The organism is Paraburkholderia sp. GAS32 (genome assembly GCF_050434225.1).
Lineage (GTDB): Bacteria > Pseudomonadota > Gammaproteobacteria > Burkholderiales > Burkholderiaceae > Paraburkholderia > Paraburkholderia madseniana.
In genome coordinates this window covers 1-57671 of the sequence record NZ_JBNPVS010000013.1, presented here as the reverse complement: position 1 = coordinate 57671, position 57671 = coordinate 1, and the positions used below count along the sequence as shown (strand labels likewise).

Below are 57671 nucleotides of genomic sequence, written 5' to 3'. Positions count from 1 at the left end.
GCTTCTTATGCGGTCGATGCGCGATCGCGCTGCAGCTTACTTCCGCAACAGATACGCAAGCAGCAACTCGGTGTTCATCTGAATGAGTTCGCTGCGTTCGCCCGCAGTGCTGAAATCGCGGCCGAGTGTCGCCTCGAGCGTGAAGCGGTTCGACACGATGTAGTAGCCCATGCCGGACAGCGTCACGTAAAAGCGCAGCGGATCGACGTTGGTGCGAAACAGCCCCGCGCGTTGACCCCGCTCAAGAATGCCGCCGAGCGTGGCGACAATCGGCGAAATCATTTCGCGGATGCGCGTGGACTTCTGCATGTAGCGTGCCTCATGCAGGTTCTCGTTATTGACGAGACGCAGTAACTCGGGATGATCGCGGTAGTAATCCCAAACAAAATGCGCGAGACGTGTCACCGCCTCGACCGGTGCGACACCGTTCAGTTCGAGCGTTCGTTCCGCTTCATTGAGCGCGCTGAATGCGTGCTCGAGTACAGCAGTGAAAAGCTGCTCCTTGCTACCGAAGTAGTAATAGAGCATGCGTTCATTAGTTTCCGCGCGGCGGGCAATCTGATCGACGCGTGCGCCGAACAACCCTCCATTTGCAAACTCTTCGGCCGCCGCAAGCAGAATGCGGCGCCGCGTGCCTTCAGGATCTCTTTTGATTTTCGGCTGATTCATGGTGGCATCGTCTTCGTGAGCCGCGTTATCCGGATCGCGCCGCCGGCCTCTCCTCGGGCCTTGCACCGACAGCACTGAACGGGCTGGTTGGGGGAACACCCTTATGCGGTCTTTCGAAAAAGCGCTTCGATTATGGCACATGGATTGCGGATGGCAATTGGGGAAATCGGCGATAATGTGCTATTTAGTTCAAGCCCAGCGCTTGCGCTTAGTTGCAGCCTCAGTTGCACAAATTCGCGCCTCTATTCGTGTCTGTATTTGCCTATATTGGCGCGTGTTTGCGCGCTTTCGCAGCGCTTTTGTGTTGCCCCGGCCTGCCGCGTGTTTTCCCTAATCCGCGCACGGCACGCCGTGCGGCCACGAGGCAAGCCCCAACGTCGTGACCGTGACCGATTCCAGAACACTCGCAGACCGCATCGAAGATCTGCTGCCCCAAACGCAATGCACGAAGTGCGGCTATCCCGCCTGCCGCCCGTATGCCGAAGCCGTCGCCCATGGCGAAGCCAACTACAACCAGTGCCCGCCGGGTGGTGCCGAAGGCATCGCGCGCCTTGCCGCACTGCTCGGCAAGCCGGTGATCCCGCTCAATTCCGCCAACGGCGTCGAACGGCCGCGCCCGTTGGCGGTTATCGACGAACAAGTTTGCATCGGCTGCACGCTGTGCATGCAGGCCTGTCCGGTCGATGCAATAGTTGGTGCACCGAAACAGATGCACACGGTGATCGCCGAGCTCTGTACCGGTTGTGACCTGTGCGTGCCCCCCTGCCCGGTCGACTGCATTGCGATGCCGCCGGTCACGGGCGAAGCAACGGGCTGGGACGCATGGAGCCAGAGCCAGGCCGACGCTGCGCGCGAGCGCCACAACCGGCGTGAAGCCCGTCTCGCACGCGAACGCGAAGCTGCGGAGGCGCGTGCTGCAGCGCGGCGAGCGGTCAGCAGCGCGCCCGCTCAGGTGATGGAAACCGGTGCCGCAGCAGCACCCGCCGCGCCTGCAGCGGACTCCGCCGAAGCGAAGAAACGCGCGATCATCCAGGCCGCGCTCGAGCGTGCACGCCAGAAGAAAGAAGAGTTGGCCGCCAAGGGCCAAGGTCCGCAGAACACCGAGCGCGTCAGCGCCGACGTGCAGGCGCAGATCGATGCCGCCGAAGCACGCCGCCGCCGTCTCGGACTCGCTGCGGACAACACCGACACTCCGCCAAAGAAGCGCTAACCCTTAACTCTACGCTGCGCATGAACGCGAACAAACGCCGCGCCATCTACGAGACGCTTCAGAGTCTCAACCCGCATCCCACGACCGAGCTCGAGTACACCACACCGTTCGAACTGCTGATTGCCGTGCTGCTGTCCGCGCAAGCCACCGACGTGTCGGTGAACAAGGCAATGCGCAAGATGTTCCCGGTCGCGAACACACCGCAGAAGGTCTTCGACCTTGGCGAGGAAGGGGTTGCCGGCTACATCAAGACAATTGGCCTCTATCGGACCAAGGCGAAGAATGTGATCGCAACCTGCCGCATTCTGCTCGACCAGTACGGCGGCGAAGTACCGGAGGATCGTGAGGCGCTCGAAAGCTTGCCGGGGGTCGGCCGTAAAACGGCGAACGTGATCCTGAACACGGCGTTCGGTCATCCGACCATCGCTGTCGATACGCATATCTTTCGGGTTGCGAATCGAACCGGGCTCGCGCCTGGCAAAGACGTGCGCGCGGTCGAAGCGGCGCTGGAGAAATTCACGCCCACCGAGTTCAAGCAGGATGCCCACCATTGGCTAATTCTGCATGGCCGCTATGTATGCAAAGCGCGCCGTCCGGAATGCTGGCACTGCGTGATCGAGCCGCTATGCGAATTCCGGCCCAAGACGCCGCCGCCGGATCTTTGAGGGCGATACCGTTCGGCGAGCGCACGAGCAGACGCCGCATCGCCGTGGCGCGTTGGTCCGGCGCGTACGCGGCACGCACTCAGTGCGTCCGCGGCCGCCGCCGCGCTTCGGTCCGTTGACGCGCCGCCAGCAAGCCGCCCTGCGTCGGCGTAAAATCACCCCCTTCCAACCCGCCTCACACCCAACGCACCGTTCCCACGATGTTCAATCCCAGCCGCGACGAAGTCCGCCAATTTTTCACCGACACCTGGCGCAAGCAGCGTCAAGGCGAGATTCTGACACCGCTCGAAGCGATCGCTGCCGACTGGATCGTCGAGCATCCGGAATATCACGCCGATCTCACCAGCACGGAAACCGCCCAGGCGCAGGACTACTCGCCCGAACGCGGCCAGACCAACCCGTTCCTGCATCTGTCGATGCATCTGGCGATCACCGAACAGTTGTCGATCGACCAGCCGCCGGGCATTCGCGCGGCGCACGAGCGGCTTGCTGCCCGGCTCGGCTCGACCCATGAGGCACAGCACGCGATCATGGATTGCCTCGGCGAAACCATCTGGGAGGCGCAACGCACCGGCACCCCGCCGGACACGGACGCGTATTTGCAGCGCATCGAGCGGCGCGCCACGCGGGACTGAGGCAATCCGGTCGACTATGGCGGCCAGCGGTTGCCAGCACGCCCGCGGAACTTGGCCCGGCACCAAACCCCAGCCCCAAAAGCACGACACCCCGCCGAAGCGGGGTGTCGTTCATTCTGAAAACAGCGCAGTGCGATTACTTCTTCTGCACCAGCGCACCGTCCAGCGATTCGATGTAGGCGGCGATGTCTTTCATGTCGCTTTGCGACAGGCTTTGTACCTGCGCCTGCATGATCGCGTTGTTGCGACCGAGGTGCGGGTTGCCGTTGCCCATCTGATACTGGCGCAGCGCCCAGTAGACATAGTCTGAGTGCTGACCGGCGAGCTTCGGATATTCCGGGCTCACCGGCTTGTTCAGGTTGACGCCGTGGCAAGCCGCGCAGTTGTGGCTGTCTGCCAGCACCTTGCCGTTGCCGGCGTCTGCGGCGTGCGCGACGTTCGCTGCAACCAGACCGATGACTGCCGCCGACGCGCATGCAGCCTTGAACACCGTGTGGAGTGCCTGTTGGGGCTTATTCATGAATTCTCCTATCCCGCGAATATAAATAGCCGAGTGACCGGTTGGATGACCGCAGCCGATCACTTGTCGGGATTGCTCTTCGAAGAGGAATTTTGCGCTGCGTAGTAGGCAGCGATGTCGGCGATGTCCTGATCCGACAGCGACGCGGTGATTGCGCGCATCGTTTCGAAGTGGCGGTCGCCCTTCTTGTAGCCGTGCATGGCGTTCTCGAGGTATGCCTGATTCTGGCCGCCGAGCATGGGCACGCGGTAGACCTCAGGGTATGCCGTGCGGTATTCAGGGATGCCGTGGCAGCCAATACACATCGCGACCTTGCCTTGGCCCGCCTTCGCGTTGCCGACGACATCCGCTGCCTGCGCACTGGCCGCATAGCCCGCGAGCACCGACAGCGCTGCGATCACGACGTGTTTGCCGACGAATTTATTCATAGCATGTAACCTGGCTTGAGGGGAAACGGGCGCCCGAAAAGGCAACGGCCCGCGCCGTTATTCTTATAGGGTAGCCACGCAGGCCAAAAAAATCGGGCTAATTGTACCGCGACGCCGCGCCGAACGTCCACCGCGCGGGGCGAGAGGCGTATCCGGCCGCCGCAAAACCACGGCTGGCGCCATTTTGCTCCGCCACGCCGGTTCCGCATGGCTTCGTGCCGCCCGCTACGCACCGCCCGCCCGGCCCACGACGCCCTGCGCGCCCGCCCACCGGGCACGCAGGGCGAACGGACTGCTCGCGAACGCCGCATAGGCACGTGAACCGGCGTCCAGCACCGCGGGTGACACCTTACGCCAGGCTGATTCAGCCCAACAGGCCTTCTGACTTATACTGGGTTTTTTCCCAAAAAAGAGCATCTCGCCATGCGTTTTGAAGGCTCATCGCAATACGTCGCCACCGACGACCTCAAGCTCGCGGTCAACGCCGCGATGACGCTGAAGCGCCCGTTGCTGATCAAGGGCGAACCCGGCACCGGCAAAACCATGCTCGCCGAAGAGGTCGCCGCCGCGCTCGGCATGCCGCTATTGCAGTGGCATATCAAGTCCACCACCAAGGCCCAGCAAGGCCTGTACGAGTACGACGCGGTGTCGCGCCTGCGCGATTCGCAGCTCGGCGACGAGCGTGTCAAGGACATCCGCAACTACATCGTCAAGGGTGTGTTGTGGCAGGCGTTCGAGTCGGAGGAGCAGACGGTGCTCCTGATCGACGAGATCGACAAGGCCGACATCGAATTCCCGAACGACCTGCTGCGCGAACTCGACCGCATGGAGTTCTACGTGTACGAGACCCACGAGCTGATCCGCGCCAAAAAGCGCCCGCTCGTGATCATCACGTCGAACAACGAGAAGGAACTGCCGGACGCGTTTCTGCGCCGCTGCTTTTTCCACTACATCAAATTCCCCGACCCGGTGACCATGCAGCAGATCGTCGAGGTGCACTACCCCGGCATCAAGAAGGAACTGCTTGCCGCGGCGATGCAGAGCTTCTTCGAGTTGCGCAACGTCGCCGGTCTGAAGAAGAAACCGTCCACGTCGGAACTGCTCGACTGGCTGAAGCTGCTGCTCGCCGAGGACATTCCGCCCGAAGCGCTGCGCTCGTCCGACCAGAAGCAGATCATCCCGCCGCTGCACGGCGCGCTCCTGAAGAACGAGCAGGACGTGAGCCTGTTCGAGCGGCTGATCTTCATGAACCGCAACAACCGTTGATGAACCGTTAACGAACCGTTGATTGATCGCGAATACCCGTTGATGAGCGCGGCGCATCGCCCACTCACCGCCGCCGAGGACACAGCATGCTGATCGACTTCTTCTACTCGCTGCGCGCGGCCAAACTGCCGGTGTCGGTGAAGGAATACCTGACGCTGCTCGAAGCGCTCAAAGCCAATGTGATCGCGCCGTCGCTCGACGAGTTCTACTATCTCGCACGCATCACGCTGGTCAAGGACGAGCAGTATTTCGACAAGTTCGACCAGGCGTTCGGCGCGTATTTCAACGGCGTCGCGCAAGTCTCGGAGCTCGCCTTCGACGTCCCGCTCGACTGGCTCAAGAAGAAGCTGCAACGCGACCTGTCGCCCGAAGAAAAAGCGCAGATCGAAGCGATGGGCGGCCTCGACAAGCTGATGGAGCGCCTGAAGGAGCTGTTCGACGAACAGAAAGAGCGCCACGAAGGCGGCAACAAATGGATCGGCACGGGCGGCACCTCGCCGTTCGGCAACGGCGGCTATAACCCTGAGGGCGTGCGCATCGGCGGCGACGCGGCGGGCAACCGCACCGCGGTGAAGGTGTGGGAAGCGCGCGCCTATCGCGACTACGACGACCAGGTCGAAATCGGCACACGCAACATCAAGATCGCCCTGCGCCGCCTGCGCCGTTTCGCACGCGAGGGCGCGGCCGAAGAGCTCGATCTGCCCGACACGATCCGCAGCACCGCCGCGAACGCCGGCTGGCTCGACCTGAAGATGGTGCCGGAGCGGCACAACAAGGTGAAAGTGCTGATGCTGCTCGACGTGGGCGGCTCGATGGACGATCACATCAAGCGTACCGAAGAGCTCTTTTCCGCCGCCAAGGCCGAATTCAAGCATCTCGAGTTCTATTACTTCCACAACTGTGTGTACGACTTCCTGTGGAAGAACAATCGCCGCCGTCACGCCGAACGCATGCCGACGTGGGACCTGCTGCACAAGTTCACGCCCGACTACAAGCTGATCTTCGTCGGCGACGCGACCATGAGCCCCTATGAAGTGCTGCAACCGGGCGGCTCGGTCGAATACAACAACGCCGAAGCCGGCGCCGTGTGGCTGCGCCGCCTCGCCGATCATTTCCCGCATTACGCGTGGCTCAATCCGGAGCCGGAAGGTTTGTGGGCGTACCGGCAGTCGGTCAGCGCGATCCGGGAAGTGCTCGGTCATCGCATGTATCCGCTCACCCTCGCCGGACTCGAAACGGCGATGCGCATGTTGAGCAAGTAATCAGGTCGGTTCACGTTTTTCTCCAACTATAAGAAAGTTTCTGCATGAGTCAGTCTTCATCGCCCGTTTTGTCCCCTGCCGACGTACACCCCGGGCCGCTCAGACCGTTTGCCGATACGTCCTTGTCCGCCCTCGTCGCCGGCTTCGTCGCGATGATGACGGGCTACACCAGTTCGCTCGTGCTGATGTTCCAGGCCGGCCAGGCCGCCCATCTCACCGATGCGCAGATTTCGTCGTGGATCTGGGCATTGTCGATCGGCATGGCCGTCTGCACGATCGGCCTTTCACTGCGCTTTCGCGCACCGATCGTGATTGCCTGGTCGACGCCCGGCGCGGCGCTGCTGGTGTCGTCGCTGCCGCATGTGACCTACCCTGAGGCGATCGGCGCGTTCATCGTCTGCGCGGTGTTGCTGACCCTGGTCGGCCTGACCGGCTGGTTCGACACGCTGATGAAGAAAATCCCGGCAGGCATCGCTTCGGCTTTGCTGGCGGGCATTCTGTTCGAGATCGGCATTGAAATTTTCCGCGCGGCGCAGTTCCAGACCGCGCTCGTGCTGGCGATGTTCTTCACCTATTTGATCGTCAAACGCCTCGCGCCGCGCTATGCGATCGTGACGACGCTGGTCGTCGGCACGGCGCTCGCCGGTGGGCTCGGGCTGCTCGACTTCAGCCGCTTTCACGTCGCGCTCGCCCACCCGGTGTTCACGATGCCGGTGTTTTCGGTCGCGGCGGGCATCAGCATCGGCATTCCGCTTTTCGTCGTCGCGATGGCGTCGCAGAACGTGCCGGGCATCGCCGTGCTGCGCGCGGACGGCTACACCACGCCATCCGCGCCGCTGATTTCGACGACCGGCATCGCCTCGCTGCTGCTCGCGCCGTTCGGCTCGCACGGCATCAATCTTGCGGCGATCACAGCGGCGATCTGTACCGGCCCCGAAGCGCACGAAAACCGCGACAAGCGTTACACCGCGGCAGTCTGGTGCGGTATTTTCTATCTGATTGCCGGGATTTTCGGCGCGACCATCGCCGCACTGTTCGCCGCCTTGCCGAAGGCGCTGGTGGTCTCCGTTGCGGCGTTGGCGCTGTTCGGCTCGATCATGAGCGGCCTCGCCAACGCCATGCAGGACCTGAAGCAGCGCGAAGCGGCGCTGGTGACGTTCATGGTGACGGCCTCCGGCCTCACCCTGCTGTCGATCGGCTCGGCGTTCTGGGGGCTGGTGGCGGGCGTACTGACTCAACTGGTGCTGAACGCCCGGCGCGCCTGAATCCGCCATAGAATAGAAGCATCCGGCAGCGCTTTCCGTCAAAATTCCCCGGCAACATGACGGGCAAACGCTGCAGCGTGACCCGCGGCCACCGGAACGGTTTGTCTTTTCCCTCCGGTGGCGATCTCATTTCTCCTGAACCACGGCGCACGCGCGCCATGAAGGCTCGAACATGACAACCGCACTCGACCAACTCAAGCAATACACCACCGTCGTGGCCGATACCGGCGACTTCCAGCAGCTTGCCCAGTACAAGCCGCAGGACGCGACCACCAATCCGTCGCTGATTCTGAAAGCCGTCCAGAAAGACGACTACAAGCCGCTGCTCGAAAAGACCGTGAAGGCGCATGCGTCGAAGCCGGTCGGCGCAATCATCGACCAGTTGCTGATCGCATTCGGCACCGAAATTCTCAAGATCATCCCGGGTCGTGTGTCGACCGAAGTGGATGCACGCCTGTCGTTCGACACCGAAGCGTCGATCGCCAAGGGCCGCGAGCTGATCGCCCTGTACAAAGAACACGGCATCGGCCGCGAACGCGTGTTGATCAAGCTGGCCTCCACGTGGGAAGGCATCCGCGCCGCCGAAGTGCTGCAAAAGGAAGGCATCCACTGCAACATGACGCTGTTGTTCTCGCTCGCGCAGGCCGCCGCCTGTGCCGAAGCGGGTGCGCAACTGATCTCGCCGTTTGTCGGCCGTATCTACGACTGGTACAAGAAGAACGCCGGCAGCGCGTGGGACGAAGCGAAAGACGGCGGCGCCAACGATCCGGGCGTCAAATCGGTGCGCCGCATTTACGCGTACTACAAGAAGTTCGGCTACAAGACCGAGGTGATGGGCGCGAGCTTCCGCACCCCGGGCCAGATTCTGGAACTGGCCGGCTGCGATCTGCTGACCATCAGCCCGGATCTGCTGCAAAAGCTGCAGGAGAGCACCGAGCCGGTCGAGCGCAAGCTGTCGCCTGAAATGGGCAAAGGCGTGGACATCGAACGCGTGCCGGTCGACGAATCGTCGTTCCGTTTCCTCGTCAACGACGAAGCGATGGCGACCGAAAAGCTCGCTGAAGGCATCCGCGCGTTCGCGGCAGACGCCGTCAAGCTGGAAAAGATGATCGAAGCGCTGCGTTAGGCTTCGGCTTAGTCTTGGCCGCTTGAGTACGCGGCTGCACACGAGGTCGCGCACTTATTGGCGAGCCTGGTTGCGCATCCGGTTGAATACGCGGCCCTGAGCCATCCGGTTCAGGGCCGCGTGCCGTTTACAACCGCACATCCGATACCTGTCCGCGCCACTGCTTCTTACGAAATAAAGTCACAATTGCTGCCCCAACGGACGACTACAATCGTCTGCACGCCCGCCCCTCGATACCATTTGCCGAAGGAGCGCGGCGCCGCTGATCCATATCCCGGGAGACGATCATGTACGTTCAGCCTTACGTATTTTTCAACGGACGCTGTGAAGAAGCGCTCAAGTACTACACAGAGAAGCTCGGCGCCGAGGTATTGCTACTGATGCGCTACAAGGACGCGCCGCCCAGCGCCGACCCGGAGAACCAGCCGCGCCCCGGTCTGGAAGAAAAGATCATGCACGCCACGATCAAGCTCGGCTCGACCAACTGGATGGCCTCCGACGGCCACTGCGACCCGCAGGCCACGTTCAGCGGCTTCAGCCTCTCGCTGACGGCTGACGACGCCGAGTCGGGCGAGAAATATTTCAACGCGCTGGCCGACGGCGGTTCGGTGACGATGCCGTGGCAAGCCACCTTCTGGAGCAAGGGCTTCGGGATGGTGGTGGACCGCTTCGGTCTCGCGTGGATGGTGACGCTGCCGGATGCCTGAGCGCGTCATGCAAGGCTGCATGGTTGCGGCTGAGGCGGTGTGCCGACGCGATCGCCGTAACCATGCAGCCGCCGTACTGTATGTAGCCGCAGCCTGTCAGGCCGCCACACCGGCTCACCCGAACAACGTGAAAAGCTAAGCCTTCTGCAAAACGGGCGAACGCCGCTCGATGTCCCAGTTCGGCTCGGTCTCCAGCAACAAGGCGCGCAACCGCTCCACCTGTTCGGCTAAGCGCTGCCCGAGCCAATACGGCCCCTGCAAGTCGGGCGGCAATTCTAGCGCCGCGTCGCCATGCGCCTGAGCAAGCGGCGACGCGGCCGGAATGCCGAAGTGCGTCGCGCGGCCAAAGCGCAGGCCGCGCGCCATTGCCAGCAGGATGCCGCGCACGGCAAGCACCTCAACGTCGCACGCCCGCACATACGCAGCGCGCGCCGCGGCATCGGCGCGCATCAGCGGGCCGATCGCCAGCAATTCCAGCGAACTGAGCACCGAACGGTGCAGCCGCTGGATCTCCTCGAGCCGGGCCTGCGGCACATCGATCTCCTTCGCCACCGAAGGCATCAGCGAGCGCAGCTGAACCAACCGCTTGTTGATCGCGAGGAAGCGTTTGACCTGTTCGTCCTCGTTGATCGTGTCCCCTTCCAGCAGACGGGTGTAAATCTGCGCGCAGGCCCGCAGATTGTCGGCGATCCCGTAACGCCACGAATAAGTCGCGTGCAGCGGCAACACGAACGAAAACGCCAGCGCGATTACAATGCCGATCAGCACGTTCAGCGTGCGCCATAGACCGACGTCGATCAGATTGTCGCCATGGCCCGCGACGATGCACATCGTGATCGCCGTCAAGAGACCGATATACCCCGACGAACCGATCGCGAACCATGCGCAGATCCCCGCGACGATCGACATCAGCACATAGGTGAGCGGCAGCGACCCGGTCAGATTCTGCGTCAGGATGAGCAGAAGCCCGATCACCGCGCCGAGCAGCGTTCCCGCCGCCCGGTCGGCAGCCTTCTTGCGGATATTGCCGTGATGTTGCAAGCCGCCGATCACCACCAGCAGGGTCACCGACGACCAGATGCCGTGAGGAATGTTGATACCGGTGGTCGCGAGAATCGACACCAGCATCGCGACGCCGACGCGCAGGCTATGCAGCACCTTCGCGTGGCGATAGCGGTAGTACGGCGACGTGATCGTGCGCACCATGCGGCTAATGGCCGAGCGGCGAACAACGACACGGGGGGAATCGGCAGAAGCCATGGCTCGCGCGAAGGACGCTTTGAAGGACGGTTCCGCTATCGTGCCCTGGAGTGCTCCGGAAAGACAAACGCCCGCAAACTTTTGTCTGCGGGCGTTGCTTTTCCGGCGAACTGGAACGGCTGACTTAGCCTTCGACCACGTCCAGATAATCTTCCGGACGGGTACGGTCCTCGGCGCGCTGCATGCCGAACATGCGCACCAGCAGGCTCACCACGACCGACACCACCAGGTTGACGATCAGCGACCACACCGCCGCGTAGCCCGGAATCGCCATGCCGAACAGGTGAATCGTGAAGATCGAACTCGCCAGCTTCAGCGAAATCGCCATCCACGTGCCGGTTGCGATGCCGACCGCCCAGCCGATCAGGAGGCCGCGGTAGTCGAGCACACGCGTGTAGAGACCCAGCACGATCGCCGGCAGTGTCTGGATGATCCAGATGCCGCCCAGCAGTTGCAGCTGAATCGCGTACGTGAGCGGCAGACCGAGAATGAACGCGACGGCGCCGACCTTGACGATCAGCGACACCAGCTTCGCGACGTTGGTCTCCTGCTCATGCGACATATTGCGGTTCACGAACTCCTTGTGGATGTTCCGCGTGTACAGGTTCGCTGCCGCAATCGACATGATCGCCGCCGGCACCAGCGCGCCAATACCGATCGCCGCGAAGGCCACGCCGACGAACCACGACGGGAAGAAGTGCAGGAACAGCGCCGGCACCGCGAAGTTCGGGCCGAACGCCTTGAAGTACGGCGCGAATTCCGGCATGTCCTTCACGCCCGAAGCCAGAGCCATGAAGCCCAGCAGCGCGAGCAGACCGAGCACCAGCGAGTAGGCCGGCAGCATCGCCATGTTGCGGCGGATCGTGTTACCCGACTTCGACGACAGCACCGCGGTGATCGAGTGCGGATACAGGAACAGCGCGAGCGCCGAGCCCACCGCAAGCGTCGCGTACGCGCTGTAGCCGTTCAGGCTCGACACGTCCGGTGCCTTCAGCAGCAGCTTGGCCGGCGGCACCACGCTGAAGATATGACCGAAGCCGCCCAGTTGCGGCGGAATCACGATGACCGCGGCAAAGATCACGACATAGATCAGCACGTCCTTGACGACCGCGATCATGGCCGGCGCGCGCAGGCCCGACGTGTACGTGTAAGCCGCCAGAATCGCGAACGCGATGATCAGCGGCAGATCGCCGACGAAGCCCTTGGTGTCGAAACCCAGCGCGCCGATCACCACTTCGATACCGACCAGTTGCAGCGCGATGTACGGCATCGTCGCGACAATGCCGGTCACGGCGATCGCCAGTGCCAGCATGCGGCTGCCATAGCGAGCCGAGACGAAGTCGGCCGATGTCACATAACCCTGACGTTTGGCGATGCTCCACAGTTTCGGGAACACGACGAACGCGAACGGATAGATCAGGATCGTGTACGGCAGCGCGAAGAAACCCGTTGCGCCCGCACCGAACACCAGGGCCGGCACGGCGATGAAGGTGTAAGCGGTGTACAGGTCGCCGCCCAGCAGGAACCACGTGACGATGGTGCCGAAGCGCCGGCCGCCGAGGCCCCACTCTTCCAGATGGGCCAGGTCGCCCTTGCGCCAGTGGGCCGCGACAAAGCCGAGAATGGTGACGCCAATAAAAAACAGGACGAAGACGAAAGTTGCGGTGGCGTTCATTGTTGTGCGCCCCCTTGCGAGCTGCCCGTCGAGCGGGTCTTGGTCTTGAAGTACACGAGCGCCGTGATGATCGCGCTGATCAACACCCACAGCAGTTGGTACCAGTAGAAGAACGGAAAATCGAACAGTTGCGGTTCGACCTTGTTATATGACGGCACCCAGATCATTGCGATCCAGGGCAACAGCAGCAACCAGAGCCAGTGCTTGCTGGCCTTGTTCGCGTCGGCGTCGTGAGCCATGACGTCTCCTCTTCCCTATTATTGAAATGTTGGCCCGTGTGTGGACGGGTGGTGGATGTCCCGTCGCAGGTAGGCCACGGGTACCCCGAAAGCTTCGAAAGAGTATAGGAGCCGAGAACGTCCGGTCAAGCAGGGACGACCCGAGGCGCAAATGTGCCGCTGGGACGCGCCGGGCGGCGGTTTAGCAGAGATGAGGGGTGGGCGCGAGGCGGCTTGACGCGGGGGCTGGGTCGCCGATCGTCGACATGCGTGCTGGGTATCCACGGAATCGAACCGGCCGTGCAATGTACTGGAGAAGCGGTTGGGAAACCGTCGTACCAGCGCAACGGGAAGCCTGGGTCGAACCAGCCTCAAGCGGCCTCAAGCGGCCCGACCCATTCTCACATCAGATCGAGAACGAACTGCCGTTCTGTCCGGTCGATTCCTGCAGACCCTTGATCCACTTGCGCGCCGGCAAGCCGAGTTCCGCTTCGATCAGCTTCGCACGCGCTTGCAGCGTCGTGAACGGCACGTCGAGCGCCGGGCCCGAGAACGCGATGGCGATGCGGTTGCCGTCATGCACTTCCGGCAGCGCGACCACGCGGCCGTCGAAAGCTTCGTTCAGGCGCTTCATGTTGCGCACGAAGCTCGGATGGTCCCCAAACAGGTTCACCGTCACCACGCCCGCCTCGGTCAGGCACGCGCGCACCGCGCGGTAGAAGCCGACGCTGTCGAGCACCGGGCCACGCGCGGTGGCATCGTAGACGTCGATCTGCAACGCGCCGATCGTGCCGTGGTTGGCGCGGTCGTTGACGAAGTCCCACGCGTCCATTTCGTGCACGGTCAGACGGACGTCGTCGTGCGGCAGTTCGAACATCGTGCGCGCGGCCACGACCACGGCCGGGTTCAATTCGACCGCTTCGACTTTGGCGCGCTTCAGAAACCGGTGGGCAAATTTGGTCAGTGCGGCGGCGCCGAGACCGAGCTGGACGATTCGCTTGGGCGTTTCGATGAACAGCAACCAGGCCATCATCTGCTGCGCGTATTCGAGTTCGATGTGATCCGGCTTACGCAGACGCATTGCGCCTTGCACCCATTCCGTGCCGAAGTGCAGGAAGCGCACGCCGCCCTCTTCCGAGAACGTAACCGGTGCGAAACGCGGCTTGCGCGGCGCTTCGATTTGCGGCGCGTCGTGCAGGTCATCGTCATGCAGCGCGCGCTTTTTATTGCGCACTGCTTTCTGTTTGTTCAGCGTGGTGTCGCCTGCGTCAGCGTCTTTGTTGCGGAAAGCACGGGCTTCAGCCGAGGCGCGCCTGATCAATTTCGTCATGTAAGGATGTCGCGCCAGAGACGCAATTTTTGGTCGAACGAGAGCATAGCATTCGCCGGACTCGACGAAGGCAATACGAGGGTGGCGTAGCCCGCTTCGCCGATCACCGGCGCAAAGCGGCCCGCCGTCTTGCCGTTGAAGCAGACTTTCTTCAACAACGGCGCGTGGGCGCGGAGCGTTGCAAAATCGTTGGGGTTGGCATTGCGGATCGCGGCGTCGAGACTGCCTTCGCGCTCGCAGGCGGCGAGCACGTCCCACACGCCGATGCCGTGCGATAGCAAACGCGGTAGCCGTTCTTCATAGGCGAGTTCGGGAAGCGGTTCGTCGAGCACCGTGCCGAGCAAACGCCAGAACTGGTTGCGCGGATGCGCGTAATACTGTGTAGCGGCCAGCGACGCTTCGCCAGGAAAGCTGCCGAGAATCAGCGTGTGTGTATCCGCCGCAACGACGGGAGGAAAGCCGCGGAGCATCAGCGCTTTTCCTTACGGTCCGATGTCGGCGCGTGCCCGGATTCACGCGCACCCCGTTCGGAAAGGTGTTCTTGCTCCGCACGCGGCGCACCATGAGCGCGCGACGCCGTATGCTCGAGCGGCCGGCCATGTTCACGCACATGAGTACGCTGCGGCGCGTGAACGTGGGGGGAGGCTGAATACGCAGACGGTGTGCTGGCCGAAGACGCCAGACGCGCCCATAGCGCCGGCAACATGCACTCGGTGACCATCAAGGGCGCGCCGTGGCGCTCGAACACCGAGCGACGCGCAACCAGCGTATGCGGCCTCACGCCACCGATCTCAATCGCGGCCAACCGGTACAACGGATGACGCGCCGTCAGCCTGCGGCTCACCAGCGACGATCGCGCGACACTGCTATCGCTGTACAGCAACTCGGCGAGCGGCCGCGTGCGCAAGCTTCGCGTGGCCTGCCATACGCCGACGCTCGCGGCCAGCGGCGCGACGCTGTGCGCCGCGACAAACGGCACGCCGTCGACCGACAACACCACCTCCCGAACCCACACCGGCGCACGCGGCGCGAGGCCGAGCGCGGCGTGCTCGTCGGCCCACGGCAGCGCGACGGCTTCGCGCGTCACGCGCACCGCAACCGCGCCGAGCGTGCGCAGATGCGCGGTCAGCGATCCACCGCGGGTCAACCAGTCTTTCTGGGCGGCGCTAAAACCGGGTAAGGGCGCGACACGCCAGTGGGCGTCGGCGGCATCGAAACGGATAGGCATGGTGTCGGATTATAACGGCGCAGTTGTCAGAGGATCGCGAGTCCCTCACCTGCCGTCCCGTCGGGAATGTCAGTCGATCTCCATGCCGGACGGAACCGCCTCAATCAGTGTATCGATTTCAGACAGTTCCGATTCTCCTGGTCCAGCGACGCGCGATACAACCTTCGTGCTTTAACAAGTCGACGGTCCGCCCGCGATCGAAGGGCGTGCCATGTGATCGGATATTGAAGGAGAAAAAGAAACATGAAAACGTTCCCGGGCGCTGCTGCATGCGCAATGTCTGTCGTGCTGATGGCGGGTTGCGCGGCGCCGCTGAACCGCGACAAAGAAACATCGTTGAATAAGGCTGTCGGCATCGAGGTGACGCCGGTTGCCAATGGTGTCTCAGTCAAGCTGCCCGAAGCCGCGCTGTTCGAGTTCGGTAAATCCGAAGTGCGTGGTGATGCAGCGGCCGTCATCAATCGTTCGGCCGTTCTGCTCAAGCGCAGCAAGAAGCCGATATTGGTCGAGGGTTACACCGACAATGTCGGCACGCTCGACTATAACCAGCAGCTTTCCGAATCGCGCGCCACTGCGGTAGGTTATGCGCTCGTGGCGCGCGGCGTGGCACTGGACCGGATCAGGACGAAGGGCTACGCGTACAACAACCCCGTCGCGAGCAACGATACAGCCGAAGGGCGCGCGCTGAACCGGCGCACCGAGATCGTGGTGCGCGGCGAAACGATGGATACGCTGATGGGGCAGAAGTAGGTGTTCGTCATCTGATGTGAGGTTCGAAAAAAACGCCCGCGTCATTCGGGCGTTTCTACGTGTGCGCTCTTGTTCTTTCGGACGCGGTTTTCCAGGTTCCGCGCGATTCGCGCGAACAACTACTGCGCGCTTAACATTGCCCGCAATTGGGCCGCCACGCGCTCGACCACCGGCTCCCACGCGCCCGGCCGCGGCTGCCGGAACAGATCAACCGAGTCGTACCACGGTTGCGTCTCCTCATTGCCCCACGTCCAGTGCGACACGTGATCGAGCATCGCCAGCACCGGGCGCCCCAGCGCGCCGCCCAGATGCAAAGGTGCACTGTCGATGGTGAGCACCGCATCGAGCGCGCTCACGTGCGCGGCCACGTCGTCGAAACCGGCCTGATAGTGCGCAGTCAGATCGCAAACGCGATAGCCCTCTCCGCTCAGCGTCGCCACATCGGCGTCACGGCCCGGCGTCAGCGGATGGAACACGATATTGGGTAGCGCGAGCACGGGAGCCAGCGTCGCAAGCGGAATCGACCGCTTCGCGTCGCGGCGATGCGTCGGGCTGCCCGACCAAACGAGGCCGATATGCAATCGCGCCGCCTCCCCACTCCACGCGCCGATCCGCTCGCGCCATGCCGCCACGCGACTTGCATCGGCAGTTAGATAGGCACCGCCGCGCACCTGGTCAGACTGCAAGCCAAGCACCGACGGCACGCTCATGATCGGCAGCCCAAAGTGAGGCTTGCCGAGCGGTCCGTCCTCGATGGACACGCAATCCACGTAAAAACGCGCAAACAGCGGCTGTAACGCCCGGCGCACTGCGAGCACCAGCCGACCTCCTTCATCGCGTACGCGCGCCGCCAGTTCGTGCACGAATCGCACCATCTGAATATCGTCGCCGTTGCCCTGTTCGCTGTGCACGATCAAGGTCTTGCCGCCCAGCGATTGACCCTGCCAGCGCGGACATAGCCGTTCCATCACCGTCACGACGTTGTTCGACTCTCGATCGTCGCGCGTCAGACGCGCCGCGAAGTGTGGCCATGCGTTCGACCAGTCGCCTCGCCGCAACTTCAGATCAGCCAGATCGACGGCCGCCTGCGATGCCGACGGGTCGAGCGTGAGCGCTGCATGCAGCGCCGCTTCGCTTTCTGCAAAACGCGCCTGCTCGGCCAGATACATGCCGATCGCGCCCAGTACGTGGGCATTGCCGGGCGCGGCGACATCGACAGCGCGCATGGTTGCCTCGGCCGCGGCGGCGTCGTTGCACTGCCATTGCGCATGGCTCAGTTGCCAGGCGATTTCTGCATCGGCGGGATGGCGTGTCAGCACCTCACGACAAACGCGTTCCACCGTGGGCCAATCGCGGATCTCGCGGAAAGCCAGCACGAGCTGCAACGGCAACGCGGGGTGGATCGCCGGATCGAGCACATAGGCCCGCAACAGCGCCACGCGACGCTCGGCTCGCGCGCTTGCATCCGGCGACGTCGCAAGCGCAATCGCCAACCACCAGGGGGCGCGGGCATCCTGTGGTTCGTGTTGCTCGTACGCGCGCAACATGTGTGCCGCCGCCGAATGCGCGCCACAGCGATCGATCAACCAGACGATCCATTCGAGCGTCGCTGCCGACGGCTGGGCGCTTACCGCCAACTCGCTGTTGCGCTGCGCGGCGTCAGCGCGGCCGAGTGCGTCGGCGAACAGGGCTAACCGGGCGTAACGCGCGCCGTTCGTTGCCGACTGCATCTGCGGTTGCGATGCACTGTGGTACGCCGCTTCAAAACGCCCTGCGCTCGCGCACAGGTCCGCGTGCAATTGCGGCGTGACGCCCTCTGCAATGAGTTCGAGGGCCCGTCGCTCAGCAGCGTCGAAACCTTGCTCGCGCAAGATCGACCACAGGAGATGCACGGGATCGGCGGGGGTTGGTAGTGCGGAATCGGACATGGGAATACAGAAAGTTATCGCGGCGCGTCAATGCGCAATTGCAGAAATGAGATCGGATGCGTGAACGGCCGGGAGACTGCAAATAGTCCCTTAAGCATCCAAATTTCGATCGCGCAAGCATAAGACAGAACCACGTTTTCACATCTCACAAATCAATCTCGATTTAGCGCGTTGAATGGGTTTGATTGGTTAAAGGAGGGCAAAAAAAATGCGCTGCCAAGGCAGCGCATTTTTCGATCACAAGCGTCAAAACGACGCCGGTCCAGACTCAATTCAAACTCGAAAACTCAACCAGCACGCGCCAGCAACAACGCGTTGGTACGCTTCACAAAGCTGGCCGGATCTTCCAGCGCGCCGCCTTCAGCAAGCAAAGCCTGATCGAACAACAGATGACACCAGTCGTCGAAATTCACGCTGTCCGCATGCAAGCCCTTCACCAGCGCATGCTCCGGATTCACTTCGAGAATCGGGTGGAACGACGGCGCTTCCTGACCCGCCGCCTTCAGCATACGTTGCAGATAGCCGCTCATTTCGCCATCGTCGGCCACGAGGCAGGACGGCGAATCGGTCAGGCGGAACGTCAAGCGCACGTCTTTGGCCTTGTCCTTCAACGCTTCTTTCATCTTGTCGACGAGCGGCTTGAACTCTTCGCCGACCTTCTCCTGCGCCTGCTTTTCTTCGTCATTCAGCGCGCCCAGATCGAGATCTCCACGCGCGACGCTTTGCAGCGGCTTGCCGTCGAATTCGTTCAGGAACGACAGCATCCATTCATCGACGCGATCGGTCAGCAGCAGCACTTCCACGCCCTTCTTGCGGAACACTTCGAGATGCGGGCTGTGGGTCGCGGCCTGCCAGGTGTCGGCGGTCACGTAGTAGATCTTCGTTTGCTCGGGCTTCATCCGCGCAACGTAATCGGCGAGCGAGACGTTTTGCTCCGGCGATTCCGTATGCGTCGACGCGAAACGCACCAGCTTCGCAATACGCTCGCGATTGGCGAAATCTTCGCCGATGCCTTCCTTCAGCACCTGACCGAATTCCTTCCAGAAGCCGGCGTACTTTTCCTTATCGGCGTCGTTTTCGGCGTTCGCCAATTCTTCGAGCATCGACAGCGAACGCTTGGTCACGCCTTCGCGGATCGCCTTCACGTCGCGACTTTCCTGCAGGATTTCGCGCGACACGTTCAACGGCAGATCAGCCGAATCGACCACACCCTTCACGAAACGCAGATAGCCAGGCAGCAATTGCTCGGCGTCGTCCATGATGAATACACGTTTCACGTACAGCTTCAGACCGGCGCGATGATCGCGGTTGAACATGTCGAACGGTGCATGCGTCGGCACGTACAGCAGTTGCGTGTATTCGCTGCGGCCTTCAACGCGATTATGCGTCCACGTCAGCGGATCCTGATGATCGTGCGAGAGATGCTGGTAAAACTGCTTGTACTGTTCTTCCGTGATGTCGTTCTTCGAACGGGTCCACAGCGCGCTCGCCTGGTTGACGGTCTCGTCTTCGTCCTTCGTGACCATCTCGCTCTTTTCAGCGTCCCACTCTTCCTTCGCCATCACGATGGGCAGCGCGACGTGGTCCGAGTACTTCTGGATGATCGACTTCAGACGATGCAACGACAGCAGCTCGTCTTCATCGGCGCGCAGATGCAGCGTGATGGTCGTGCCGCGCGCGGCGCGTTCGATCTGCTCCACCGCGAAATCGCCCTCGCCTGCGCTTTCCCAGCGCACGCCTTCCGAGGCCGGCAAACCGGCACGGCGCGTTTCGACCGTGATCTTGTCCGCGACGATGAAGCCCGAGTAAAAGCCCACGCCAAACTGGCCGATCAGCGCCGCATCTTTCTGCTGGTCGCCGGAGAGCTTGCCGAAGAATTCCTTGGTGCCCGAACGAGCGATCGTGCCGAGATGCGAGATCGTCTCGTCGCGGCTCATCCCGATGCCGTTGTCGTCGATGGTGACGGTGCGTGCGGTCTTGTCGTACGAGACGCGAATCCGCAGATTCGGATCGTTTTCGTACAGTCCGCTATTTTCGATCGCTTCAAAGCGCAGCTTGTCGGCCGCGTCGGACGCATTCGAAATCAGCTCGCGCAGAAAGATTTCCTTGTTGCTGTACAGCGAATGGATCATCAGGTGCAGAAGTTGTTTAACTTCTGCCTGAAAGCTCATGGTTTCTTGTGCCATGGTCGGACTTCCTCTCTGTTACGAATGGGGTTCTAGTCAGGCGTGGCGCACGGCCGCGAGCCGTTTGGGCCACTTGGGCCGCCGAGGCCGCCGGGGCCGTGCCGCCGGATGGCCGGATTGCCGTGTCGCCGCTAAGTTGGGGCAGCCCGGCGCGGTTTCAAGAGGCGCGCCGCGCGACGCTGTCGAGATAGCGGCACAGGAACGTCGACAGCTCGGGATCGCCGCAGTTGGCGATGTTGAAGCGCATCCACGTGGTGGGCGATTGCTGCGGAGAAAACAGGCTACCCGGCGTCAGCAGAAAGCCTTCTTCGTGGCCGGCGGCCGCGAGCGCGCTCGCATCGACGCCCGTGTCGGCCCACAGGAACATGCCCGCCGCGGGCGTCAGAAACAGCTTCATACCGGTCTTCTCGAGCATCCGCACGGATTTTTCGCGCACGCCGTCGAGCCGCGCGCGCAGCCGCTCGACGTGCCGGCGGTAATGGCCCTCAGTGAGAATCTTGTAGAGCACGCGCTCGTTCAGTTCGGGGCTCGTCATGCCGACCAGCATTTTCTGATCGCCGACGGCCGTGGCCACTTCGGGCGCGCAGGCGATAAAACCCACGCGCAGATTGGGCGCGAGCGTCTTCGAAAAGCTGCCCAGGTAGATCACGCGCTTTAGCTGGTCGAGGCTCGCGAGACGCGTGCCCGGATAGCTCGGCGGGCACAGATCGCCGTAAATATCGTCTTCGACGACGATGAAATCGTACGCTTCGGCCAGACGCAGAATGCGGAATGCCTGCGCGGCCGTGAGCGAGGTGCCGGTGGGGTTCTGCAGCACCGAATTGATCACCAGCATTTTCGGCCGCCAGGTCTCGACCAGCGACTCGAGCGCGTCGAGGTCCGGCCCATCGGGCGTGTACGGCATGCCGACCAGCCGCGCGCCCTGCGACGCGAAGCGCCCGAACATCTGAAACCAGGCCGGATCGCCGACGATCACCGCATCGCCCGGCTTCACGTAAATCCGCGAAATCAGGTCGATCGCCTGGGTAATGCCGGAGACCATCACGATCTGATCCGGCGAAGCGCCGATTTCCAGCTCCTCCAGCCGCGTCTGCAATTGCTGGCGCAGCGGCAAAAAGCCCTGCGGCGTGCCGATGCCGAGCATCTGCGCGCCGCTTTGCCGGCCTAGCGTGCGCAGCGCGTTGGTAATCAGATCGCCGTCGAGCCAGCGGCCCGGCAAGTAGCCGAGGCCCGGACTGCGCTCGGGGCGCGCGCCCGTATGCAACATATTGCGCAGCAGCCAGACGACGTCGATCGTGGCCGGCGCGGGCGCCGCTGCGGCGATCGTGCGGATCTCGGCCGTCGGCGCACCGCCCAATCGTTCACGCACATAGAAGCCAGAACCGCGCCGCGACTCCAGGTAGCCCTGCGCCACCAGCCGCTCATACGCCTCGACCACGGTGAAGCGCGATACGCCCTTGTCCAGCGCAAGCTTGCGGATCGACGGCATGCGCATGCCGGGACGAAACACGCGCTCCTCGATGCGGCGGCGCGCCCACTGGACGAGCTGCTCGACCAGCGTCAGCGACGTCGTATCGTGCGGCGTGGGAATCTGGGTAAGCGGGACGGACATAGCGGGCTCCAACTGTACCGAACGGTATCGAGTCGATTGTACCGTTACTGTGCCGGTTGCCGCCGCTACATTCAAGGCTACATTTAAGATAAGCAACGGATGATGAGGCGGCCTGGGTTGCATTCCGCCGCTCACGAGCGAGTTCGGGCAAGACCCGCCCAAACGCCATCCGCCTGGCCCGCCGACCCGGCAAACGGTTATGCTTACGACCCCGGCAACGCTGCTGCCGCACCCGGCGCGCGTTCCGGCTTACCGCAGAAACCGTTTTCCTGATCCGCCATGACTGCCCATTCGCTCCGTCTCGATCACCTCGTGATTTCCGCCCGTACCCTCGACGAGGGCACGCAGTACGTTGCCGACACGCTCGGCGTCGCGCCGGCCGGCGGTGGCGCGCATCCGCTGATGCGCACGCACAATCGTCTGCTGAATCTGTGGGGCGGCTTGTATCTGGAAGTGATTGCGGTCGACCCGCAGGCGGCAGAACCTGCGGATGGCGCCGCGCCTCGTGCCCGCCTGTTCGCCCTCGACGACCCGGCGACGCAAGCGCGGCTCGAAAAAGGCCCGTACCTGTCGCACTGGGTTGCCCGAGTCGACCGGCCGAAGCAGCTCGCGGCGTGGCAGACGCAGTATCCCCAGCGCATTCCACCGATCGTGCCGATGACGCGCGGCGATTTCACCTGGGGTCTGTCGGTGCCTGAAGATGGCGCCTTCCCCGCGTGGCAAGGCGCCGGCGATGGCGTACTGCCGACGCTGATCCAGTGGGACACGCCGCGGCACCCATCGGCGGCCTTGCCGGAAACGGACATCGCTCTGAAAGCTTTGAAAGCAGTACATCGGCAGGCCGACGCGATCGCCGCGCAATTGCACTGGCTGGGAGCGGCGCACCTGATCGCACTCGAGCCCACGGAAGGCGCGCCGGCACTTGTCGCCGAGTTTGAAACACCCGAGGGTCTACGGACCCTTAAATAAGCAGCGCGCGCGGGTCGTCAACTCGCGCGATAATCGAAGTTTTGACCGGTTCCAGAGATACCAGCAGAGGAGACCATGGACCAAAGCGACTTGAGAGCCCCCACGTGGCAACTGTCCGAACGCGCACGCAAGCTCACGAGCTCGGCGATCCGCGAGATCCTGAAGGTCACGGAACGGCCCGAAGTCATTTCGTTCGCGGGCGGCCTGCCCTCGCCGGCGACCTTCCCGGCCGAGCGCATGCGCGAAGCATCCGACCGCATTCTGCGCGACGCGCCCGCCGCGGCGTTGCAGTACAGCGCGACCGAAGGCTATCTGCCGCTGCGTGAATGGATCGCGCAGCGCTATTCGGTGAACGGCGCGCAGATTCGTCCTTCGCAGGTACTGATCACGACCGGCTCGCAGCAAGCGCTCGACCTGCTCGGCAAAGTGCTGGTGTGCCCGGACAGCCCCGTGCTGGTCGAAACGCCGACTTACCTCGGCGCGCTGCAATCCTTCTCGATGTACGAGCCGCGCTACGTGCAGGTGCCGACCGACGAGCAAGGCCTGATTCCCGAAGCGCTCACATCCGAGCTGACGGCCGGCGCACGCCTCCTGTACACACAACCCAACTTCCAGAATCCGACGGGCCGCCGCCTGCCGGTCGAACGCCGTCGTGCATTGGCCGCGTTCGCGAAGACCGCACCGTTCCCGGTAATCGAAGACGATCCCTACGGCGCGCTCGACTACGCGGGTGAACCGCTGCCCACCATGCTGTCGATGGCGCCGGATCACATCGTCCATCTCGGCTCGTTCTCGAAAGTGCTGGCGCCGGGCCTGCGGGTCGGCTACATCATTGCGCCCGAAGAGTTGATCTTCAAGCTCGTGCAGGCCAAGCAAGCCACCGATCTGCACACGCCGAGCTTCACGCAACGCATCGTGTACGAAGTAATCAAGGACGGCTTCCTCGACACGCACGTGCCGACCATTCGCGAACTGTATCGCGATCAATGCGCGGCGATGCTCGCCTCGCTCGAACGCTACATGCCGGAAGGCGTAAGCTGGAACCGTCCGGAAGGCGGCATGTTCGTGTGGGTGAATCTGCCCGCGCAGATCGACAGCATGAAGCTGCTCGAAGAAGCCGTCGCGCAGAATGTCGCGTTCGTGCCGGGCGGTCCGTTCTTTGCGAGCGAAGCGCAGCACAATACGCTGCGCCTGTCGTTCGTCACGGTGCCGCCGGCCAAGATCGACGAAGGCGTGTCGCGTCTCGCGGCGCTGATCCGCGCGAAGGTCTAAGCCGTCTCGACCAACCCGCGCCACCGAACTCAACTACTGACCAAGGACACACCATGGCTCAATCAAATGTGTACGACAAGCTTAAGGAACTGGGCATCGAACTGCCGAGCGCAGGCGCTCCGGCAGCCGCCTATGTGATGAGCGCGCAAAGCGGCAACACGGTGTACCTGTCGGGTCACATCGCGAAGAAAGACGGCAAGGTGTGGGCCGGCAAGCTCGGTGCCACCCTCACCACCGAAGAAGGCAAGGCCGCCGCGCGGTCCATCGCGATCGACCTGCTCGCCACGCTGCATACGCATGTGGGCGACCTGAACCGCGTCACGCGCATCGTCAAGCTGATGAGCCTCGTCAACTCGACGCTCGAGTTCACCGAGCAGCATCTGGTGACCAACGGCGCCTCCGAACTGATCGCGGACGTGTTCGGCGAGCGCGGTAAACATGCGCGTTCGGCGTTCGGCGTGGCGCAGATTCCGCTCGGCGCATGCGTCGAGATCGAGATGATCGCCGAAGTCGAATAACAATCGCCAACAGGTTCGGCCGCCGGTTCGCCCGGCCGGTCGTTCCAAGCGTACTGAACGCGTCGCGAGGTGTCTGTCACCTGCGGCGCGTTTTGCATTTGTGGTGAGGTAGATCGTTCCTTTGCCACCAGGTAGAATCCGCGAAGCCCATCAATCTGCTGGATTCGCCGGACTGCGCCCGATGACCGCCCACACCGTTCGTTTCAAACAAGTCGACGTGTTCACGTCGGTGCCGTTCAAAGGCAATCCGCTTGCAGAGTTGAGGCCCGGCTCGCACTACACGGCCCGCCAGGGCACCATGCTGGGCCGTGCCGGCAACGTTTCGGTGCACTACGACGATGCAGCCGGCAAAACGTGGATCGGCGGGCCGTCGGTGACGATCGTCGACGGCACGTTCCGGTTGCCATGAACGGCGCAGCGCTCGATTGCAGGTTGACGCGCGCCGGCCTGCCGCTGAACGCCGGCCGTGTTTCGCCGCTTCAGGCCACGCTTAACAAAAGAATGCCGCACCGTTTGCGCGATTAATGCGCCATGCATGACGAGAGGCTTGGCACACCTGAATTCCAGATCCTGATGAAATATTCAAAAACAAGTGCCAGGCCGCAGCCCCAAGGCTGGCTGCGCCGGCTGCGAATTCAGCCGTCCAGGACGGCCTGTTGCGCCCGCGTATACCCGATGCGCGGACCCTTCCTTAATCCAGTGGCATTAAGTAATATCGAAACGTACCCGATGACCTGCGGATGGTCAGGCACGACGCCACGCTCCCTTCCCCTGCGCAGCAGTCCCGGCACCTTGGTCACCATGCAGCCACCCATGAAATTAGCGCAGTCAATGCTCGCGCAGTTGCAACCGGCCGGCACCAGGGAACGGGCCGCCCGATGAGCCAGTTCCGCTTCTCCGACCAGCGCGAAGCCAAACCCCGCCGCGACCCTGCTGTGTCGCGCCGCCGTGCCTTGCTCGCCATTCCGGCGCTCGGCGTGCTGGTGCTGATCCTGCTTTGGGCCGTGATCTTCGCGCGCCTGTCGGTTGAGAAAGAAGCCACGAATCGTGAGGCGATGGCCTCTGCCGCGATTCTCTCCGCGGCGCTGGAGCAGCACACGGTCAAGGCGATTCACCAGGTCGACCAGATCACCCGCTTCGTCAAATACGAGTTCGAAAAAACGCCGAATCATTTTGATCTCGCCAGCACGGTGGAAAAAGGCGTGGTGCAAAGTGAGACGCTGGTGCAGGTGTCGCTGATCGACGAGCACGGCACGCTGATCGCCAACACGGCCGAACCCAATCCCAAACGCATCGATCTGTCGGACCGCGAACACTTCAAGGTCCACGAACACGAAAACGACGACCAGTTGTATATCAGCAAGCCGGTGCTCGGCCGCGTATCCCGCCACTGGACCTTGCAGATGACGCGGCGTCTGAATCATCCCGACGGCTCGTTCGCGGGCGTCGTGGTGGTCTCCGAAGATCCGAGCTATTTCACCAGCGACTTCTACAACAACGCGGCCATTGGCCGCGAAGGCGTGATCGCGGTGATCTCGGACAACGGCACGGTGTTGGCGCGCCGCACCGGTAGCGTCGACACCGCCAGCGGCTCATTCTCGGCGAGCGGCTCGTACCCGACCTCGGAGCATGTGTCAGGCACCTACGTCGATTCCATCGACAACATCACGCGTATCGTCTCGTACCGGCATATCGACGGCTATCCGCTCGGCGTGCTGGTGGGCCTGTCGCAAGCCGAGGAATTCACCGATTACAACCACACGCGCAACGTCTACCTCCTGATGGCGGGCTTCATCTCGCTCGCGATGCTGAGCTTCTTCGCAGTGGCCACCGGTTTGATCGGCAAGCTGCTCGGGCGCGAGCGCGAGATGACGCATCTGGTCGAGTACGATCTGCTGACCGGTTTGCGCAATCGCTATGCGACGCTGCAAACATTGCGGCACGACGTGGCGCAGCATTCCAATCTCGGGCGCCTCGCGATTCTCTTCATCGACCTGGACAACTTCAAGACCGTCAACGACACGCTAGGCCACAACGCCGGCGACATCGTGCTGCAAATGACGGCCTCGCGCCTCGCCACCGCGGTCGGCGACGGTGGCGCCTTGAGCCGCATCGGCGGTGACGAGTTTGTCGTGGTGATCAAGGGCGACGACGTCGAGAAGCGCGCCGTCACACTCGCCGAAGCGGCAGCCGAAGCGTTCGCCAAACCTTTCGAAGTGCGCGGCAGTTCGTTCGTGCTGCACGCGAGCATCGGCATCGCGCTCTACTCGGTCGCCAACGAGAGCGAGATCGACCTGCTGAAAAAAGCCGACCTCGCGATGTACAGCGCGAAGGACGCGGGCAAGAACTGCTACCAGTTCTATTCGCCGCAGTTGTCGCACCGCGCGGACCATTTGATGAAGTGGGAACAGCAGTTGCGCGTCGCGCTCACCGAAGGCCAGTTGTTCCTCGCCTATCAGCCGAAGATCGATCTGACGCGCCGCTGTATCACCGGTTTCGAAGCGCTGGTGCGCTGGAACCATCCGCAACACGGTTTGATTCCGGCCAACGAATTCATTCCGGTCGCCGAATCGACCGGGTTGATCGTGCCCATCGGCGACTTCGTGATCGAGACCGCGTGCCGTCAACTGGCGTTGTGGCAGCAACAGGGTTACGACACGCTCTCGCTCGCGGTGAACATCTCCGCGGTGCAGTTCTGGCGCGGCGATCTGTACGAAACCATCTCGCACGCGATCGAGGAAAGCGGCATCTCCGCGCGCCGCCTCGAACTCGAAATCACCGAGACGGCGATGATGGAATATCCCGAACTCGTGTCGGAGAAAATCTTCGCGTTGAAGCGCCTCGGCGTGCGCATCGCGCTCGACGACTTCGGCACAGGCTATTCGTCGCTGTCCTACCTGAACCGCTTCTCGGTCGACACGCTGAAGGTGGACCGTTCGTTCGTCCAGGCGATTCCCGGTGACCGTAGTGTCTGCGTGATGGTCACCGCGATCGTCAATCTGGCGCGTTCGCTCGGACTCACGGTGGTGGTCGAAGGCACGGAGACCGAAGAGCAGATTGCGTGGCTCGCCGCGCTCGGCCATATCGAGGCGCAGGGTTTCCTGTTCTCGCGTCCGGTGCCGGTCGAAGCGATTCCGGCGCTGCTCGAACGCTTCGGCGTATGCGGCATGAAGGGTCACCGCGCTGTGCATGATGTCGACAGCATCCGCAGCGTGTCCAGCACCAGCACGAGCACCAATAGCTGAATGCGGCCCGGCGGTGGCGGGCCTGTCACGCACAAGCGCACCGCATGCAGCCTATAAGCGTAGGTGCGGCACCTCCCGCGCTTATCCAACCGCTGCATCGCAAAACCGGCTACATTCACGCTGTACTGCGTCACAGCGCGATGCTGTCTGCTGGCCGCGCCAATACACACAAAACGATGATCTCAGAGGGCGGGCCGCCCGCGTGCGGGGGCCCGCGTCGCCATGCAGTCGATCACGAGCCAGAATGCCGCCAGGCGAGGAAAACGGGAACCGCTATGGACGCTGTTCCGGGTCGTGTTCGGCCTGTCGGCGCTGTCGTGGGGCGGTCTCGCGCTGATGGCGCAACTCGAAAACCATTACGTGGAACGTGAGGGTCGGCTCTCGCGCGTGGCCTTTTCCGATCTGATCGCGCTCGCCTGGATGGTGCCTGGGCCGGTGGGCTGCAATGTCGCCGTGCAACTGGGGCATGCGCTGCGGGGACGCGCCGGCGCCTGGGTGGCGGGCGTCGCAAGCGTGCTGCCCTTTTTCGTGCTGATGACGCTATTCGCGATCTTCTATCGCACGCCGCTCGTGCACGCCGCCGCTTCCCAAACCTTGCTCAATCACTTCAGCGTGGTGCTGGCCACGCTGATCGCGATCACCTGGTACAAACAGACGCGCGCGCTGGTGCGCGGCAAACTCGAATGGATCGCGGCGGGGATCGGTTGCGTGGCGCTCTTCTATGCACGCAGTCCCGCGGCCTATGTGGTGATGCTCGGCGCAGCCTTCGGCACCGGTTGGCTGGTCAGCCCGGTTCGCAATTCTCGCATCGTGGTGTCGATCGGTCGAGGCGACTGGCACATGCTGGCCGCATTGAGCGTGTTGCTGGTGTTGTTCGCCCTGCCGTTGCCGCATCGCTATGAACTGGCACTGCTATGGCCGCGGCTGGCCGGTGCGGGCATGACCTTGTTCGGTGGCGGCTTCTCGGCGTTGCCGGTACTTAAGACATTGTTCGTCACGCCGGCGATCGGCGTGTCGGATAACGACTTCACCTTGGCGTTTTCGCTCTCCCCGTTGTCGCCCGGACCGCTGTTGAATGTGGTGCCGTTCTTCGGATATCTGGTGGATGGCTGGGTGGGCGCGCTGATTGCTACGCTCGCGCTTTTTGTGCCATCGGGCTGCCTCGTCGTGCTGGCGCAACGGCATCTGCATCAGTTGAAGGCCAATCCGCGTTTCGAGCACGGCATGCGGATCTTGCGCGCGGTCACCACCGCGTTTCTGGCGGTGGCCGTGCTGCGCATCGCAGTGCATGTGCCGTTCCAACCCGTGTATCTGGTGACGGCGCTGTTCTCCGGCATGTGCTTCGCAAAGCTCAAGGTGCCGGTGTATGTGGTGTACGGGACCGTGGCGGTCGTGTTTGGGTTGTGGCTTGCCTACGGCGCCATGCAGTAGGCGGGCGCGTCAGAACCCGCGCGACAACACCGCCACACCGATCGTCACCACACCCAGCACGATGTTCACCAGCACGAGACGCCGGATCGTACCGACCGCCTGCGCGCCATCCGGCCACTTCTGCGCCTGCACCGCACGGCGAATGCGCGGGAACACGGCAAAACGAATGTGCCCGAAGATCAGCATCATCACGATGCCGAGGCCAGCCATGGCATGCAACGGCCACGTGGCGTGACCACCGCCGAATTGCATCAGCAGGAAGCCGCCAGTGAGGAGAATCACCAGCACGGCTGCGGCGACCCAGTTGAAGAAGCGGCCGAACACCGATTCCCACAAAGGCAAGCGCAGTTGCGGCGAAAGATCGGCAATGGCCGGGCGCAGACAGAAATGCGCGAACACCATCCCACCCACCCACACGGCGACTGCGAGCAGATGCAAAAAGAGTGCGAGTTCGACAGCCTTGTTCATTTTGTTTTCCTCTCCCGATGACGCCACACCGCTTATGACGAGTGATATTGGTAGCGGCTATTGAGCGCATTCGACCGCGCGCTATGCGTGCAGTTCCATGTACTGGCAGCGTCTTAACACTCTTTGTAGTTGTTATTGCAGCGCGTCCGATACCGCGACGGTGCTGCACCCCGGATTTTTGCTACGCTCGGCGTGTGCTTCAAGGTGCGCGTTGTTGCTGTTTGCGCTTTAAAGCACACGCCTCGTTGATGCCTGGCTCTACCTACTTCTATCCACCACCTGCTAACTACTAGCTACGATTACGCAGCGAGTACCGGACGCATACCGTCGAGCTTCATCTTGCTCTCAGGCGCGCGCCCCTTGCGCGCCCGCTTGCCGATATGCGGCGTGAGCGTGGCGCCGCTCAGCTTCTCTTCGTCGACACGGCCACCGCGACGCGTGCCGATCAGCACCACGCCCGCCTTGTTGATGGACAGCGCCTGCACCAGCGTTTCGTTGTCGTCGAGCGCCATCAGCGTAACACCGCGTCCGCCACCCGAGAGCGTCTTCATTTCGTCGAGGCCGAACACCAGCAGGCGTCCACCCGAAGACAGACACGCGATGTGCGTCGCATCCGGCAACATCGGCATCGGCGCGAGCGGCGCGGCACCCGCGTCGATCGTCATGAACGACTTGCCCGCCTTCACGCGGCTCACCATGTCGCCGACCTTGGCGACAAAGCCGAAGCCGTTGCTCGACGCAAGCAGCAATGCCTGATCCGCGGACGCCGCGTAGTAATGCATCAGGTGGCTGCCCGACTCGAGTTCGATCAGCGACGTGACCGGCACGCCATCGCCCCGCCCGCCCGGCAGCATCGCAACCGCCACCGAGTAGACGCGGCCATTGCTGCCCCACGCAACCAGCGTATCCGGCGTGCGGCACTGGAACGCCGCGTAGAGTCCGTCGCCGGCCTTGAACGTAAAGCCGGCCACATCCAGGCCGTGGCCCTTCAGCGCGCGGACCCAGCCCTTCTGCGACACCACCACCGTCACCGGCTCGTCGACCACGCGCGCTTCGAACGTCGCGCGCTTTTCCTGCTGGATCAGCGTGCGGCGCTCGTCGCCGTATTGCTTCGCGTCGCCTTCGATTTCCTTGATGAGCAAACGCTTCATCGCGGATTCACTGCCGAGCAGTTCTTCTAGCTTGGCCTTCTCGTCGCGCAGTTCGGACAGTTCCTTCTCGATCTTGATCTTCTCGAGACGTGCCAACTGACGCAGGCGGATTTCGAGAATGTCTTCGGTCTGGCGGTCCGACAAGCCGAATGCGGCCATCAACGCGGCCTTCGGCTCATCCGATTCGCGGATGATGCGGATGACTTCGTCGATATTCAAAAAGACGATCATCCGGCCTTCGAGAATATGAATCCGGTCGTCGACCTTGCTCAAACGATGACGCGTGCGGCGCGTGACCGTCGCGAAACGGAACGCGATCCACTCGTGGATGATTTCGCTCAAGCCCTTCTGACGCGGCCGGCCATCGCCGCCCACCATCACCATATTGAGCGACGCGTTCGACTCGAGGCTCGTATGCGCGAGCAGCGAATTGACGAATTCGGTTTGATCGATGCGGCTCGACTTCGGCTCGAACACGAGACGCACCGGCGAGTCCCGGCCCGACTCGTCGCGCACGGCGTCGAGCAGCGCGAGCATGGTCTGCTTGGTCTGCAACTGTTCGGGCGTGAGCGCCTTCTTGCCGAGTTTGATCTTCGGGTTGGTCTGCTCTTCGATTTCTTCGAGCACCTTCTGCGCAGCCGTGTTCGGCGGCAGTTCGGTGATCACGAGTTGCCACTGGCCGCGCGCGAGCTCCTCGATCTTCCAGCGGGCGCGCACCTTCAGGCTGCCGCGGCCACTTTCGTAGGCCGCGGAAATCTCCGCGTCGCTCGAAATGATCTGGCCGCCGCCCGGGAAGTCCGGCCCGGCGATGTGTTGCATCAACTCGGCGTGCTCGATCTTCGGATTACGGATCATCGCCACCGCAGCCGCTGCGACTTCGCGCAGATTGTGCGACGGGATTTCCGTGGCGAGACCCACCGCAATGCCGGATGCGCCGTTCAGCAACACGAACGGCAAGCGCGCGGGCAACAGCCTCGGCTCTTCGAATTCGCCGTCGTAGTTCTTCATGAAGTCGACCGTGCCCTGGTCGATCTCGTCGAGCAGCAGCTTCGCGATCGGCGTCAGGCGCGCTTCCGTGTAGCGCATGGCCGCTGCGCCGTCGCCGTCGCGCGAACCGAAGTTGCCCTGGCCGTCGATCAGCGGGTAGCGCATCGAAAAGTCTTGCGCGAGACGCACCAGTGCGTCGTACGCCGACTGGTCGCCGTGCGGGTGGTACTTACCCAGCACGTCGCCGACCACGCGCGCCGACTTGACGGGCTTCGCGTTGTCGCCGAGGCCCATGTCGTTCATGGCGAACAGGATGCGGCGCTGCACCGGCTTCTGGCCGTCGCATACGTCAGGCAGCGCGCGCCCCTTGACCACGCTCACCGCGTAGTCGAGGTACTGGCGTTCCGCGTAGTTGCCGAGCGTCAGGAAGTCGCCTTCCGGGGGCGGCGGCTCGGTGAAAAGGTCGAGAGTGTTATCGTCGTCCATCTAGATTCCGTATCCGTGTTTGGCGTGAAGTTTTGTGCGAAGGCAGAGCGTTGTTAAGAACGCTCGCTCAGATATCCGCTTCTACTTCGTTGCCCTTTTCTTCCAGCCAACTGCGCCGCGACGCCGCTTCGCCCTTGCCCATCAGCATCGTCATACGCGCGACCGTCGCGTCATAGTCGAGTTCGCCGAGTGCCACCGGCGTCAGGCGCCGCGTGTCGGGGTTCATCGTGGTATCCCACAACTGCTCCGCGCTCATTTCGCCCAAGCCTTTGAAGCGGCTGATGGACCATTGCGTGTCGCGTACGCCGTCTTTGCGCAACTTGTCGAGGATCGCTTCGAGCTCGCCTTCGTCGAGTGCATAGAGCTTCTGCGCCGGCTTCTTGCCGCGCGCGGGGGCATCGACCCGGAACAGCGGCGGACGCGCCACGCACACATGCCCGCGTTCGATCAGTTGCGGGAAATGCTTGAAGAACAGCGTGAGCAGCAACACCTGGATGTGCGAACCGTCAACGTCAGCGTCCGACAAGATGCAGATCTTGCCGTAACGCAGATTCGACAGATCGACCTTGTCGTCCGGGCTATGCGGATCGACGCCGATCGCCACCGAAATGTCGTGCACTTCGTTGTTGGCGAACAGGCGGTCGCGCTCGGTTTCCCACGTGTTCAGCACCTTGCCGCGCAGCGGCAGGATCGCCTGGTATTCCTTGTCGCGGCCCATCTTCGCCGAGCCACCCGCCGAGTCACCCTCCACGAGGAACAGTTCGTTGCGGCCGATTTCCGTCGATTCGCAATCGGTCAGCTTGCCCGGCAGCACGGCCACGCCAGAGCTCTTGCGCTTCTCGACCTTCTGGCCGGCACGCGTACGCGCCTGGGCCTGTTTGATGACGAGGTCCGCGAGCTTCTTGCCGAGCTCGACGTGCTGGTTCAGCCACAGCTCCAAAGCCGGCCGCGAGAACGACGACACCAGCTTCACCGCATCACGGCTATTCAGGCGCTCCTTGATCTGCCCTTGGAATTGCGGATCGAGCACCTTTGCCGACAGCACGAACGACACGCGCGCAAACACGTCTTCCGCCAGCAGCTTCACGCCCTTCGGCTGCAGGTTATGCAACTCGACAAAGCTCTTCACCGCCTGGAACAGACCGTCACGCAAACCGGATTCGTGCGTGCCGCCCGCAGGCGTCGGAATCAGATTGACGTACGACTCGCGCATCAGCGTGCCTTCTTCGCTCCACGCGACGACCCACGCCGCGCCCTCACCTTCGGCAAACGTCTCTTCGCTCGCACGCGAGTTTTCGACATAGCGCTCGCCTTCGAACAGCGGGATCAGCAGATCGCTGCCGTTCATGCCTTCGAGCAGATAGCCGCGCAGACCGTCTTCGTATTTCCAGGTTTGCGTCTCGCCGGTCTTCTCGTTGATGAGCGTAACTTCGACGCCCGGCAACAGCACCGCTTTCGAGCGCAGTAGACGCTGCAATTCGCCGAGCGGCAGGTTCGGCGAATCGAAGTACTTCGGATTGGCCCATGCGGTAACGCGCGTGCCGGACTTCTTGTCTGCCTTTGTTGCAGGTCGCACTTCGAGTTGCTTCGCAACGTCGCCATTGGCAAAGCCCAATTCGGCGATTTTGCCGTCGCGCCACACGGTGACGTCGAGGCGGGTGGACAGCGCGTTGGTGACCGACACGCCGACGCCGTGCAGGCCGCCCGAGAACGTGTAGGCGCCGCCGGCGGCTTTATCGAACTTGCCGCCCGCGTGCAGGCGCGTGAAAACGATTTCGACGACCGGCACGCCTTCTTCCGGATGCAGGCCGAACGGAATGCCACGGCCGTCGTCTTCGACCGAGACCGAATGGTCCGTATGCAGCGTGACCGTGATTTGCCGGCCGTGGCCGCCAAGGGCCTCGTCCGACGCGTTGTCGATAACTTCCTGAATGATGTGCAGCGGATTTTCGGTGCGGGTGTACATCCCGGGCCGTTGCTTGACCGGCTCCAGGCCCTTCAACACCTTGATCGACGCTTCGCTATACGCGGCGTTTGGCTTTTTCGTAGACATGGTTGACTCGGGTGCGTCGGTTCATCGTTGTCCACAGGTCCTGTGGACAGGTCCGTGGACAATGCGTTGAGTTTTCAAAAAAAGCGAAACGAAACAACGGGGTTAGGTGGGGTGCCCGCAGTGCGGGCAACGTGTTTTATCGCCTGGCTTCCCATGGGCGCGCTCGACGGCGGCTCGATGCGGGCTCCACAGCCCGGCAACGGCCAGCCGGTGCGAACGCCGGGGGAAGCCTGTTCGCGGGGTATTTTACTGATTTCGATACGGGCGGCAATTCACGTGGTGCTGGATTGGCCGTTTGGATAAGGGGCGACGCACGGCTTCGGCCAACTATGCGACCGCGATGAGACCACTACGGGACCGTGAAAATTACGATGGGCCCGCTGCGCAGCCACGCCCCCCGCATGAATTCGGCGCAACCTCGGATCACGCCGTCCCCGCACATCACTTCCGCTTGTTTTCCAGCTCGTCCCAGCGTTCCAGTGCAATCAGCAGTTCCTCGTCGATCGCGGCGTAGCGCTCGGTCAGGCGCGTGCCTTCCTGAGCGTCTTTCGCGAAGACCGAACCGTCTTCGAGTTGGGCGCCGATGGTTTTCTGCTCCGCTTCCAGCGCAGCGATCTGCGCCGGCAGCGCTTCAAGCTCGCGCTGTTCCTTGAACGACATCTTCGCGGCGCGCTGCGTATTACGGCCAGCCGGCACGCCAGCGTCCTTCGACGCCACTTCCTTCGCTGCCTCTTTCTGCGCTTCCTGCGCCATCTGCTGCGAGCGGTCGCGCTGAATCTGCCAGTCGGTAAAGCCACCGACGTACTCGCGCCACTTGCCGCCGCCTTCCGACGCGATCACCGAGGTCGCGACGTTATCGAGAAACGCGCGATCGTGGCTGACCAGCAGCACGGTGCCGTCGTATTCGGTGAGCAGTTCTTCGAGCAGTTCGAGCGTCGGGATGTCGAGGTCGTTGGTCGGTTCGTCGAGCACCAGCACGTTGGCCGGCCGCGCGAACAGACGCGCCAGCAGCAGGCGATTGCGCTCGCCGCCCGACAGCGACTTGACCGGCGACCGCGCGCGTTCCGGCGCGAACAGGAAGTCACCGAGATAGCTCATCACGTGCTTCTTCTGGCCGTTGACTTCGACCCACTCGCTACCCGGGCTGATCGTATCGGCCAGGCTCTTGTCCAGATCGAGCTGCGCGCGCATCTGGTCGAAGTACGCAACCTGCAGATTGGTGCCGATGCGCACCGTGCCTTCGTCCGGCGGCAACTCGCCGAGGATCATCTTCAGCAACGTGGTCTTGCCCGCACCGTTCGGACCGACGAAGCCGATCTTGTCGCCGCGCATGACCGTGGCCGTGAAGGTATCGACCACCGTACGCGAACCGTAGCGTTTGGTGACGTCGGTCAGTTCGGCAACGATCTTGCCGGACTTCTCACCTTGGCCCACGTCGAGCTTGACGTTGCCCTGCACGTTGCGGCGCTCGGCGCGTTCATTGCGCATCTGCACAAGCCGCGCGATCCGGCCGACGCTGCGCGTACGGCGCGCTTCCACGCCCTTGCGAATCCACACTTCTTCCTGGGCAAGCAGCTTGTCGAACTTGGCCGCTTCCACTTGCTCGACTTCAAGCTGCTGCGCCTTCCTGGTCTGATAGGCGCTGAAATTGCCCAGATACGACAGCAGACGCCCGCGATCCAGTTCGACGATGCGCGTGGCGACACGATCGAGAAACGCGCGATCGTGGGTAATGAAGAGCAAGCCAGCACGCAGCGAGACCAGCAGTTCCTCGAGCCAGCGGATACCGTCGAAGTCCAAGTGGTTGGTCGGCTCATCGAGTAGCAGCACGTCCGGCTGCACAACCAGCGCGCGCGCCAGCGCGACGCGCTTTTGCATCCCGCCCGACAGCGAACCGACTCGCGCCTCGCCATTCAGACCGATCTGCTGCAGCGTGGTGGCCACGCGCGTGCTCCAGTTCCAGGCGTCCGAATGGTCAAGCGCCGACTGCAGCGTGTTCATGCGCGACATCAGCGCGTCGTGCTCCGGGCCTTCCGGCTCGTCGGCGAGCTGATTGGCGACCGCGTCGTATTGATCCAGCAACTCGCGGGCGTGGGTCAGACCGGCGGCGACCGCTTCGAACACCGTGTCGTCCGTATCGAACTCCGGCTCTTGCGGCACGTAGACCGACGTCAGGCCCTGTTGGCGCGTGACGAGGCCGTCGTCCGGCTTGGTCAGATCGGCGACGATTTTCAGCAGCGACGACTTGCCCGCGCCGTTACGGCCGATCAGCCCAACGCGCTCGCCCGCTTCGAGAGAGAAATCCGCGTGATCGAGCAACGCGACGTGACCGAACGCCAGTTGGGCCCCGGTAATGGTGTAAAGCGACATGGAGAATTGGAGAAGACAGCGATGAGTCGGAACTGCTCATTGTACCGGGCGCGCGGGCAGGTGCCTGTATGCCGGAAGAGATAGGCCGAATGACCGGCTTGCAAAATGGGGAGGAACCGTACGCAAGCCCGATGCAGACCGGATCCGACTGCGTTCAAGCCCTGCGCAAGCCAGGAGATAAAACAGAAAAATACGGCCGGACGGCGCTCGCGCTCGTCCAACCGCCTCACCTGTCACGTTACTTCACGTGCACCGTGATGGTTTTGCTCATCTCCGGCCCATACGAACGATGCGCGCCGTCGCCGAATTGCAGCGTCAGCGTATGGTCGCCCGGCGGCAGCGTCAGATCGGTTTCGGTCTGGCCTTTGCCGAAGTGGAGCGATTTGTCGGTGGCGGGAATCACTTCGCCCTTGGGAAGCGGCTTGCCGTCGATCAGCAGATGATGATGGCCCGTGCCTTCCGTCATCGTGCCGGCTGGCGCGATCTTCATGCCGTCGACACCGAACACCACGTGCACCGGATTGGTGACGGTCGCGCCGTCCGCCGGCTGCACGAAAGACACGCCTGCGGCCTGCGCCGCGCCCGATATCGCGAGCAACCCGGCCAGTACAGTTCCGGCCAACCATTTGTTTTTGAACATCGTTTTTCTCCTTTTTGGGAAACAAGAGTCATGCGCGGGCCACGCAGGCGTCGATCGTGGCGCGAGTCGCCTGAGGCCGATCGTCGCAATGCATGCCAGGCGCCCGGCGCGCCTGTCCAAACGACTAGCTGCGGATCAAAGCATACACGCTGTGTATGACGGGTCCGTCACGCGGGCCCGGACACGTCTCAAGCGCTTTGCGGCGATGCCGCATGGGTAAATATCTGTCCAATTGACAAATTCCGGTAATATTGCGAGTCGCCGCCATGCCCAAAAAAGGGGCAGACTGGGCGGATCAATGCACCGAACCAAAGAAGAGTACGTCGTGAGCGAAGTAATTGAACTGATTGAATATAAGAGCTGGGTCTGCCTGATTTGCGGCTGGATCTACAACGAAGAAGAAGGCCTTCCTGAAGAAGGCATCGCCCCGGGTACGCGCTTCGCCGCGATTCCGGACGACTGGCGCTGCCCACTGTGCGATGTAGGCAAGGCGGAGTTTGCGGTGGTGGAATTCTGAGTGAGCTCGATTGAGCCGGAGGTGCGCTGCTTGATGTAGTGCGCCGGGAGGTTCGCGCGGCCCAGTGGGTGATGCCCGCTGGGCCGTTTGCTTTGTGGGACGGGCTTTGCACCCCTCCTCGCGGCCAGGCGTGTTTGATATCCTCCGCGCTCGCTGGCGAATTTGGACTCGCCTGGTCCCTGCCCGGATTGTTCGTCGGCGGGATTGCAGCGATTATTTTGGTTCGGCCCTCTGCCCGTAGTTCAGGGGTGGAATGACAGGCGCAACGCCCGTCAGATAGGGATTGCTACCATTGCCGTAGCAAAATCTGTGGCACGCGAAACTTCCCCTCCTAGCCCATTGCGCTGACTATCGCGCAGTCCCTGCTCGCGCGTTCATCCGACGACAATCGGCCACACGTCGCCATTCGCCCGTACCGCCCGCCGGACGTTCAGAGGTTTGCTCCACTCTGCAAGCAGGCGTCGGACTTCAGAAGGCGAGGGTTGCGCGATCTCCGCTAACGATCGGTGCCGCCTGGGTCGCGACCGCAACATCGTCGGCTTCCCGCAAACACTTGGGCTGTGCGACGGATTGTCCAGGTCGCCGCCTGCACGGGAGGATTAGCTGGCACAAGACGCGCATTCTTTTCTTGCCGCACCGTGCCGGGCTTCAATGGCCTTGATACTGTCTGCAAAGACTTTTTCCAGAATGTGTCTGACGATGGTTCCGAGCACGAACCTGAGCACCCGTCCCTTGATGTTCTTGCCTTCGCGAACAACGACCGCGTCCAGCGCAGTCGTCCCGTAGGGCAGACGCGTAAATGTGTAGGTATGGCCCGACCTCCCCACACGTTGGAGTCGGTTGTCTTCATTACGACACAGTCGGGGTCGGACCAGTCGTAGTGCAGGCGTTCCCAGATACCGCCCGAGCCCTCTGTGACGTCGGCCTCAAAGGGGTCACGCCGATGAACCTTGGGGTATTCATCGGCGCTATTGCCAAAGAGCTTCGAGCGATCAGGCCCGAAGTCCGTGAGGCCGGCGACAAACTGCTCGGGCTTCAAAACGGTCTTGTAGCAGAAGTGGATCGTCGACGTGATGAGTTTCTTCGTTTGAATAAGCAGACAGCAAGCCGATGTGTTCGGCTTACCTACCGGGTATATTTGTAGAAGCCACGCGCGTGAGAGTTGAGGCGTCGCAGACTCCAACTGATGCCTAACGATCCCAGCGGGTCCGCAGGAATCCAAGCAGGCTAATGGTCGCCGCCACGACGATGCTGACTGCCACTATCACGAAAGCTGTGTGCAGGCTCGCGTAACCCTGCAGGACCAGCACCATCGCGGCCAGCGCAAATACGAAACGCACCACGCTTGCGGTCATCGGCCAGAAAATGCGGCGTGCCCCCTGACCTGCGAAGTAGAGTTCGAAAATCACGCCGATCACCGCATAGAAAGGCGCGACCACATGCAGATACCGTGCGCCGACCGCCATAGCGGCGCTATCGCTGGTAAAGAGGCCCATCCAGGGCAGCGGAAAGAGCGAGACAACGAGTCCGACCAGGCCAACCACGCCGGCAACGAACAGTACGTTCACGATCGCCGCGCGTCGCGCACGCGCAACGTTGCCTGCGCCCAGGTTCGTGCCCACCAGCGTGATCGCGGCAGTGCCGAATCCGAACATCACCGGTATCAGCAGCATGTCGAGGCGGGATGCAATGCCGTAACCGGCGATGGCGGCAACGCTCACGGCACCGGCCGCAGCGGTCAGCGCGGTGACTGACATGGCCGACATGACGGCATTGATCGCCGACAGCAAGCCGACGCCGAGAATCGCACTGAAATGCTTGCGCTGCAGTCGATAGCGGCGCAGGCGCAACGTCGACGAGGGCGAACGCATGTAGACGACCACCACGCCCAGCGCGGCAATATTGCACAGGACCTGTGCGACGCCGGCGCCTGCCACACCCATTCGCGGCGCACCCAGCCAGCCGTTGATCAGCATCGGTGACAGTATCAGGCCGGCGACCGCGCCGCCCAGTATGATCATCGCCGGCACCTTGACGTTGCCGGCGCCGCGCAGCGATGCCTGCAGCAGCAACAATATCCAGAAAGGGATCGCGCCTCCGAACAGGATGTTCGAGTAGAGCACGGCCTGGTTCAACGATGGCCCGCTGCCGCCAAGGCTGCGGTACAGCACCGGGCCGGCCAGCAGCAGCACAAGGGCGAACAGTCCGCCTGCTACGACGGCGATGACCACCGCATGCCAGGCCAGGCTTTGCGCCTCGTCCTGGCGGCGGGCGCCGGTGGCTCGGGCGATAGCCGACGACACGCCGCCGCCGATGCCGGCACTCGCTACCGTGGTCATCATGATCATGACGGGAACCACCAGCGATGTTGCGGCGATCGCTTTCAGGCCCAGTGAGCTGACAAAATAGGTCTCGGCGACACCTAGCAAGGTCGTCATGAACAGCACGGCGACTGTCGGCAAGGCAAGGCGGATCAAGTTTGACAACAGCGGACCATGGAGCAGTTCGTTGGCCGGCAGGTTGGCAGGCTGAGAAGAAATCTTCTCAGCCTGATTGGCGAGAGTAGCGGGCATGATCTTATCGGCACCTAGGCGCGGGTGATCGGCAGGACCGGGATCACTTCCGTGAATCCGGCCGATGAGCTGGGGCTAAGTTCGGCCCAATTCAAAGCCTCTGCCAGCGTCTCGACATTGATCACCACAAAGCCGCCAAACAGTGCGTGCGCGTCCGGGGACGGGCCATCCTGGACCTGGCGCTGGCCGTCCCGCATCCGCACCGTGCTGGCGTTACGCGGATCGAGTTGCGTGCCGGCCCGCATGACGCCGGCGGCCGCGAGGGCGCCCATGTACTGTTTCCACGCGAGCGAGACTTGCTGCGCTTTGAGCAGATCGGCGTAGGTTTCATAGACGTTTGGCGGCTGTTGAAAAGCGAGAACGAATTCCATCGTTGTTTCCCGTTAGAAAGGGGGATCAGTCGGCGGTGAACGCGGCCGCGTGGCGGCGAGCGAATTCGGCGGCGGAAATCGGCGCGCGGCCGACCAACTGCTGGAAGTTGTCGGTCATGCGGTCGTAGCGGTTGTTGCGATGCAGCTGGGCCATGATGACCAGGTGTGCGACCAGATGCGCCGGCTGTTGGAGCTCCCGCAGCTTCGCTTCCCAGATCTGCGGCGGCACATTGACGTATTGGATTGTGCGTCCCAGAGCGCTGCTGAATTCCTGTGCGAGCTCAGTCATCGTCAGCGACTGGGGGCCGGTCAATTCGTAGACCTTGCCGATATGCGGCTGTGGGTTGGCCAGCACAGCAGCGGCGGCAGCCCCCACGTCGGCGGCGGCGATCGGCGAGGTCCTGCCATCAGCGAACGGCAGGCGGATGGCGTTGTCGTCGCGGATGCCCTTGGCCGCCGGCAGGAACAAGCCTTCGAAGAAAGCAGTTGGACGCAGGTAGACCACCGGCAGGCCGGACCAACGCAGCATCTGCTCTGCGAGCCAGTGCTGCTTCTGTTGCGGGCTGCCGGTGGTCTCTGTCTCGCTCATCTGCGACAGCGTCATCTGCGACAGATTGACGAAGGCCTTCACACCCAGGCTTTTGGCTGTGACCGCGACGGTAGCGGCTGCTTCCAGGTATTCGGGCGAAACCGACATCGTGAAATACACCACTGAGCAGCCTTGCATGGCTGCGCGCACGGCGACGATGTCGAGCATGTCGGCGACCACGACTTCGGCGCCCATATCACGCAGGCTGTCGGCGCGCGCGTCCAGCTTGCGCACCATGGCGCGTACCCGATGACCTTGTTCCAGCAGGTTGGCGATGGCCGCGCGCGCGGTCGAACCGACGCTGCCAGCGGCGCCGGTGACGAGAATAGTTTCTTGGGACATGGCCTTCCTGATAACATCGAGTATGTAGGAAAATACATAGTGACACGTCGTTTTGACTATGTCAAAAAAAACATAGTCATTCCGTGTGCGCGTTGGCGCAATCCAGGAGCAATGCGAGTGAATGATCTGAAGGAAACCGCGACAGGCAAGGAAAAGCCGCTGAAATACGTTCTTCTTGCCGGTATCTATAACGAGCCGCGTTCCGGCTATGAACTGACCAAATGGCTGCAGATGGTGGGCCAGCATTGCTGGTCGGTTGAGCACAGCTCGGTTTACCCCGCTTTGCGCGAACTGGAAAAGGATGAACTCATCCAGTCGGAGCGCCTGCCGGGAACGCGCGGGCCGGACCGCTCGATCTACAGCATGACCGCTGCTGGGCTCGATAAGCTGAGGGCGTGGGTGGCTAACGGTTCGCCGCGCCCCGCCATCAAGGACGAACAGATACTGCGGGTGTTGTGCTTCGATTTGCTGCCGCGCGATACAGCGTTGCAGCAAATCCGCGAGGTGCGTGCGGACCACGAGGTCCAACTTGAATTCTTTCTCGCAAGACAGGCCATGCTGACCGAGCGTCAGCTTGGACCGCTGCTGGTGGCGCGCCGTGGGGTGCTGGCGGAACAGGCCTATATCGCGTGGTGTGACGAGGTGGCGGACATGATTGCTCGCAGGCCAGCCTGATGTACGGCCAAATTCGGGCCGGGCGCGCGGCTTGAATTTACCCAATAGAGGTACCGAGCGAGGTGCCGAGCGGAGTAGGCACCGCAATCACCAACGCCGAGATGACCGCTGCGTAACCGGTCTGCAACTTCAAAGCGCCTCCGGCGTACCTATCTTCGGTTAGATACGCCCGCAACCCGGACGCGGTCAAGTTCAAGGCCGATGCGCGGCGCCGACGCGGGCAGCGGGAGTAGATTGCACGCACACGGACTGATCCACGGACATTTCGGCCTATCGGTTTCTGATGGGCTTTTTTTTGTTGATCCATTCCGCCAATACTTTGTCCTGCGCCGCAACCTGTTTCCTGCAGACTTTCTATAGCCCTATATTCACGTCACCTCGGACTATTTGAGGGCGAGTTTGTGGCGAACTCACATTCCCTTAAAAAGTCTTTCAGCCTGCCGGCTGGTCCGCTGGCGGGCTTCTTTTTCACTTCTTCAAACCCACGCACGCGACCACCAACGCCTCAAGCTAACCCTCCCATTGCTTGCGCTGCAGATGATCCCGCCAGAGCCGGTCGACGGCCGAACCGTTTGGCGCGGCCAGCAATTCCGCATCGGACAGGAACACAGGCGTCGGCGGAACGGAATCGATGCACGGCACAGGCACCTGCACCTTCGCCTCAACGGTCTCCGTGTGGACGACAGCGGCACTTCACAAGCTGGTCCGAGACAAGATTGTCTCGTCGACGCTCGCTATTGACGAGATTCGCACGCACGGTGGCGATAAGGCGCTTGAGCGTCTTCAGAGCCCTTGGCATCACAGGCCTGCTTGAAGTACTTGCTCGCGGTGCCCTTGTCGAACCGGAAAATGTAGTCGTTCCTGTGCGGCGGCGCCTTCGGATCTGCCTTGCGCTTTTCGGTGTATTCCGGCGGCACCGGGTAACGCGGTTGCCGCATGATGACTTCGAACGCGTCGCCGATCAGCGGAATCCACTCGTTGTTGCCGATCTTCTGCCGGGGATGCTTGCGATCGCGCACCAGCGCGAGGTGATGCGCGGGCTGTGCGGTATTTCCTGACGAACTCGCCGACCTTGACTGTGGCGGCGTCGACCGCATTCTGGCCGTTCTCGATCTCTACTTCTTTCTCCCGCGCCCGGGCTTCGGCGGCACCTTTCGTTTTGAACGTTTTTGCTATACTCTGCCCTCGCTTGCGCACCTGGGCACGCCAGCGACTGCCGACTGGCAGGATTGAAGCCATGTTTTACCCCGCTCGGAAACTGTAGCAGTGCCAGATCTCTTTTCAGCGCTACAGGGTCAATTTGTAGCAGAGGCTGCTATAAACTGGGGTTCACAGGCTGTTACGGCGCTTCATTTAGGAAGAAGCAGAAATGCCGGAAACGCCCACGGGATACGGCCAAAGCCAATATCAGCAAAGCTCCAGTCGTCCCATTGCAAATATCCATCTCCCCGTAGTTCAATGGATAGAACAAGTGCCTCCTAAGCGCTAGATACAGGTTCGATTCCTGTCGGGGGGACCAGGAACTCGGCAGCAACTCAGTCGAAACCCTTTCCCAGCAAGGCCTCCAAGGTCTAATTGGTGTCCGTGGCGTACCCAGAACTGTACCAACTGGTGTACCTACGATGACCGCCTTTCGTCTCAATAGCATCATGACAGTCTCCATCCGCTATCTCTGGCCTAGACCGGGTACGGAAACACTGTGGTTCAAGCGAAAGGTCCCTAATGACCTAGTCGCATCTGTCGGCAAAACGTGGATCCAGTTCAGTCTCGGCACTCGGGACCCTAAGGTGGCGGCGCGGTTGATATCCAGCCATGTCACCGAACAGGACCGCCAATGGGCCGATCTCCGGAACCCCACAAGAGCGGGTCTCCAGCGCCAAGCACATCAGTTATTGGGCCGGTACGGTATCGACCCGGGAGACCCACAGGCCACCCCGGAGGCCTTGGACGCCTTTTATGACTTCTTGGACGACCATCTGCCGCGCTCGGTCAGGGAAGACGAGGACATCATTCACGGTCACCAGGTGGACCCGCACTTGTCGCCCGTCAATGCCATAGCTCTCCAGATGCTCCAGGCTCGCGCCAAGGTCACCCTTGCTGATTGTCTCGACCAGTACACCGCTGCACGCCCAAATACCGAAAAAGACGCTCGCTTGGTCTTCGGGTATCTCCGGCAATTCCTGGGTTCCGACAGAGAGCTTGGCAAGGTTCGTCGGTCCGACGTGAATAGGTTTGTCGCTTGGCTACTCGCAGGGCACCACGCAGGCGGTAAGTCCGTGAGTACCACAACCGTTGGACGCTATCTCACCACGCTCCGCGCCGCGTTCGGTCTGGGCATACGAGAAAATGAGCTAGGCATTGACAACGTGTTCGCCAAGGTGGAGATACCGGGGGCCGGGAAAGACGCAAAAGAGCGTCTCCCGTTCACGGTCGCCCAGCTAATGGCGTTACACGTTGCTGTTGATGCGTGGGCGGCGTCCAAGGGATGGGACCAGCTCCGCTGTATCGTCACCGTGCTGGCTGAAACGGGGTGTCGCCTGGCCGAGGTCGTGGGCCTCGCTGCCGCTGACGTCCATCTTCATGCTGCGACTCCTTACATCGATCTCAAAGAGCATTCTTGGCGCACCTTGAAGAACGACACCAGCAGCATCCGCAAGGTCCCGCTGACCCCACGGGCAATCATGGCGCTCAAGGAAGCCCACAAGATCGCCCACAGTAGCGCGTTCGCGTTCCCCCGCTACACAACGGCAGAGAGATGCTCGGCTGACTCGGTGTCGGCGGTCTTAAACAAGTGGATACGAGGTCAGGACGGCCTACAAGGCTCAGGGCTGTCCTGCCACAGCTTGCGCCACAGTATGAAAGACCAGCTACGCGCCGCCGGTTGCCCTGATTCGGGTCAAGACCAGATTCTCGGGCATGCCACGCCCGGGGTTGGGGCGAGCTATGGGAAGGGTTACCCGCTCGAGATGCTGGCGGATTGGCTGACGAAGGCCACGGAAGCGGTACGCTAAATGCCACGGCGGCTGCGCGTTGAGAACGCGTAGAATCAACGACACTTCATTTCGAGAAATCTTTATGAGCATTGAAGCGTCCGCCATACCGCCTGACATGATCCCGGCACCAGGCAGTGCATTGACATTGGGTCTAGAAGTCCCGTCACTGAAGTCGCTTTACATTGAAATGCGATTCCAGGAAACCTTGCTTAGCAGTGGAACAGCATTTCTCGTAGCCAACGACCAATCCTCACACTGCGCCCTAATTACAAATCGCCATAACGTCACAGGAAGGCACCAAGAGACAGGCGCATGTTTGGACAAAAAACACGGCGCGATCCCTGACAATATCCGCATCTATTTCCATAAGCCTCCTTTGGATGTGGGAGAGTGGCACTGCGTCACGCTGCCTCTTTACAAAGACGACGGTCAGCCCTGGTGGATTGAGCATCCCCGCCTTGGTGCCGCAGCCGACTTAGTTGCGTTGAATTTGAAATGGGGAAGCGACGTCCATAAAGTACCGTACTACCTTAAGACAAACAAAGACCGAGTCAACATGGTGGTTCGGCCCGCTGAGGCAGTTAGCGTAATAGGATTCCCTTTCGGTTTAACTTCCACAGGACGGTTTCCAATTTGGGCGACAGGATTTATGGCTCAGGAGTTGGGTATTGTGACACCCGACAATCAGACCTTTCTCATTGACTGCCGAACTCGACAGGGCCAGTCTGGGTCGCCCGTGATCGCATATCGGGCGGGCACATTTACAAAAATTGAAAACGGGAAGATTTCCACCACGATGGGAGGGGGAATTGTGGCGTGGGAGTTCCTCGGGATCTATTCTGGCAGGGTGAACCCCGAATCAGATTTGGGGCGAGTTTGGCACGTTAGCGCGGTAGAAGAGGTTTTCGCAGCAGCTGAAGCGAGCGGTAATAATTGAGGCAGCGATGCCCTGGGCAATGCGGTCATCTATCATGCTGCGTTACGCACGCGGTAGCCGCCGCACACGGCTCCTCAAAACAAACAGGACACACTAAATGACTGACTTGCTAGATCCTGAGAATGACCCCGCGTCGGATGACGGTGGCGGCGTACTTACAACGGTTTTCGACGCTATCGGCGTGCACTTCGGGCACATCCCAGCGATTGTCAGAAAAAATGTTGCCAAGGCATTTAACCATCTCATGAAGGTGCCCAACGCGTATATCGACGGAAAGGCTGCCGAGATAAAAGCGACATCCGATGCGCGTGTTGCGGTTACGAACGCAACCGGAAAGACGCTGGCGAAATCGATCGAAGTGGACCGGTCGCTAGCCGCAATCGCTACCGCAACCAATGCTAGCCGCATCCTTCGACAACAAATCAATGCAGCGCAAGTGCTGCAATATGCTGCTGAAGAGGTAAAGCGGGAGGATTCAGGCGAAGTTGCCGCTGAGCCCGAGGAGATTAGCGAAGACTGGCTTAACGCATTCGAACGCGAATCCGTGGATATGAGCAGCGAGCACATGCAACGGCTGTTTGGGAAAATTCTTGCCGGTGAAATCAAGCGCCCGAAGTCCTACTCGATCCGTACCGTGAAGTTGATGGCTCAGCTAGACAACCACGCAGCCGAGTTGTTCCGCGTACTGTGTTCGATGTCGTGCACGCTTCGATACGGGCCTGGAGTCATCGACGCTCGGATATTGGACCTTGGTCAGCCAGCCGGGCAGAACGGTTTACAGAAGTTCGGCCTCAGTTTTTCAGAGTTAAACATTTTGTTCGAATACGGGCTCATCATCAGCGATTTTGGGTCAGTCATGGGATACGCGGCTAGCGTCGTTCAAAATAACAATGTCCTTCTTCCTTTTCAATATGCAAATCGCCGTTTTGGCCTACTCCCAAAGAAGGCACCAACACAAGAGCAACTCACAGGCTTTCGCTTAAGCGGTGTGCAGCTAAGTCAAGCAGGTAAGGAACTTTTAGGCATCGTAGAACTGGTGGAGAACGCAGCCTACACGGCGGATCTCACAAAGTACTTTGATGACCAAGGTTATGCGCTGGTCGATGTCAAAAGCTGATTTGAATTGTCGGGCAGATAGGTCAACTGACGCCTGCCCCTATCCCGGCCTCGGAAGCGGCGCGGTGGAGCCTACGGGCAGCGATCTAGCACACCGCTGGCGTTGTCTTTGATTGGCAGATAACGCGGGTCGTACAGTTCGCCGCCTCTTCAATCATTTCCTGCTTCGTGATGTTCGGGTTCAGGATCATGAGGTCCTTCGCCATCGTCGTATCGTTGACCATCAGCTTGCGGCGCTCGATGGTGGCCCGAAGTTGCTTTCGCTTGCGTGCCTTATCGGTCGACCGGATGCCAAGGCACGCGGCAGCAATCCAACGGTCCAAGATGGTGTCCAGGGGAGCCGCCAGGCCGCCGCGCTGGTTCCGCATTTTCAGGAGGTAGCTGACGAAGGGTCGTTCGCTAGGGGTACAGGCTAAGATACAGGCGTGCATGTGCAGGGCCTTGTCTGAGTTGGAACGGGCCATCGGTAATTTGATGCCGCGTTTCTGTGCTTCCGTCTTGGTAATGATCTCGCCGGTCTCGGTGTCAACCCAGGTGTCCGGGGTGACCTGAGTCATTGGGCGCATGCCCTTGGTAACTCTCCACCCTGCAGCCCTCAGGCGTTCCCTGGGAACTACTTTGTACGTTCCACCGAATGGCACAAAGCGAGCTTCGGTCGCTGCCACCGTGGAGACGGCCCGCAGTTCTTCATCGTCGATCTTCATTAATTTTGCTCGGAATGTGCTGAATAACAGCAATTCTTCAACCCTCAACCCCTTATGGGACAAGGCTCTGAGGATGCTTCTATGTTGTATAAATGACCTTGGTCGTCCATGGGCAGCCTAGATTCCAGGAGACACAGGGACTCATTGGCTGCGCCAAGCCATACCTATAGGGGGATGACCATCGAATAAAGACAAACGGGATTGAGCTAGGTGGTGCTGAGGTAGGTAGACCATCATTACTTGGTCTATTACCTATTTATTGATGGTTGTCATAAATCGGTCTCGTCTTCGGCGTGAGTGGAGACCCATAGGGACAGGGCTGTGGTCTGCCCCAGGGACACCCAGACAGACTCGACCATCATTTGTTGGTCAGAACAGATAGGGGTTAGGCGGGGCGCTCTTGCTCAATTTGGAGTCCCAGGTATCTAGAGGAATGCTTCGTGCTCAGGCGACCGCATCCGGCAACTTCGATAACACAGCCGCGACGTGCTGTTCGTGTTCTCGCGCCTTGGCGTCCAAGGATTCCCGCAGGGCCGCAAGTGAAACATCCGCCGGCGTCCCCAGCTCGTCGGCTAGGTGAATCAGCGCCAATTCGTGTTCGGTCGGGTTCGGGTCGAACGCGCCACCCGGGTGCCGGTTCGCGTTGCGCTGCAGACGGTTGTTGTTGGGGTCGAACTGGCAACGCTTCCGGCTGTTGACCTTCTGTGGCGTCTCGAGCGTGTTAGCCATGCAGTGGAGCCCTGCGGCGACGTGATTGCCCTCGGAATCCAAGGCGACCTTTGGAATTCCGTGGTCGATCTCGAAGCCCGGGCGGCATGCGCCGTACTTTTGCTGGAGTGCCTCGCGCTCGAGACGGTACCAACCGGTCATGCTTCCGCCCTCCGTGGCCTTCCGCCAATCTTGCGCCGCCGCGTGTTCGCGTGTCTTGCCGCGCCTCTCTGCGTTGGTCGCGTGAGCGTTCCTGAAGTACTCCCGGCAAGCCTCGCGGTACTCAGGGGCCTCCATGCGCTTCTGCCTCCAGTTGCGCTGGCCTTCGTTGTACGCGTCCCGACAAGCTGCATCGGTCCTTCGGCGCTCGATTCTTGCCGCGTCGACTTGCACCGCACACGCCACACATTTCCGGTTGCTCGCGTAGTGCGCGGCTTCGCCGTGGTGTCGACAGGTCCATGGGAACCTCGGTTCTCCGCGCTGACGCGCCGCTAGCGCTGCCTGGGTCTTGGTTTGTTTCAGCATCTCTGGTTACTCCGTTGCTGCCGTGGGCGCGTAGCTCTCGCTACTTGCCAGCTCGGCACGCTTGTGGCGTTCATAGGCCGCTCGCTGGCGGTCTGCATTGCACGTTCGGCAGTGGCCTTGCCCCGCAGTCCCAAACACCGTGAGACCGTGCCTGTGGCAAGTGAACAGGAACGTCTTCCGACCGGCTTTGCGGGCTGCTTCACGCGCCGCCGTTTTCGTTCCGCGCTTCGCATATGGGCGGACGACCAGCCCTTGGGATGCGCTCGACAGGGTTGTTTCTCGGGTGTTCATTGGTGTTCCTTTCTATGTGTGATTCAGCAAAAAATAAGGGGGCCGCCACGCAACAACACCGCCGCAATGTCGACGAGCGCGTGTGTGCATCCGCTTGGGCTCCCATGGGGACCTGAAACGGGCTGGCGGGATATGGCTAAGGGATAATAGGTGGCCTGACGTGGCCGGAAAGGCTAAAACGCTCTTACAGAGGGGGTATGACCAGGCGGGCGCGGTTGGTGGCCATGACGGGTCGGCGGCCTCTCTAACGGAAGACTAAATGTTGTTTTTCTATAGTGAGGGTAAGGCAGTGGGCGCTTGTTCTATACGTGGTGGGTAAATGCCGTCCTTCTAATGAAGGCTAAATGTCGTCGTTCTGCTGGTGGGGGTAAGTGTCAGTTTGGGACGCAGACGGTCTTTCTCTACATGTAGGCCCTAAACGGCTGCTTGCCCTCGGGAGACCGCGAGAGCAGCGCGGGTGCCGTCCTCAAACGCACGTACTTATTCGATAGCTATTGCGTTTGGTGATCCCATAGGCGGGGCTCCTTCATATGGACGTACGAATTTACCACTGGGCTCTTCTTCTGGTGTGGCCACTAATTCACCGCTGGGCTCCTCTTCTAGGAGGAGTACTAATTCGTCACTGCCTGTTGTAAACGCGGTTACAGTCGCTAGTAGTTCCTGCCTAACTCGAGGGCTTGAAGTAATGAATACCGGACTTATACTGCACGACCGTTTTCCGGGCGATATCTCGGTGGTGACGCTGCTTGATGGCGACCACTATGTGACCATGGTCGGTGCAGACAGCGGGATTTTTGAGGTTGTCGACCGCTACTCCGCAGAGTCCTCGGCGGCCCTTGCTGGCCACGCGGCTATCGTGCGCTGCACTCGGATCCTGGGGGCTGAAGACCCCCGCGCGGTCTGACAGCGTTCCAGCTAGAAAGGCCGTCTGCGTGTCGAAAATAAATGTTGTATATATACAACATGTCTTGCCGCGCGGGGTCCTGCACTGATCTCGCGCCGCCCCTCCGGTCAACCCTCGCTCAGGCAGGGCTGCTTGCATATCGCTTGACGGTCGCGGGGCTGATCCCAAAATGTTCCGCAGTCTTCGCGATGCTCGCGCCATGCTCGGCACGCCACCCCACGACCTCGGCAGCGTCTGCGGCCTTGGAGCGCCCCAACTGCTTCCCTTGGGCCTTGGCGGTCTCGATCCCGCGCCGCTGCATCTCTCGGCGGTTCAGGTAGTCCGCTTCCCCTTGGGCGGCCATGAACGCCAAGACCGCGTCCCGGGTGGCCTTGGAAATCGCATCGGTGGCCGTGCCGTCGAAGATCATCCCATTCATCGTGCAGACGACTTTGACGCCCGCGTCCATCAGTTGGCGCATGGTGCGGTGGAGTTCATCGTAACGGCGAGAGATGCGGTCGAGCCAGCGCACGTACAGCACCCCGCCATCGGACAGCTTGTCGACCACTCGTTTCCACTCCGCGCGGTCTTCGGGGGCTACGTGATACCCAGAGACGCCCTCGTCAATGTGAACGTGCTTGGCGCTAACGCCCTGCTTGGCTGCGTCATCGTACTGACTCGCTGACGTCTGCCCATCGGTGGTCGAGATGCGCCCGTAGTAGATGGTCTTCACTGTGGTCTTCCCCGTAGTTGGCTCAAAACATCAATGGCTCAAATATACGGGTGGCTCAAAACACAGTCAACCTTTTGAGCCAGTCTTTTTGCTAACTGTTGCATTGGCGCAATAGGTACACCTTGTGAGCCAACAATTACGCAGCACTTCGCTCGTCTGAACGGATTACACTTCACGCTTGGCGAATGAGTGCCCGATGGCTCGATTACACGGAGGCGGTGTGGAGATTCTGACTTGGATTAGCTCACATTGGGACTGGCTATTCGGCGGCGTGGGAGGTACAGCGGCTGTGGCGGCCGTCGGATGGTTATTCAGTCGAAGCAGCGGGAATAATCAGAAACAAGCGGCCGGTGACGATTCGGTGAATATTCAGGCCGGTCGTGATGCGAATGTGAAAGGCATTTCCAACAAGAAGCGGGAGCAATAAGCATGGCGTTCGGTCAGCAGCAGGGACAAGAAGCTGGCGACAATTCGTTTAATGCCCAAGCGGGTCGCGATCTTGTTATCGTGGGCGTCACGTACGCGGAGGCCAGACAAATTGCGCTTGACGTCTTTCGCGCTAACGCGGTGGAATTGGCTGGGCTCGCGCAACAGACTGCGCGGGAGCGGGCTGAGCACATTACCGAGAAATTCCTCGACGAATTGCAGTCCCGACATCCGGCAGGAATCCAGCAGACGAGTGAACCGGATTTTCAGCACTCGATCTTGGAGGCACAAAAGGCGTTCGCTCGCTCCGGCGACGAAAAACTCGAAACCGTCTTAGTGGACCTTTTGGTAGAGCGTGCGGCAGAAAAAGAACGTTCTCTTCGCCAGCTCGTACTTACGCAATCGATTGAAACTATGTCCCGCCTGGCTGCGGACCAAGTTGACCTAATAACGGTCATTTTCTTGTTGCGCCATTCACGCGAAATTTCCATGGGTTCGCGAGACGCGCTACTTGCGTATTTCCGCGATAAGGTCTTGCCGCTGGCAGATTCCATTCCTAAGTCGGGATCCGTATATCCTTATCTCGCGTATACGGGCGTTGCAACGGTTGAAATGGGCGCTATCTCTATACCCGAAATCATTCGTCGCGTTTATCCCGGATTAGTATCGAACGGCCAAGAACCGGCTAGATTTGACTCGATACGAGCGCGTGAATCTGAGCAGGCGCTTGCAGGGCTAATTGCCCCCTGCATTAGTGACGCCGCGAAGCAGCAGGTTTGGGCCCTAGATCAGTCAACGGTCGAACAAAAATGCGCGGCACAAGGTGTCTCGCTTGAGAGCCAGACAGAACTGGTCAGTTTGCTCGGTCAGAATCTCATGCCAGACGCTGAAATTATCGCGCTGCTTTCCGCCATCGGCCCAACCGTCGAAACATTTTTGGGGCGATGGAGTGGCACGCAACTTCAGAACACAGTGCTAACGACCGTGGGACTCGCTATTGCCCATTCTAATGCCACGCGGCTTGGCCTTATCATTGCTGACTTAGAGATCTGGCTCAATTAGTTTTATTCGTAGGGGTCTGTACGGTCCTTGGGTAAATTGCTGCGCGTAGCGACTCCCGCGCGTTTTCTATGAATTTATCTCGGGCCGCGTCGGCCAAGGTACCCCCTATGCGCTTTTCCGGAGACTTCAAAAACAGCGCTAAACCTCGACCGGCGTTGTTGTTGTTCGAGGTTGTGGGTGAGAGTCCACCCCTGGAAATCTAAAGACCAGTGGGCAAGGTACCCCCTAAGCCCCCTGCGGCATCTGCAGAACAGAGGGCCCTTGTTTTCCAAAGGGGTGCCCCCCGGGGTGAGGGCCGGCTGCCTAGTATCGCGCCGTGTTCTGAGGGACCAATAGTGGCATAAGGTGTCAACAACGGTGCTTGTCGCCTTGCTAGCGTCAGCTAGTCGTCGCGACCTTCTTTACATTGGAATTCGTTCGGGCGCAGCCGCTCTCCGAGACGATAGACAATCTTTGTGTCGATAAAGTTATCGGACCTCAAGTCGGAGTCGATTTCATAACACCCGACAATAAAGTAGATATTCTCTTCCCTTCCGACGCTCAGTGTATCTATGCCCCAAAAGGCTATTCGATTGATATTGATTCAATTAACGAAGACGTTTGGGCCGATCACAATGAAACCGTTTACCACTGGCATTACAGAGCAAACGACGGCGGATGTGGGCCGCCTAGACGTTGCTTTGGCATCGTGTTTCAGAAGCCGCTTAGCGAAAAAAAGGTCTGCTACACCGCAATTGGAAGGGGGAGTAAGGAAAAGCAACATCTGTGGTCGGAGTATCGCCCTTGTGTATCTATAGTTGCAAATTCTTATACGATCTCTGTGACCGTTCAACCCAATGAAAAAGGCGTGATCACGTCCCTCCCAGCGGCGACAATCGGCCAATGTAAATCCACCTGCGCGGCCCATTTCGGCAGCGATACAAACGTAACGTTATCGGCCGCAGGGGATGGTTTCATTGGATGGACAGGGGACCCAGAATGCAATGGCCAGAAGAGTAATTCCATCAGCATATTGCCGCGACATCGTCTAATTAACTGCTATGCGAATTTCAAGTAGGAGATTTCCAACGCACTGTGTGCATCGATCGACAGCCGAACCGAACTCGTCATCCCCAGGCCCCCGCAGATTTTCCCCTTAGTTCGGGCCGCGCCGCGCCCAAAAGACCGGTACCCGCGCCGCTTCCGACCACTCCAAAAAACGCTGCTAGAGGCTCTCGCGTCGTTGTTGTTGAGCTTGTTGAGTGTGGGTCGCTCTCGTCTTCGTTCGGTTTCGAATCTGGCGGCGCATAGTACCCCGTGCTCGATTCCAGACGACCTCAAAAACTCCGGTAAAGGCTCGCGGTTGTTCGTTGTTGTTGAGCCCTGCGAGTGGGAGTCGGTCCGTGGGAATTTCGAGATCGACCGGCAGAGGTACCCCCTGTTACCCCGGGGAGGTCTCCGCAGAAGAGGGGGCCCATGCTTTCCAAAGGGGCGCCCCCGGTAGGGGCGCGGCCTCTGTACCAACCCTGGACCATCTTCTGTACCAACGAGGCCAATGTGAGTCCTGCCACCCAACGACATTGAATAACGCCGAGAGCCTTGCTACACTTTGGTTTCAGCGCCAACGGATACCGAAATCCTGACGGGAAAAACAGGGATCAACATTCCTGTCGGGGGGACCAATCGGCAACATCCAGACACCTCAAAAATCCCCGCCCGGCAATTTCCGGGCGGGGATTTTTTTAGCCACCTTCATTTCCCACGTCCGCTGCATACAGAACGGCTGAAGCCAAATCTCCGTCTGCCTTTCGCACCGACCGGACCACCTGATCGTATCCGCGGAATCTATGCGACCGGAGTCCGCGGCAGATGACAGCCTGTGGTCGTCCGACTTTGCAACGATAGGACCTTCGTCGCACGGGACGAACGCCTCAGTTGAAACGGTAATTGCATAAGTCCAACGATAAAAATTGACCGTGCAACTACTGAGCTACCAATTTCGTGCTGCATCGAGAAGAAGTTGACGACCCACATCGACCCGGTCGACTCCGGCGCTCCCTTTACCGCGAGCTATGTAGAGGGATATTCGAGCCTTGGTTCTGGCATTTCGACCGATCAACTGACCCGTTTGCAGCATGTCGCTGCACAAGCACTCGGGAACGACTGACAGTCCGGTTCCTGCAGCGGCAGCGTCGAGCGCTGCCTGATAGTCCGGGACGGTGACCGAGGGGAGGTCCGGATTCCGCCCGAATGCCACGCGCCAGTAGTTGGCCAGCGCAGGTAGCGGACCTTGGACTTCGATGAGCGGCACCCCACCTGGCGCACCTGTCCGGAGCAATCGCTCGCGCCAGCGTGGCGCACAAACCAGTATTAAGGAGCCTTCGTACAGGAGATCGTATTCGACTGCCTTGTGAGGAATTCGTGCCGGTGTCACGGCAAGATCCAGTTCCCCGTCGACCAGAGCCTTCATCAGGACAGGGGGCGGTGCCGCGCGCAAGTCGAGACGGATTCCATACTGCGGCAGGGTCGCGAGGCCAGAGAAGATCAGTTTTGCGAAGCCGCTGGTTGATCCTGCATGAATGATGCCCTCCAACGATGCATTCTTACTGCCTGCTGAATCTACGACTCTTTGCAACGCGTCCAGGTGGGATCCCACTTGGCGCTCCAGTTCGGTGGCAGCCGGTGTCGACGCCAGGCCGCGCGGCAGGCGCTCGAACAGCTTGCACTGCAGATGATTTTCCAGAACCTTGATGTGTCGCGACACAGCGGGTTGAGTCAGATGGAGTGCGTCGGCAGCTTTCGAAATCGAGTTGTGCCGGTAGACGCTGAGAAAGCTTCGAAGGTAAAGCAGTTGAGACATAAAAATATTTATGTATAGACCGAAAACACATGATTTGTTTTTAGTCTACATCCGCTTTAGAGTCCGATCAACGCTACCAGGAGGCATGCCACCATGGCCACACCACCGTCAGTCATCCCCACGTTTCCCGATCTTCAGGGAAAGGTTGCTGTCGTCACCGGCGGCTCACGTGGAATTGGAGCCGCAACGTGCCTGGCACTTGCGAAGAACGGCGTGAAAGTTGCCGTCAACGGTCGCGACGAAACGGCGATTCTGTCGACCGTGCACGCCGTGCGCGCCGCGGGAGGGAAAGCGATTGCTGCGCCCGCGAACTGTGCCCAACTGTCTTCGGTTGAGGAGATGCGGGTACGCGTCGACGCTGAACTTGGCGCACCTGATTTCGTCGTGGCATTCGCCGGCGGCGGCACCGGTCGGCCGGTGCCGTTTGAGCAGATCACAGAGCAAGACTGGCGCTCAAGCATTGACAACAATCTGACGTCTACATTTTTCACCTTGAAATGCTTCTTGCCCGCAATGATTGCGCGCGGTTCCGGATGCATTGTCAACATGGCGTCTGCAGGTGGCAGGATTGCCGCCGGCGCACCCGCCGGCTATGGCGCCGCCAAGGCCGGGGTCATCATGCTCACACGTCATCTGGCGCATGAGGTCGGCCGGCACGGCATCCGGGTCAACTGCGTTTCGCCATCGGCGGTCCTCACGGAGCGAACCCGGCAGGCCATCACGGACGAACACGAGCGACAGATGATCCCCGCTTTCCCGCTGGGTCGGCTGGGTGATCCAGAAGATGTCGTCGCTGCGACTCTTTTCCTGCTGTCCATGGCCTCATCCTGGATCACCGGCGTGACCCTGGATGTAGCAGGCGGGCGCGTCATGTCGTGAATGATCACGCGGAGGACGGCCGGCGGCCTGGCGTCCACTCCGGAAGTTCGTCGAGGTACAGGTCCGGCCGTCACGCCGGTCGTAGTTGGATTTCACTTGAATGCTATCGGGCTTCGGCTATGTTGCATCCATAGCGAGACAAGAGTCCTTTCCTGGCCAGAACGGACATTCGGTCGCAACCAGTGAGGGTCGCAAAATGAGCGTACAGCTAAACCATACTATCGTCTGGTGCCGCGACAAGCGGAAATCGACACGGTTCCTCATGGACATCCTGCAGGTGCCGAGCCCTATCGAGTTTGGGCAGATGCTGGTCGTTCAGCTCGCAAATGGCGTCTCGCTCGACTTCTTCGAAAGCGACAGCGCGATTTCCAGTCAGCACTACGCATTTCTGATCAGTGAAGAGGAATTCGACGAGGTCTTCTCTCGTATTCGTGACCGAGGTCTTCAGTACTGGGCAGACCCCGGCAAACGACGTGTCGCCGAAACCTATCAGCACAACGGTGGCCGGGGAGTGTATTTCGACGATCTTGACGGTCATTTGCTTGAAGTCATGACCCGCCCTTATCAAATTGGTGCCTAGCAGATCGGCGCTCAACTGGATGGCACCCGCACTTCGTGGCAGGTGTCGGCACTGGTGGGCCGAGCGCGCTCCACGTTGAATGGCTGATTTCTGGCCGCTTCGGGCAATATCGATGGTTCCTTGTGGGTCGACTTCAGCCGGTCGGTGACAACCGGACTCGCCTGATCGTACCCACGGAATCGATGCAACATATAAAAAAGCATCGAACTCCAACACCTAAAGTATTCCCAGCGCACGCCGAAAATCAGGCATGGAAAACGACGACCGCCTCCGCCCTGGCCACCCTCTATATGAAGAAGCGATGTAACTATTCAGCGCTTGTAAACTGCCACCAGGCTGTGCATAGTGAAGGACATGACGAAGATGCCCGATTTCAAGGACCTGACGCACGAACAGAA

General features: G+C 61.1%; 50 protein-coding genes, 1 tRNA gene and 2 pseudogenes. 28 read left to right on the top strand and 25 right to left on the bottom strand.

Features of this window, described 5'->3' with window-relative positions:
• Positions 1-36 precede the first annotated feature (36 nt).
• On the bottom strand, positions 37-669 hold the full coding sequence (locus P3T25_RS17620) for a TetR family transcriptional regulator (protein WP_429358530.1): 633 nt from the start codon (positions 667-669) through the stop codon (positions 37-39).
• A gap of 385 nt (positions 670-1054) precedes the next feature.
• Between P3T25_RS17620 and rsxB the strand changes: the two genes are divergently transcribed.
• The 3 genes from rsxB (at position 1055) to P3T25_RS17605 (ending at position 3179) form a co-directional block, all read left to right on the top strand.
• Positions 1055-1879, top strand: coding sequence for an electron transport complex subunit RsxB (gene rsxB / locus P3T25_RS17615; protein WP_168435593.1), 825 nt, complete (start codon positions 1055-1057; stop codon positions 1877-1879).
• A 20-nt stretch (positions 1880-1899) separates the two neighbouring features.
• Positions 1900-2544: an endonuclease III gene (gene nth / locus P3T25_RS17610; RefSeq protein ID WP_154559004.1), complete on the top strand. Its 645-nt coding sequence runs from the start codon at positions 1900-1902 to the stop codon at positions 2542-2544.
• Positions 2545-2744: 200 nt separating this feature from the next.
• Positions 2745-3179 carry a DUF1841 family protein gene (locus tag P3T25_RS17605; protein ID WP_154559003.1) on the top strand — a complete coding sequence of 145 codons (435 nt, stop codon included), beginning with the start codon at positions 2745-2747 and terminating at the stop codon, positions 3177-3179.
• A 136-nt stretch (positions 3180-3315) separates the two neighbouring features.
• On the opposite strand, the gene P3T25_RS17600 is transcribed toward P3T25_RS17605, so the two are convergent.
• Together P3T25_RS17600 and P3T25_RS17595 are read right to left on the bottom strand one after the other, a co-directional pair.
• A complete protein-coding gene (locus P3T25_RS17600) occupies positions 3316-3699 on the bottom strand; it encodes a c-type cytochrome (RefSeq protein ID WP_154559002.1) in 384 nt (127 codons plus the stop codon).
• A gap of 59 nt (positions 3700-3758) precedes the next feature.
• The gene (locus P3T25_RS17595) at positions 3759-4127 is read right to left on the bottom strand and encodes a c-type cytochrome (protein WP_154559001.1); all 369 of its coding nucleotides are present in this window, start codon (positions 4125-4127) and stop codon (positions 3759-3761) included.
• A gap of 423 nt (positions 4128-4550) precedes the next feature.
• On the opposite strand from P3T25_RS17595, the gene P3T25_RS17590 reads away from it, so the two are divergent.
• The 5 genes from P3T25_RS17590 to P3T25_RS17570 all read left to right on the top strand — a co-directional run bounded on the left by P3T25_RS17590 (position 4551) and on the right by P3T25_RS17570 (position 9753).
• Entirely contained in the window at positions 4551-5393 is an 843-nt protein-coding gene (locus P3T25_RS17590; RefSeq protein ID WP_054035023.1) for an AAA family ATPase, read from the top strand.
• 86 nt (positions 5394-5479) lie between these two features.
• Complete coding sequence (locus P3T25_RS17585) at positions 5480-6655, top strand: vWA domain-containing protein (RefSeq protein WP_266239392.1); 1176 nt, start codon at positions 5480-5482, stop codon at positions 6653-6655.
• A 44-nt stretch (positions 6656-6699) separates the two neighbouring features.
• Complete coding sequence (locus tag P3T25_RS17580) at positions 6700-7920, top strand: benzoate/H(+) symporter BenE family transporter (protein ID WP_429358529.1); 1221 nt, start codon at positions 6700-6702, stop codon at positions 7918-7920.
• Between the two features lie 172 nt (positions 7921-8092).
• A complete protein-coding gene (gene tal / locus P3T25_RS17575; RefSeq protein WP_154558998.1) occupies positions 8093-9046 on the top strand; it encodes a transaldolase in 954 nt (317 codons plus the stop codon).
• Positions 9047-9333: 287 nt separating this feature from the next.
• Entirely contained in the window at positions 9334-9753 is a 420-nt protein-coding gene (locus P3T25_RS17570) for a VOC family protein (RefSeq protein ID WP_154558997.1), read from the top strand.
• Positions 9754-9888: 135 nt separating this feature from the next.
• On the opposite strand, the gene P3T25_RS17565 is transcribed toward P3T25_RS17570, so the two are convergent.
• The 6 genes from P3T25_RS17565 to P3T25_RS17540 form a co-directional block, all read right to left on the bottom strand.
• The gene (locus P3T25_RS17565) at positions 9889-11013 is read right to left on the bottom strand and encodes an FUSC family protein (protein WP_429358528.1); all 1125 of its coding nucleotides are present in this window, start codon (positions 11011-11013) and stop codon (positions 9889-9891) included.
• A gap of 124 nt (positions 11014-11137) precedes the next feature.
• Complete coding sequence (gene mctP / locus P3T25_RS17560; RefSeq protein WP_154558996.1) at positions 11138-12688, bottom strand: monocarboxylate uptake permease MctP; 1551 nt, start codon at positions 12686-12688, stop codon at positions 11138-11140.
• Positions 12685-12927 carry a DUF3311 domain-containing protein gene (locus tag P3T25_RS17555; protein ID WP_154558995.1) on the bottom strand — a complete coding sequence of 81 codons (243 nt, stop codon included), beginning with the start codon at positions 12925-12927 and terminating at the stop codon, positions 12685-12687. The genes mctP and P3T25_RS17555 overlap by 4 nt, the downstream gene beginning before the upstream one ends.
• Before the next feature lie 385 nt (positions 12928-13312).
• On the bottom strand, positions 13313-14236 hold the full coding sequence (locus P3T25_RS17550) for a spermidine synthase (RefSeq protein WP_266239388.1): 924 nt from the start codon (positions 14234-14236) through the stop codon (positions 13313-13315).
• The gene (locus tag P3T25_RS17545; RefSeq protein WP_266239387.1) at positions 14233-14706 is read right to left on the bottom strand and encodes a DNA-deoxyinosine glycosylase; all 474 of its coding nucleotides are present in this window, start codon (positions 14704-14706) and stop codon (positions 14233-14235) included. Before P3T25_RS17545 ends, P3T25_RS17550 begins: the two co-directional genes overlap by 4 nt.
• Positions 14706-15464 carry a chorismate--pyruvate lyase family protein gene (locus tag P3T25_RS17540; RefSeq protein WP_429358527.1) on the bottom strand — a complete coding sequence of 253 codons (759 nt, stop codon included), beginning with the start codon at positions 15462-15464 and terminating at the stop codon, positions 14706-14708. The genes P3T25_RS17545 and P3T25_RS17540 overlap by 1 nt, the downstream gene beginning before the upstream one ends.
• A gap of 243 nt (positions 15465-15707) precedes the next feature.
• Here P3T25_RS17540 and P3T25_RS17535 point away from each other — a divergent pair, with 243 nt between their 5' ends.
• Positions 15708-16214, top strand: coding sequence for an OmpA family protein (locus tag P3T25_RS17535; protein ID WP_429358526.1), 507 nt, complete (start codon positions 15708-15710; stop codon positions 16212-16214).
• A 119-nt stretch (positions 16215-16333) separates the two neighbouring features.
• Here the strand turns inward: P3T25_RS17535 and P3T25_RS17530 are convergent, their stop codons facing one another.
• The 3 genes from P3T25_RS17530 to P3T25_RS17520 form a co-directional block, all read right to left on the bottom strand.
• Positions 16334-18142 carry a hypothetical protein gene (locus P3T25_RS17530; RefSeq protein WP_429358525.1) on the bottom strand — a complete coding sequence of 603 codons (1809 nt, stop codon included), beginning with the start codon at positions 18140-18142 and terminating at the stop codon, positions 16334-16336.
• 287 nt (positions 18143-18429) lie between these two features.
• Positions 18430-20328, bottom strand: coding sequence for a molecular chaperone HtpG (htpG, locus tag P3T25_RS17525; RefSeq protein ID WP_429358524.1), 1899 nt, complete (start codon positions 20326-20328; stop codon positions 18430-18432).
• A 157-nt stretch (positions 20329-20485) separates the two neighbouring features.
• Positions 20486-21940, bottom strand: a complete 1455-nt coding sequence (locus tag P3T25_RS17520) for a PLP-dependent aminotransferase family protein (protein WP_429358523.1) — start codon at positions 21938-21940, stop codon at positions 20486-20488.
• A 279-nt stretch (positions 21941-22219) separates the two neighbouring features.
• On the opposite strand from P3T25_RS17520, the gene P3T25_RS17515 reads away from it, so the two are divergent.
• The 7 genes and pseudogenes from P3T25_RS17515 (at position 22220) to P3T25_RS17485 (ending at position 29375) form a co-directional block, all read left to right on the top strand.
• The gene (locus P3T25_RS17515) at positions 22220-22909 is read left to right on the top strand and encodes a VOC family protein (RefSeq protein ID WP_429358522.1); all 690 of its coding nucleotides are present in this window, start codon (positions 22220-22222) and stop codon (positions 22907-22909) included.
• Between the two features lie 75 nt (positions 22910-22984).
• Complete coding sequence (locus P3T25_RS17510; protein ID WP_429358521.1) at positions 22985-24181, top strand: PLP-dependent aminotransferase family protein; 1197 nt, start codon at positions 22985-22987, stop codon at positions 24179-24181.
• Between the two features lie 53 nt (positions 24182-24234).
• A complete protein-coding gene (locus tag P3T25_RS17505; RefSeq protein WP_154558985.1) occupies positions 24235-24699 on the top strand; it encodes a RidA family protein in 465 nt (154 codons plus the stop codon).
• 181 nt (positions 24700-24880) lie between these two features.
• Positions 24881-24955, top strand: a pseudogene (locus P3T25_RS17500) (PhzF family phenazine biosynthesis protein); the annotation flags it as partial.
• 3 nt (positions 24956-24958) lie between these two features.
• Positions 24959-25108 (top strand): annotated as a pseudogene (locus P3T25_RS17495) (PhzF family phenazine biosynthesis protein); the annotation flags it as partial.
• A 469-nt stretch (positions 25109-25577) separates the two neighbouring features.
• Entirely contained in the window at positions 25578-27944 is a 2367-nt protein-coding gene (locus P3T25_RS17490) for a bifunctional diguanylate cyclase/phosphodiesterase (RefSeq protein WP_429358520.1), read from the top strand.
• 222 nt (positions 27945-28166) lie between these two features.
• Positions 28167-29375 (top strand): chromate transporter, encoded by a 1209-nt coding sequence (locus P3T25_RS17485; RefSeq protein ID WP_154558983.1) that lies wholly within the window; start codon positions 28167-28169, stop codon positions 29373-29375.
• A gap of 9 nt (positions 29376-29384) precedes the next feature.
• Here the strand turns inward: P3T25_RS17485 and P3T25_RS17480 are convergent, their stop codons facing one another.
• The 3 genes from P3T25_RS17480 to P3T25_RS17470 form a co-directional block, all read right to left on the bottom strand.
• Complete coding sequence (locus P3T25_RS17480; protein WP_028196844.1) at positions 29385-29843, bottom strand: CopD family protein; 459 nt, start codon at positions 29841-29843, stop codon at positions 29385-29387.
• A 299-nt stretch (positions 29844-30142) separates the two neighbouring features.
• Positions 30143-32467, bottom strand: coding sequence for a DNA topoisomerase IV subunit A (parC, locus tag P3T25_RS17475; protein ID WP_429358519.1), 2325 nt, complete (start codon positions 32465-32467; stop codon positions 30143-30145).
• A gap of 67 nt (positions 32468-32534) precedes the next feature.
• Positions 32535-34520 (bottom strand): DNA topoisomerase IV subunit B, encoded by a 1986-nt coding sequence (locus P3T25_RS17470; protein WP_154558981.1) that lies wholly within the window; start codon positions 34518-34520, stop codon positions 32535-32537.
• A gap of 54 nt (positions 34521-34574) precedes the next feature.
• On the opposite strand from P3T25_RS17470, the gene P3T25_RS17465 reads away from it, so the two are divergent.
• Positions 34575-34823 carry a hypothetical protein gene (locus tag P3T25_RS17465; RefSeq protein ID WP_154558980.1) on the top strand — a complete coding sequence of 83 codons (249 nt, stop codon included), beginning with the start codon at positions 34575-34577 and terminating at the stop codon, positions 34821-34823.
• A 138-nt stretch (positions 34824-34961) separates the two neighbouring features.
• Here P3T25_RS17465 and P3T25_RS17460 read toward each other — a convergent pair whose 3' ends face one another.
• The gene (locus tag P3T25_RS17460) at positions 34962-36890 is read right to left on the bottom strand and encodes an ATP-binding cassette domain-containing protein (RefSeq protein WP_429358518.1); all 1929 of its coding nucleotides are present in this window, start codon (positions 36888-36890) and stop codon (positions 34962-34964) included.
• A gap of 238 nt (positions 36891-37128) precedes the next feature.
• Positions 37129-37530 carry a DUF4399 domain-containing protein gene (locus P3T25_RS17455; protein WP_266257440.1) on the bottom strand — a complete coding sequence of 134 codons (402 nt, stop codon included), beginning with the start codon at positions 37528-37530 and terminating at the stop codon, positions 37129-37131.
• Between the two features lie 325 nt (positions 37531-37855).
• Here P3T25_RS17455 and P3T25_RS17450 point away from each other — a divergent pair, with 325 nt between their 5' ends.
• Positions 37856-38047 carry a rubredoxin gene (locus P3T25_RS17450; RefSeq protein WP_097391768.1) on the top strand — a complete coding sequence of 64 codons (192 nt, stop codon included), beginning with the start codon at positions 37856-37858 and terminating at the stop codon, positions 38045-38047.
• A gap of 1190 nt (positions 38048-39237) precedes the next feature.
• Here the strand turns inward: P3T25_RS17450 and P3T25_RS17445 are convergent.
• From P3T25_RS17445 to P3T25_RS17435, 3 genes are read right to left on the bottom strand one after another with little or no spacing between them, the layout of a single operon-like run.
• Complete coding sequence (locus tag P3T25_RS17445) at positions 39238-40620, bottom strand: MATE family efflux transporter (protein WP_429358517.1); 1383 nt, start codon at positions 40618-40620, stop codon at positions 39238-39240.
• A 14-nt stretch (positions 40621-40634) separates the two neighbouring features.
• Complete coding sequence (locus P3T25_RS17440; protein WP_154558975.1) at positions 40635-40991, bottom strand: YciI family protein; 357 nt, start codon at positions 40989-40991, stop codon at positions 40635-40637.
• Positions 40992-41016: 25 nt separating this feature from the next.
• The gene (locus P3T25_RS17435) at positions 41017-41922 is read right to left on the bottom strand and encodes an NAD(P)H-binding protein (RefSeq protein WP_266239378.1); all 906 of its coding nucleotides are present in this window, start codon (positions 41920-41922) and stop codon (positions 41017-41019) included.
• Between P3T25_RS17435 and P3T25_RS17430 the strand changes: the two genes are divergently transcribed.
• A complete protein-coding gene (locus P3T25_RS17430) occupies positions 41830-42597 on the top strand; it encodes a PadR family transcriptional regulator (RefSeq protein WP_429358516.1) in 768 nt (255 codons plus the stop codon). The two genes, P3T25_RS17435 and P3T25_RS17430, sit on opposite strands and share 93 nt — an antisense overlap.
• A 734-nt stretch (positions 42598-43331) precedes the next feature.
• Here P3T25_RS17430 and P3T25_RS17425 read toward each other — a convergent pair.
• Positions 43332-43694, bottom strand: a complete 363-nt coding sequence (locus P3T25_RS17425; RefSeq protein WP_429358515.1) for a hypothetical protein — start codon at positions 43692-43694, stop codon at positions 43332-43334.
• Between the two features lie 347 nt (positions 43695-44041).
• On the opposite strand from P3T25_RS17425, the gene P3T25_RS17420 reads away from it, so the two are divergent.
• The 4 genes from P3T25_RS17420 (at position 44042) to P3T25_RS17405 (ending at position 47644) form a co-directional block, all read left to right on the top strand.
• Positions 44042-44116: transfer RNA gene (locus tag P3T25_RS17420), tRNA-Arg, on the top strand.
• Between the two features lie 103 nt (positions 44117-44219).
• Positions 44220-45608 (top strand): DUF6538 domain-containing protein, encoded by a 1389-nt coding sequence (locus tag P3T25_RS17415; RefSeq protein WP_429358514.1) that lies wholly within the window; start codon positions 44220-44222, stop codon positions 45606-45608.
• Positions 45609-45672: 64 nt separating this feature from the next.
• Complete coding sequence (locus P3T25_RS17410) at positions 45673-46527, top strand: trypsin-like peptidase domain-containing protein (RefSeq protein ID WP_429358513.1); 855 nt, start codon at positions 45673-45675, stop codon at positions 46525-46527.
• 97 nt (positions 46528-46624) lie between these two features.
• Positions 46625-47644, top strand: a complete 1020-nt coding sequence (locus P3T25_RS17405; RefSeq protein ID WP_429358512.1) for a DUF2806 domain-containing protein — start codon at positions 46625-46627, stop codon at positions 47642-47644.
• A gap of 85 nt (positions 47645-47729) precedes the next feature.
• On the opposite strand, the gene P3T25_RS17400 is transcribed toward P3T25_RS17405, so the two are convergent.
• Complete coding sequence (locus P3T25_RS17400; protein ID WP_429358511.1) at positions 47730-48347, bottom strand: hypothetical protein; 618 nt, start codon at positions 48345-48347, stop codon at positions 47730-47732.
• A 444-nt stretch (positions 48348-48791) separates the two neighbouring features.
• A complete protein-coding gene (locus tag P3T25_RS17395) occupies positions 48792-49217 on the bottom strand; it encodes a hypothetical protein (protein WP_429358510.1) in 426 nt (141 codons plus the stop codon).
• 1339 nt (positions 49218-50556) lie between these two features.
• Between P3T25_RS17395 and P3T25_RS17390 the strand changes: the two genes are divergently transcribed.
• The gene (locus tag P3T25_RS17390) at positions 50557-50775 is read left to right on the top strand and encodes a hypothetical protein (RefSeq protein WP_429358509.1); all 219 of its coding nucleotides are present in this window, start codon (positions 50557-50559) and stop codon (positions 50773-50775) included.
• Positions 50776-50893: 118 nt separating this feature from the next.
• Here P3T25_RS17390 and P3T25_RS17385 read toward each other — a convergent pair whose 3' ends face one another.
• A complete protein-coding gene (locus P3T25_RS17385) occupies positions 50894-51487 on the bottom strand; it encodes a recombinase family protein (RefSeq protein WP_429358508.1) in 594 nt (197 codons plus the stop codon).
• 220 nt (positions 51488-51707) lie between these two features.
• Between P3T25_RS17385 and P3T25_RS17380 the strand changes: the two genes are divergently transcribed.
• Both P3T25_RS17380 and P3T25_RS17375 read left to right on the top strand, forming a co-directional pair.
• A complete protein-coding gene (locus P3T25_RS17380) occupies positions 51708-51914 on the top strand; it encodes a hypothetical protein (RefSeq protein ID WP_429358507.1) in 207 nt (68 codons plus the stop codon).
• A 2-nt stretch (positions 51915-51916) separates the two neighbouring features.
• Positions 51917-52975 carry an LPO_1073/Vpar_1526 family protein gene (locus tag P3T25_RS17375; RefSeq protein ID WP_429358506.1) on the top strand — a complete coding sequence of 353 codons (1059 nt, stop codon included), beginning with the start codon at positions 51917-51919 and terminating at the stop codon, positions 52973-52975.
• 1969 nt (positions 52976-54944) lie between these two features.
• Here the strand turns inward: P3T25_RS17375 and P3T25_RS17370 are convergent.
• On the bottom strand, positions 54945-55814 hold the full coding sequence (locus P3T25_RS17370) for a LysR family transcriptional regulator (protein ID WP_266239374.1): 870 nt from the start codon (positions 55812-55814) through the stop codon (positions 54945-54947).
• Positions 55815-55907: 93 nt separating this feature from the next.
• Here P3T25_RS17370 and P3T25_RS17365 point away from each other — a divergent pair, with 93 nt between their 5' ends.
• Positions 55908-56693, top strand: a complete 786-nt coding sequence (locus tag P3T25_RS17365; RefSeq protein WP_154558971.1) for an SDR family NAD(P)-dependent oxidoreductase — start codon at positions 55908-55910, stop codon at positions 56691-56693.
• A 196-nt stretch (positions 56694-56889) separates the two neighbouring features.
• Positions 56890-57273 (top strand): VOC family protein, encoded by a 384-nt coding sequence (locus P3T25_RS17360; RefSeq protein WP_429358505.1) that lies wholly within the window; start codon positions 56890-56892, stop codon positions 57271-57273.
• The last annotated feature ends 398 nt before the right edge of the window (positions 57274-57671 follow it).

Bases quoted from the DNA above. Each gene is read 5' to 3' on its own strand.
- P3T25_RS17400 (WP_429358511.1), bottom strand. From the start codon at position 48,347: ATGAAGATCGACGATGAAGAACTGCGGGCCGTCTCCACGGTGGCAGCG.
- P3T25_RS17360 (WP_429358505.1), top strand. From the start codon at position 56,890: ATGAGCGTACAGCTAAACCATACTATCGTCTGGTGCCGCGACAAGCGG.
- P3T25_RS17435 (WP_266239378.1), bottom strand. From the start codon at position 41,922: ATGTCCCAAGAAACTATTCTCGTCACCGGCGCCGCTGGCAGCGTCGGT.
- P3T25_RS17545 (WP_266239387.1), bottom strand. From the start codon at position 14,706: ATGCTCCGCGGCTTTCCTCCCGTCGTTGCGGCGGATACACACACGCTG.
- P3T25_RS17440 (WP_154558975.1), bottom strand. From the start codon at position 40,991: ATGGAATTCGTTCTCGCTTTTCAACAGCCGCCAAACGTCTATGAAACC.
- P3T25_RS17505 (WP_154558985.1), top strand. From the start codon at position 24,235: ATGGCTCAATCAAATGTGTACGACAAGCTTAAGGAACTGGGCATCGAA.
- P3T25_RS17365 (WP_154558971.1), top strand. From the start codon at position 55,908: ATGGCCACACCACCGTCAGTCATCCCCACGTTTCCCGATCTTCAGGGA.
- P3T25_RS17430 (WP_429358516.1), top strand. From the start codon at position 41,830: ATGACCTTGTTCCAGCAGGTTGGCGATGGCCGCGCGCGCGGTCGAACC.
- P3T25_RS17600 (WP_154559002.1), bottom strand. From the start codon at position 3,699: ATGAATAAGCCCCAACAGGCACTCCACACGGTGTTCAAGGCTGCATGC.
- htpG (WP_429358524.1), bottom strand. From the start codon at position 20,328: ATGGCACAAGAAACCATGAGCTTTCAGGCAGAAGTTAAACAACTTCTG.
- P3T25_RS17490 (WP_429358520.1), top strand. From the start codon at position 25,578: ATGAGCCAGTTCCGCTTCTCCGACCAGCGCGAAGCCAAACCCCGCCGC.
- P3T25_RS17540 (WP_429358527.1), bottom strand. From the start codon at position 15,464: ATGCCTATCCGTTTCGATGCCGCCGACGCCCACTGGCGTGTCGCGCCC.
- P3T25_RS17405 (WP_429358512.1), top strand. From the start codon at position 46,625: ATGACTGACTTGCTAGATCCTGAGAATGACCCCGCGTCGGATGACGGT.
- P3T25_RS17530 (WP_429358525.1), bottom strand. From the start codon at position 18,142: ATGTCCGATTCCGCACTACCAACCCCCGCCGATCCCGTGCATCTCCTG.
- P3T25_RS17550 (WP_266239388.1), bottom strand. From the start codon at position 14,236: ATGACGAAATTGATCAGGCGCGCCTCGGCTGAAGCCCGTGCTTTCCGC.
- mctP (WP_154558996.1), bottom strand. From the start codon at position 12,688: ATGAACGCCACCGCAACTTTCGTCTTCGTCCTGTTTTTTATTGGCGTC.
- parC (WP_429358519.1), bottom strand. From the start codon at position 32,467: ATGGACGACGATAACACTCTCGACCTTTTCACCGAGCCGCCGCCCCCG.
- P3T25_RS17570 (WP_154558997.1), top strand. From the start codon at position 9,334: ATGTACGTTCAGCCTTACGTATTTTTCAACGGACGCTGTGAAGAAGCG.
- P3T25_RS17455 (WP_266257440.1), bottom strand. From the start codon at position 37,530: ATGTTCAAAAACAAATGGTTGGCCGGAACTGTACTGGCCGGGTTGCTC.
- P3T25_RS17555 (WP_154558995.1), bottom strand. From the start codon at position 12,927: ATGGCTCACGACGCCGACGCGAACAAGGCCAGCAAGCACTGGCTCTGG.
- P3T25_RS17370 (WP_266239374.1), bottom strand. From the start codon at position 55,814: ATGTCTCAACTGCTTTACCTTCGAAGCTTTCTCAGCGTCTACCGGCAC.
- P3T25_RS17425 (WP_429358515.1), bottom strand. From the start codon at position 43,694: ATGCGGTCGACGCCGCCACAGTCAAGGTCGGCGAGTTCGTCAGGAAAT.
- P3T25_RS17510 (WP_429358521.1), top strand. From the start codon at position 22,985: ATGGACCAAAGCGACTTGAGAGCCCCCACGTGGCAACTGTCCGAACGC.
- P3T25_RS17445 (WP_429358517.1), bottom strand. From the start codon at position 40,620: ATGCCCGCTACTCTCGCCAATCAGGCTGAGAAGATTTCTTCTCAGCCT.
- P3T25_RS17595 (WP_154559001.1), bottom strand. From the start codon at position 4,127: ATGAATAAATTCGTCGGCAAACACGTCGTGATCGCAGCGCTGTCGGTG.
- P3T25_RS17585 (WP_266239392.1), top strand. From the start codon at position 5,480: ATGCTGATCGACTTCTTCTACTCGCTGCGCGCGGCCAAACTGCCGGTG.
- P3T25_RS17415 (WP_429358514.1), top strand. From the start codon at position 44,220: ATGACCGCCTTTCGTCTCAATAGCATCATGACAGTCTCCATCCGCTAT.
- P3T25_RS17590 (WP_054035023.1), top strand. From the start codon at position 4,551: ATGCGTTTTGAAGGCTCATCGCAATACGTCGCCACCGACGACCTCAAG.
- P3T25_RS17390 (WP_429358509.1), top strand. From the start codon at position 50,557: ATGAATACCGGACTTATACTGCACGACCGTTTTCCGGGCGATATCTCG.
- P3T25_RS17580 (WP_429358529.1), top strand. From the start codon at position 6,700: ATGAGTCAGTCTTCATCGCCCGTTTTGTCCCCTGCCGACGTACACCCC.
- P3T25_RS17460 (WP_429358518.1), bottom strand. From the start codon at position 36,890: ATGTCGCTTTACACCATTACCGGGGCCCAACTGGCGTTCGGTCACGTC.
- P3T25_RS17395 (WP_429358510.1), bottom strand. From the start codon at position 49,217: ATGACCGGTTGGTACCGTCTCGAGCGCGAGGCACTCCAGCAAAAGTAC.
- P3T25_RS17480 (WP_028196844.1), bottom strand. From the start codon at position 29,843: ATGAACAAGGCTGTCGAACTCGCACTCTTTTTGCATCTGCTCGCAGTC.
- P3T25_RS17485 (WP_154558983.1), top strand. From the start codon at position 28,167: ATGCAGTCGATCACGAGCCAGAATGCCGCCAGGCGAGGAAAACGGGAA.
- tal (WP_154558998.1), top strand. From the start codon at position 8,093: ATGACAACCGCACTCGACCAACTCAAGCAATACACCACCGTCGTGGCC.
- nth (WP_154559004.1), top strand. From the start codon at position 1,900: ATGAACGCGAACAAACGCCGCGCCATCTACGAGACGCTTCAGAGTCTC.
- P3T25_RS17470 (WP_154558981.1), bottom strand. From the start codon at position 34,520: ATGTCTACGAAAAAGCCAAACGCCGCGTATAGCGAAGCGTCGATCAAG.
- P3T25_RS17565 (WP_429358528.1), bottom strand. From the start codon at position 11,013: ATGGCTTCTGCCGATTCCCCCCGTGTCGTTGTTCGCCGCTCGGCCATT.
- P3T25_RS17410 (WP_429358513.1), top strand. From the start codon at position 45,673: ATGAGCATTGAAGCGTCCGCCATACCGCCTGACATGATCCCGGCACCA.
- P3T25_RS17535 (WP_429358526.1), top strand. From the start codon at position 15,708: ATGAAAACGTTCCCGGGCGCTGCTGCATGCGCAATGTCTGTCGTGCTG.
- P3T25_RS17515 (WP_429358522.1), top strand. From the start codon at position 22,220: ATGACTGCCCATTCGCTCCGTCTCGATCACCTCGTGATTTCCGCCCGT.
- P3T25_RS17375 (WP_429358506.1), top strand. From the start codon at position 51,917: ATGGCGTTCGGTCAGCAGCAGGGACAAGAAGCTGGCGACAATTCGTTT.
- P3T25_RS17520 (WP_429358523.1), bottom strand. From the start codon at position 21,940: ATGTCCGTCCCGCTTACCCAGATTCCCACGCCGCACGATACGACGTCG.
- P3T25_RS17605 (WP_154559003.1), top strand. From the start codon at position 2,745: ATGTTCAATCCCAGCCGCGACGAAGTCCGCCAATTTTTCACCGACACC.
- P3T25_RS17620 (WP_429358530.1), bottom strand. From the start codon at position 669: ATGAATCAGCCGAAAATCAAAAGAGATCCTGAAGGCACGCGGCGCCGC.